The organism is Variovorax sp. efr-133-TYG-130, from assembly GCF_030208835.1.
Classification (GTDB): domain Bacteria; phylum Pseudomonadota; class Gammaproteobacteria; order Burkholderiales; family Burkholderiaceae_C; genus Variovorax.
Genome location: NZ_JARVTD010000002.1, coordinates 1 through 55,336, shown reverse-complemented (window position 1 = coordinate 55,336; position 55,336 = coordinate 1). Strand labels below are relative to the sequence as shown.

58 protein-coding genes, 3 pseudogenes and 1 other annotated feature (1 of these 62 cut by a window edge) are annotated in these 55,336 nt (G+C 62.0%); of the genes and pseudogenes, 35 read left to right on the top strand and 26 right to left on the bottom strand.

The genetic code is table 11. The features are described from left to right. Positions 1–356 carry the 5' end (the start) of an IclR family transcriptional regulator gene (locus QRN67_RS01105; RefSeq protein ID WP_503010842.1) on the bottom strand. The gene continues 472 nt to the left of window position 1, outside the view, so only the first 356 of its 828 coding nucleotides appear in the window; it begins with the start codon at positions 354–356; its stop codon lies beyond the left edge, outside the window. 122 nt (positions 357–478) lie between these two features. Here QRN67_RS01105 and QRN67_RS01100 point away from each other — a divergent pair, with 122 nt between their 5' ends. The 11 genes from QRN67_RS01100 (at position 479) to QRN67_RS01050 (ending at position 8,759) form a co-directional block, all read left to right on the top strand. After that, positions 479–1,465 (top strand): Bug family tripartite tricarboxylate transporter substrate binding protein, encoded by a 987-nt coding sequence (locus tag QRN67_RS01100; RefSeq protein ID WP_503010811.1) that lies wholly within the window; start codon positions 479–481, stop codon positions 1,463–1,465. A gap of 6 nt (positions 1,466–1,471) precedes the next feature. Further along, a complete protein-coding gene (locus QRN67_RS01095; RefSeq protein ID WP_285409925.1) occupies positions 1,472–1,633 on the top strand; it encodes a hypothetical protein in 162 nt (53 codons plus the stop codon). 39 nt (positions 1,634–1,672) lie between these two features. After that, positions 1,673–2,362 (top strand): RraA family protein, encoded by a 690-nt coding sequence (locus QRN67_RS01090; protein WP_285409923.1) that lies wholly within the window; start codon positions 1,673–1,675, stop codon positions 2,360–2,362. Further along, on the top strand, positions 2,359–3,300 hold the full coding sequence (locus QRN67_RS01085; protein ID WP_285409922.1) for an NAD(P)-dependent oxidoreductase: 942 nt from the start codon (positions 2,359–2,361) through the stop codon (positions 3,298–3,300). Before QRN67_RS01090 ends, QRN67_RS01085 begins: the two co-directional genes overlap by 4 nt. A 120-nt stretch (positions 3,301–3,420) precedes the next feature. Further along, positions 3,421–4,377, top strand: a complete 957-nt coding sequence (locus QRN67_RS01080; RefSeq protein WP_285409921.1) for a tripartite tricarboxylate transporter substrate binding protein — start codon at positions 3,421–3,423, stop codon at positions 4,375–4,377. A 7-nt stretch (positions 4,378–4,384) separates the two neighbouring features. Then, positions 4,385–5,272 carry an amidohydrolase family protein gene (locus QRN67_RS01075; RefSeq protein ID WP_503010809.1) on the top strand — a complete coding sequence of 296 codons (888 nt, stop codon included), beginning with the start codon at positions 4,385–4,387 and terminating at the stop codon, positions 5,270–5,272. A 30-nt stretch (positions 5,273–5,302) separates the two neighbouring features. Beyond that, on the top strand, positions 5,303–6,235 hold the full coding sequence (locus tag QRN67_RS01070; protein ID WP_285409919.1) for an SMP-30/gluconolactonase/LRE family protein: 933 nt from the start codon (positions 5,303–5,305) through the stop codon (positions 6,233–6,235). Between the two features lie 28 nt (positions 6,236–6,263). Next, the gene (locus QRN67_RS01065; RefSeq protein ID WP_285409918.1) at positions 6,264–6,404 is read left to right on the top strand and encodes a hypothetical protein; all 141 of its coding nucleotides are present in this window, start codon (positions 6,264–6,266) and stop codon (positions 6,402–6,404) included. Positions 6,405–6,463: 59 nt separating this feature from the next. Continuing rightward, positions 6,464–7,420 (top strand): Bug family tripartite tricarboxylate transporter substrate binding protein, encoded by a 957-nt coding sequence (locus QRN67_RS01060; protein ID WP_285409917.1) that lies wholly within the window; start codon positions 6,464–6,466, stop codon positions 7,418–7,420. 27 nt (positions 7,421–7,447) lie between these two features. Further along, entirely contained in the window at positions 7,448–7,720 is a 273-nt protein-coding gene (locus QRN67_RS01055; RefSeq protein WP_285409916.1) for a hypothetical protein, read from the top strand. 19 nt (positions 7,721–7,739) lie between these two features. Continuing rightward, the gene (locus QRN67_RS01050) at positions 7,740–8,759 is read left to right on the top strand and encodes an amidohydrolase family protein (protein WP_285409914.1); all 1,020 of its coding nucleotides are present in this window, start codon (positions 7,740–7,742) and stop codon (positions 8,757–8,759) included. A gap of 298 nt (positions 8,760–9,057) precedes the next feature. Here the strand turns inward: QRN67_RS01050 and QRN67_RS01045 are convergent, their stop codons facing one another. Genes QRN67_RS01045 through QRN67_RS01015 form a run of 7 tightly spaced genes read right to left on the bottom strand, consistent with a single transcriptional unit; the run spans position 9,058 to position 15,116 of the window. Further along, positions 9,058–9,738, bottom strand: a complete 681-nt coding sequence (locus tag QRN67_RS01045; RefSeq protein WP_285409913.1) for an RraA family protein — start codon at positions 9,736–9,738, stop codon at positions 9,058–9,060. Positions 9,739–9,793: 55 nt separating this feature from the next. Beyond that, entirely contained in the window at positions 9,794–10,861 is a 1,068-nt protein-coding gene (locus QRN67_RS01040) for a cyclase family protein (protein WP_285409912.1), read from the bottom strand. Further along, complete coding sequence (locus QRN67_RS01035; RefSeq protein ID WP_285409909.1) at positions 10,858–12,075, bottom strand: pyridoxal phosphate-dependent aminotransferase; 1,218 nt, start codon at positions 12,073–12,075, stop codon at positions 10,858–10,860. The genes QRN67_RS01040 and QRN67_RS01035 overlap by 4 nt, the downstream gene beginning before the upstream one ends. A gap of 51 nt (positions 12,076–12,126) precedes the next feature. After that, positions 12,127–12,855, bottom strand: a complete 729-nt coding sequence (locus QRN67_RS01030; protein WP_285409907.1) for an amino acid ABC transporter ATP-binding protein — start codon at positions 12,853–12,855, stop codon at positions 12,127–12,129. Then, positions 12,852–13,562 carry an amino acid ABC transporter permease gene (locus QRN67_RS01025; protein WP_285409905.1) on the bottom strand — a complete coding sequence of 237 codons (711 nt, stop codon included), beginning with the start codon at positions 13,560–13,562 and terminating at the stop codon, positions 12,852–12,854. Before QRN67_RS01025 ends, QRN67_RS01030 begins: the two co-directional genes overlap by 4 nt. Next, the gene (locus QRN67_RS01020; RefSeq protein ID WP_285409903.1) at positions 13,559–14,260 is read right to left on the bottom strand and encodes an amino acid ABC transporter permease; all 702 of its coding nucleotides are present in this window, start codon (positions 14,258–14,260) and stop codon (positions 13,559–13,561) included. Before QRN67_RS01020 ends, QRN67_RS01025 begins: the two co-directional genes overlap by 4 nt. Before the next feature lie 40 nt (positions 14,261–14,300). Continuing rightward, on the bottom strand, positions 14,301–15,116 hold the full coding sequence (locus QRN67_RS01015) for an ABC transporter substrate-binding protein (protein ID WP_285409901.1): 816 nt from the start codon (positions 15,114–15,116) through the stop codon (positions 14,301–14,303). A 195-nt stretch (positions 15,117–15,311) separates the two neighbouring features. Here QRN67_RS01015 and QRN67_RS01010 point away from each other — a divergent pair, with 195 nt between their 5' ends. Beyond that, positions 15,312–16,241, top strand: coding sequence for a LysR family transcriptional regulator (locus tag QRN67_RS01010; RefSeq protein WP_285409899.1), 930 nt, complete (start codon positions 15,312–15,314; stop codon positions 16,239–16,241). 206 nt (positions 16,242–16,447) lie between these two features. After that, positions 16,448–16,627, top strand: a complete 180-nt coding sequence (locus QRN67_RS01005) for a hypothetical protein (protein WP_285409898.1) — start codon at positions 16,448–16,450, stop codon at positions 16,625–16,627. Positions 16,628–16,741: 114 nt separating this feature from the next. Here the strand turns inward: QRN67_RS01005 and QRN67_RS01000 are convergent. The 6 genes and pseudogenes from QRN67_RS01000 to QRN67_RS00975 form a co-directional block, all read right to left on the bottom strand. Continuing rightward, a pseudogene (locus tag QRN67_RS01000) lies at positions 16,742–17,019 on the bottom strand (amidohydrolase family protein); the annotation flags it as partial. 2 nt (positions 17,020–17,021) lie between these two features. Continuing rightward, on the bottom strand, positions 17,022–17,708 hold the full coding sequence (locus QRN67_RS00995; RefSeq protein WP_285409896.1) for an RraA family protein: 687 nt from the start codon (positions 17,706–17,708) through the stop codon (positions 17,022–17,024). Positions 17,709–17,798: 90 nt separating this feature from the next. Next, positions 17,799–18,788, bottom strand: coding sequence for a Bug family tripartite tricarboxylate transporter substrate binding protein (locus QRN67_RS00990; protein ID WP_285409895.1), 990 nt, complete (start codon positions 18,786–18,788; stop codon positions 17,799–17,801). Between the two features lie 33 nt (positions 18,789–18,821). Then, complete coding sequence (locus QRN67_RS00985) at positions 18,822–19,793, bottom strand: Bug family tripartite tricarboxylate transporter substrate binding protein (RefSeq protein WP_285409894.1); 972 nt, start codon at positions 19,791–19,793, stop codon at positions 18,822–18,824. 9 nt (positions 19,794–19,802) lie between these two features. Next, a complete protein-coding gene (locus QRN67_RS00980; protein WP_285409893.1) occupies positions 19,803–21,035 on the bottom strand; it encodes an alpha-hydroxy acid oxidase in 1,233 nt (410 codons plus the stop codon). A gap of 92 nt (positions 21,036–21,127) precedes the next feature. After that, on the bottom strand, positions 21,128–21,955 hold the full coding sequence (locus QRN67_RS00975) for an IclR family transcriptional regulator (protein ID WP_285409892.1): 828 nt from the start codon (positions 21,953–21,955) through the stop codon (positions 21,128–21,130). Between the two features lie 122 nt (positions 21,956–22,077). Between QRN67_RS00975 and QRN67_RS00970 the strand changes: the two genes are divergently transcribed. The 3 genes from QRN67_RS00970 to QRN67_RS00960 all read left to right on the top strand — a co-directional run bounded on the left by QRN67_RS00970 (position 22,078) and on the right by QRN67_RS00960 (position 25,332). After that, the gene (locus QRN67_RS00970; RefSeq protein WP_285409891.1) at positions 22,078–23,055 is read left to right on the top strand and encodes a Bug family tripartite tricarboxylate transporter substrate binding protein; all 978 of its coding nucleotides are present in this window, start codon (positions 22,078–22,080) and stop codon (positions 23,053–23,055) included. An 18-nt stretch (positions 23,056–23,073) separates the two neighbouring features. Further along, a complete protein-coding gene (locus tag QRN67_RS00965) occupies positions 23,074–24,246 on the top strand; it encodes a lactonase family protein (protein WP_285409889.1) in 1,173 nt (390 codons plus the stop codon). Positions 24,247–24,411: 165 nt separating this feature from the next. Then, positions 24,412–25,332 carry a hydroxyacid dehydrogenase gene (locus QRN67_RS00960; protein ID WP_285409888.1) on the top strand — a complete coding sequence of 307 codons (921 nt, stop codon included), beginning with the start codon at positions 24,412–24,414 and terminating at the stop codon, positions 25,330–25,332. A 160-nt stretch (positions 25,333–25,492) separates the two neighbouring features. Here the strand turns inward: QRN67_RS00960 and QRN67_RS00955 are convergent, their stop codons facing one another. The 4 genes from QRN67_RS00955 to QRN67_RS00940 are packed head-to-tail and all read right to left on the bottom strand — an operon-like array spanning position 25,493 to position 30,513. Beyond that, positions 25,493–26,191: a fumarylacetoacetate hydrolase family protein gene (locus tag QRN67_RS00955; RefSeq protein WP_285409886.1), complete on the bottom strand. Its 699-nt coding sequence runs from the start codon at positions 26,189–26,191 to the stop codon at positions 25,493–25,495. 8 nt (positions 26,192–26,199) lie between these two features. Further along, positions 26,200–27,246, bottom strand: a complete 1,047-nt coding sequence (locus tag QRN67_RS00950; RefSeq protein WP_285409885.1) for a cupin domain-containing protein — start codon at positions 27,244–27,246, stop codon at positions 26,200–26,202. Positions 27,247–27,257: 11 nt separating this feature from the next. Continuing rightward, positions 27,258–28,397 (bottom strand): FAD-dependent monooxygenase, encoded by a 1,140-nt coding sequence (locus tag QRN67_RS00945; RefSeq protein ID WP_285409884.1) that lies wholly within the window; start codon positions 28,395–28,397, stop codon positions 27,258–27,260. A 19-nt stretch (positions 28,398–28,416) separates the two neighbouring features. Continuing rightward, positions 28,417–30,513 (bottom strand): acetate--CoA ligase family protein, encoded by a 2,097-nt coding sequence (locus QRN67_RS00940; protein ID WP_285409882.1) that lies wholly within the window; start codon positions 30,511–30,513, stop codon positions 28,417–28,419. 127 nt (positions 30,514–30,640) lie between these two features. Here QRN67_RS00940 and QRN67_RS00935 point away from each other — a divergent pair, with 127 nt between their 5' ends. The 5 genes from QRN67_RS00935 (at position 30,641) to QRN67_RS00915 (ending at position 35,321) form a co-directional block, all read left to right on the top strand. Then, complete coding sequence (locus QRN67_RS00935) at positions 30,641–31,591, top strand: LysR family transcriptional regulator (RefSeq protein ID WP_285409880.1); 951 nt, start codon at positions 30,641–30,643, stop codon at positions 31,589–31,591. A gap of 181 nt (positions 31,592–31,772) precedes the next feature. After that, positions 31,773–32,417: a maleylacetoacetate isomerase gene (maiA, locus tag QRN67_RS00930; protein ID WP_285410144.1), complete on the top strand. Its 645-nt coding sequence runs from the start codon at positions 31,773–31,775 to the stop codon at positions 32,415–32,417. A gap of 589 nt (positions 32,418–33,006) precedes the next feature. Continuing rightward, positions 33,007–33,618, top strand: coding sequence for an FMN-dependent NADH-azoreductase (locus tag QRN67_RS00925; protein WP_285409878.1), 612 nt, complete (start codon positions 33,007–33,009; stop codon positions 33,616–33,618). A 40-nt stretch (positions 33,619–33,658) separates the two neighbouring features. After that, complete coding sequence (locus QRN67_RS00920) at positions 33,659–34,054, top strand: DoxX family protein (protein WP_285409876.1); 396 nt, start codon at positions 33,659–33,661, stop codon at positions 34,052–34,054. A gap of 148 nt (positions 34,055–34,202) precedes the next feature. Further along, positions 34,203–35,321 (top strand): alpha-hydroxy-acid oxidizing protein, encoded by a 1,119-nt coding sequence (locus tag QRN67_RS00915; RefSeq protein ID WP_285409874.1) that lies wholly within the window; start codon positions 34,203–34,205, stop codon positions 35,319–35,321. Between the two features lie 425 nt (positions 35,322–35,746). Here QRN67_RS00915 and QRN67_RS00910 read toward each other — a convergent pair whose 3' ends face one another. Beyond that, on the bottom strand, positions 35,747–36,670 hold the full coding sequence (locus tag QRN67_RS00910) for a LysR family transcriptional regulator (RefSeq protein WP_285409872.1): 924 nt from the start codon (positions 36,668–36,670) through the stop codon (positions 35,747–35,749). 154 nt (positions 36,671–36,824) lie between these two features. On the opposite strand from QRN67_RS00910, the gene QRN67_RS00905 reads away from it, so the two are divergent. From QRN67_RS00905 to QRN67_RS00895, 3 genes are all read left to right on the top strand, one after another. Next, positions 36,825–37,700, top strand: a complete 876-nt coding sequence (locus tag QRN67_RS00905; RefSeq protein ID WP_285409870.1) for a pirin family protein — start codon at positions 36,825–36,827, stop codon at positions 37,698–37,700. 202 nt (positions 37,701–37,902) lie between these two features. Further along, positions 37,903–38,538 carry an isochorismatase family protein gene (locus QRN67_RS00900; protein ID WP_285409869.1) on the top strand — a complete coding sequence of 212 codons (636 nt, stop codon included), beginning with the start codon at positions 37,903–37,905 and terminating at the stop codon, positions 38,536–38,538. 272 nt (positions 38,539–38,810) lie between these two features. Next, positions 38,811–38,966 carry a hypothetical protein gene (locus tag QRN67_RS00895; protein ID WP_285409868.1) on the top strand — a complete coding sequence of 52 codons (156 nt, stop codon included), beginning with the start codon at positions 38,811–38,813 and terminating at the stop codon, positions 38,964–38,966. Here the strand turns inward: QRN67_RS00895 and QRN67_RS00890 are convergent. The 4 genes from QRN67_RS00890 to QRN67_RS00875 form a co-directional block, all read right to left on the bottom strand. Next, positions 38,963–40,216 carry a porin gene (locus tag QRN67_RS00890; protein WP_285410143.1) on the bottom strand — a complete coding sequence of 418 codons (1,254 nt, stop codon included), beginning with the start codon at positions 40,214–40,216 and terminating at the stop codon, positions 38,963–38,965. The genes QRN67_RS00895 and QRN67_RS00890 overlap by 4 nt on opposite strands. A gap of 91 nt (positions 40,217–40,307) precedes the next feature. Continuing rightward, the gene (locus QRN67_RS00885; RefSeq protein WP_285409866.1) at positions 40,308–41,072 is read right to left on the bottom strand and encodes an alpha/beta fold hydrolase; all 765 of its coding nucleotides are present in this window, start codon (positions 41,070–41,072) and stop codon (positions 40,308–40,310) included. Positions 41,073–41,103: 31 nt separating this feature from the next. Beyond that, positions 41,104–41,577: a VOC family protein gene (locus tag QRN67_RS00880; protein WP_285409864.1), complete on the bottom strand. Its 474-nt coding sequence runs from the start codon at positions 41,575–41,577 to the stop codon at positions 41,104–41,106. Between the two features lie 57 nt (positions 41,578–41,634). Next, positions 41,635–42,612 (bottom strand): tripartite tricarboxylate transporter substrate binding protein, encoded by a 978-nt coding sequence (locus QRN67_RS00875; protein ID WP_285409862.1) that lies wholly within the window; start codon positions 42,610–42,612, stop codon positions 41,635–41,637. Positions 42,613–42,732: 120 nt separating this feature from the next. Here QRN67_RS00875 and QRN67_RS00870 point away from each other — a divergent pair, with 120 nt between their 5' ends. Then, positions 42,733–43,656: a LysR family transcriptional regulator gene (locus tag QRN67_RS00870; protein ID WP_285409860.1), complete on the top strand. Its 924-nt coding sequence runs from the start codon at positions 42,733–42,735 to the stop codon at positions 43,654–43,656. Between the two features lie 38 nt (positions 43,657–43,694). On the opposite strand, the gene QRN67_RS00865 is transcribed toward QRN67_RS00870, so the two are convergent. Next, positions 43,695–44,576 carry an amidohydrolase family protein gene (locus QRN67_RS00865; protein WP_285409858.1) on the bottom strand — a complete coding sequence of 294 codons (882 nt, stop codon included), beginning with the start codon at positions 44,574–44,576 and terminating at the stop codon, positions 43,695–43,697. Between the two features lie 193 nt (positions 44,577–44,769). Between QRN67_RS00865 and QRN67_RS00860 the strand changes: the two genes are divergently transcribed. The 9 genes from QRN67_RS00860 (at position 44,770) to QRN67_RS00820 (ending at position 53,054) form a co-directional block, all read left to right on the top strand. Beyond that, positions 44,770–45,693, top strand: a complete 924-nt coding sequence (locus tag QRN67_RS00860; protein ID WP_285409856.1) for a dihydrodipicolinate synthase family protein — start codon at positions 44,770–44,772, stop codon at positions 45,691–45,693. A 97-nt stretch (positions 45,694–45,790) separates the two neighbouring features. After that, a complete protein-coding gene (locus QRN67_RS00855; protein ID WP_285409855.1) occupies positions 45,791–46,531 on the top strand; it encodes a hypothetical protein in 741 nt (246 codons plus the stop codon). 13 nt (positions 46,532–46,544) lie between these two features. Beyond that, positions 46,545–47,522: a Bug family tripartite tricarboxylate transporter substrate binding protein gene (locus tag QRN67_RS00850; protein ID WP_285409854.1), complete on the top strand. Its 978-nt coding sequence runs from the start codon at positions 46,545–46,547 to the stop codon at positions 47,520–47,522. A 38-nt stretch (positions 47,523–47,560) separates the two neighbouring features. Continuing rightward, positions 47,561–48,559 carry a quinone oxidoreductase family protein gene (locus tag QRN67_RS00845; RefSeq protein WP_285409852.1) on the top strand — a complete coding sequence of 333 codons (999 nt, stop codon included), beginning with the start codon at positions 47,561–47,563 and terminating at the stop codon, positions 48,557–48,559. 219 nt (positions 48,560–48,778) lie between these two features. Continuing rightward, on the top strand, positions 48,779–49,144 hold the full coding sequence (locus QRN67_RS00840) for a hypothetical protein (RefSeq protein WP_285409851.1): 366 nt from the start codon (positions 48,779–48,781) through the stop codon (positions 49,142–49,144). Positions 49,145–49,311: 167 nt separating this feature from the next. Beyond that, on the top strand, positions 49,312–49,992 hold the full coding sequence (locus QRN67_RS00835; RefSeq protein WP_285409849.1) for a cupin domain-containing protein: 681 nt from the start codon (positions 49,312–49,314) through the stop codon (positions 49,990–49,992). 161 nt (positions 49,993–50,153) lie between these two features. Next, positions 50,154–50,342 (top strand): hypothetical protein, encoded by a 189-nt coding sequence (locus QRN67_RS00830; protein WP_285409848.1) that lies wholly within the window; start codon positions 50,154–50,156, stop codon positions 50,340–50,342. A 25-nt stretch (positions 50,343–50,367) separates the two neighbouring features. After that, on the top strand, positions 50,368–50,826 hold the full coding sequence (locus QRN67_RS00825) for a (2Fe-2S)-binding protein (RefSeq protein WP_285409846.1): 459 nt from the start codon (positions 50,368–50,370) through the stop codon (positions 50,824–50,826). Next, positions 50,826–53,054, top strand: a complete 2,229-nt coding sequence (locus QRN67_RS00820) for a xanthine dehydrogenase family protein molybdopterin-binding subunit (protein ID WP_285409845.1) — start codon at positions 50,826–50,828, stop codon at positions 53,052–53,054. The genes QRN67_RS00825 and QRN67_RS00820 overlap by 1 nt, the downstream gene beginning before the upstream one ends. Before the next feature lie 44 nt (positions 53,055–53,098). On the opposite strand, the pseudogene QRN67_RS33285 reads toward QRN67_RS00820, so the two are convergent. Both QRN67_RS33285 and QRN67_RS00805 read right to left on the bottom strand, forming a co-directional pair. Further along, positions 53,099–53,621: pseudogene (locus QRN67_RS33285) on the bottom strand (IS3 family transposase); the annotation flags it as partial. A 185-nt stretch (positions 53,622–53,806) separates the two neighbouring features. Beyond that, positions 53,807–54,247 (bottom strand): c-type cytochrome, encoded by a 441-nt coding sequence (locus tag QRN67_RS00805; protein ID WP_503010802.1) that lies wholly within the window; start codon positions 54,245–54,247, stop codon positions 53,807–53,809. 105 nt (positions 54,248–54,352) lie between these two features. Here QRN67_RS00805 and QRN67_RS00800 point away from each other — a divergent pair. After that, a pseudogene (locus QRN67_RS00800) lies at positions 54,353–55,336 on the top strand (IS3 family transposase); the annotation flags it as partial. Next, positions 54,631–54,747: a sequence feature (AL1L pseudoknot), on the top strand. It overlaps the preceding pseudogene by 117 nt.

The window sequence follows — 55,336 nt, the reverse complement described above, 5'->3', positions numbered from 1 at the left end:
ACGTTGTTGGCGTCGAAGCTGGCCTGGTAGCGGGCGCCGAGCCAGCCTGCGGCAGGCCCGAGCCGCCATTCGCCATCGTCGCGCTGAACCACATAGCCGGCCAGCGCCAGCGTGCGAAGCAGCCGGAGGACGGTGGTCTTGTGCATGCCGCTGCGCCGTGTCAACTCGGCGAGCGAGAGCCGCTCGTCCTGCATTCCGAAGGTGTCGAGCAGTTGCAGGGCGCGGGTCACTGCGGTTACGCCGCCTGACGCCTCGAGATCGGCCTCGCGCGGCGCCTCGACGACTTCAACTGATCGCTTGGGCTTCACCGCCTTGATGCTTTTCAAAACGGGCGATTCTTTGGCGCTTTGTTTCACTGAATGGTCCATGTTTTACCGAGTGGACCACCATTGTAGATAGTGGAACGCAAATCTAGAGTTGCGGCATGCCCCGGAGAACTGCTCTCGGGCACCCATTCGAACGATTCGGAGACAAACCAATGCGTACCTCGAGCAACAGCTCCATTTCTCGCCGTGCAGCCCTCGGTGTCGCCCTCATGCTCACTTGCTGCGTGGCACTGGCGCAGGCCTATCCCTCGCGCCCCATCCGCCTCGTGGTGCCGTTCCCGCCGGGCGGCGGCACGGACATCATTGCCCGCGAAGTGGCGAACAAGGTGGCAAACTCGGAAGGCTGGACCATCGTCATTGACAACAAGCCGGGCTCCGGCGGCAACATCGGCGTCGATGCCGCCGCCAAGGCCAACCCCGACGGCTACACGCTGGTGCTGGGCCAGACCAGCAACCTCGCGATCAACCCGTCGCTGTACGCGAAGCTGCCGTACGACCCGGTGAAGGACCTGGCGGCGGTGGGCCTTGTCGCATCGGCGCCGCTGGTCGTGGTGGTGTCCGCCGCATCGCCCTACAAGAAGCTCTCGGACGTGGTCGCCGCCGCCAAGGCCAAGCCGACTTCGCTCAACTATGCGAGCTCGGGCAACGGCACCGTGGCCCACCTGGCCGCCGAGCAGTTCCAGAAGGCCGCCGGCGTGCAGTTCACGCACGTCCCATACAAGGGCGCCTCGCAGGGCCTCACGGACCTCGTCGGTGGGCAGATCCAGATGTACATCTCGTCGGTGCCGACGCTGATCGCCCAGGTCAAGAGCGGCCAGCTGCGCGCGCTGGCGGTGACTTCGCTGCAACGCAACAGCGACCTGCCCGACGTGCCCACCGTGGCCGAGTCGGGCTACAAGGACTTCGAGGCCGTGACTTGGTTCGGCGTCGCCGGTCCCGCCGCCCTGCCGAAGGACGCCATCGCAAAGCTGAACGCAGCCTTCAACAAGGCCCTCGCAACGGCCGAGGTGAAGAAGAAGCTGGCCGCGCAAGGCGCGGAAGTGATGACCGGCACGCCCGAGAAGTTCGCATCGCTGATCCGTACCGACGGCGTGCGCTGGAGCGCGATCGTGAAGTCGTCCGGCGCCAAGATGGACTGACCTCCCATGGCCACGCCCTGCACACCTGCGCCGGTGGTCAAGCGCCTGCACGACGACATCGTGCACCAGCTGAAGGACCCCGAGGTCGTTGCGATGCCCGACACCCAGAAAGCCGACCTGTCCAAGTGGGCCAAGGTCATCAAGGACGACGGCGTCAAGCCCGACTGAACTTCATTCCATTCCCCTTCCTTTCCTGAAAGTACTTCCATGTCCTCCACCCTTCCCGACATCATTCGCAACTTCGAGCGCGTGCCCGCAAACATCGTGGCGCAGGCCGCCGAGTTCCAGCCCGCCATCCTCGCCGACGTGGCCGGCCGACGCGGCGCGCTGGACGGGCGCATCAAGGCCCTGCGCCCGCGCATGAAGCTGGCCGGCACCGCCATCACGGTGGAAGTGCGCCCCGGCGACAACCTCATGATCCATGCGGCCATCGCCATGGCAAAGCCCGGCGACGTACTCGTGATCGACGGCAAGGGCGACCAGACCTCGGCCTTGATGGGCACGATCATGATGACGGCCTGCAAGAAGCTCGGCATCGCCGGCGTGGTGATGGACGGCGCCTGCCGCGACAGCCTGGAGATCGACGAGATGGACTTCCCCGTCTTCAGCGTGGGCACCAACCCGAATGGGCCGACGAAGAACATCGGCGGACGCATCGGACACCCCGTGTCCATCGGCGGCGTGACGGTGCACCCCGGCGACTTCGTGATCGGCGACGGCGACGGCGTGGTCGTGGTCGAGCGCGAGAAGATCGAGTCGCTGCTGCCGCTGGCTGCCAAGAAGGTCCGCGACGAGGCCGCGCGCATCGCCGCCATCAAGGACGGCGACACCGCGGCCAAGTGGCTGGACTCGGCGCTGCGTGCGGCCGGCGTGCTGAAGGAAGGCGAGACGTTGTGACCGCGACCAACGGAAGCTCCATCCTCGTGACCGGCGCCGACCTCGCGCCACAGGCGCTCGCGCTGCTCGAAGGCCATGACATCGTCTATGCCGGCAAGACGCCGACCGAGGACGACCTGGTCGCCCTTTGCCGCGCGCACGACCCCGTGGCCATCATCGTTCGCTACGGCAAGGTGGGCACCGCCGTGATGGACGCGGCACCTTCGCTGAAGGTGATCTCCAAGCACGGCAGCGGAACCGACACGATCGACAAGACCGCGGCGCAGGCGCGCGGCATCGAGGTGGTGGCGGCCGTGGGCGCCAATGCGGCTGCGGTGGCCGAGCAGGCGCTGGCCTTGCTGCTGGCCTGCGCCAAATCGGTGGTGGCGCTCGACGCGCGCATGCATGCCGGCCACTGGGACAAGGCGACGCACAAGGGCCTGGAGCTCGGTGGGCGCACCATCGGCCTTGTCGGCCTGGGCGCCATCGGCCTTCGCTTCGCGCGCATGGCCGACGCGCTGGGCATGCGGGTGCTTGGCCACGATCCTTTCGCGAAGAACCTGCCGGCCTATGTGCAACCCGCCGACCTTGCGACCCTCTGGGCCGAGTCCGACGCCGTATCGTTGCACTGCCCGCTGACCGACGACAACCGCGGGCTGCTCAATGCCCGCACCCTGGCGCAATGCAAGCGCGGCGTGATCGTTGTCAACACGGCCCGCGGCGGCCTGATCGATGAAAAGGCACTGCTGGCAGCCCTGCGTTCGGGCCAGGTCGCCATGGCCGGACTCGACAGCTTCGCGGTCGAGCCGATGACGCCCGGCCATCCGTTCCAGGGCGAAAAGAACATCGTGCTCAGTCCTCACATCGGCGGCGTGACCAGCGATGCCTACGTGAACATGGGCGTCGGTGCGGCGAGGAACCTGCTGGAGGTGCTTTCGCGCGAGACGGCGACCACCTGAGGCATGCAATCGGCGTTCGATGAAAGGAGACAGAAATGAAAAAGAAGTGCTCGCTCGACCTCGAGACCGAATGAACGCGCTGCGCCTTGCCCGCAGCCATCACAACACATTGGAGACATCATGAAAATTTTCTTCCGCGGCCTTCTCGCCGTGTGCCTGTGCGCCGCCGCGCTCGCCCACGCCGCCTATCCCGAGCGCCCCATCACCCTCGTCGTACCTTACGCGCCGGGTGGTTCGGCCGATGCCCTGGCCCGCGTGCTCGCGGTTCGTGTCGGCCAGAAGCTCGGCACCAGCGTGATCGTCGACAACCGGCCCGGGGCCAGCGGCACCATCGGCGCGGCCTTTGCCGCCAAGGCCGCGCCCGACGGCTACACGGTGCTGTACGACGCCACGCCGTACTCGATCAACCCGCACCTGTTCCCTCGCATGCCGTACGCCAGCAATGCGCTGCAGCCCCTGGCGCTCGTCTCACTGGCGCCGAATATCGTGATCGTGCGCGCGGACTCGCCGCTTAAGACCATCAAGGATCTGGTGGACAAGGCCAAGGCCGAGCCGGGCAAGATGAACTACGCCTCCGGTGGCAGCGGCACCGTGCAACGGCTTGCAGCGGAGCTCCTGCGCCAGCGGCTCGGCCTGGACATGGTCCACGTCGGCTACAAAAGCGGCGGCCCCGCCATCGTCGATGTCATGGGCGGCCAGGTCGACTTCATGTTCAGCACGATCGCCGGCTCGTATCCGCTGGTGTCGTCCGGCAAGCTGCGTGCGCTGGCGGTGTCGTCGCCGCAGCGCTCGGCGCGCCTGCCGGAGGTGCCGACCCTGGGCGAGACGGTGGCCCCCGGCTACGAGGCCTACGAATGGAACGGCCTGCTGATACCCGCCGGCACGCCCGCACCCATTGCCGACAAGCTCCACAAGGCGGTCATCGACGTGCTGAAGGAAGATGATGTGAAGCGCCGCTTCGTGGATGTCGGTGTGCAGCCGGTGGGCTCGACACCGGCCGAGTTCGCCGACTTCCTGAAAAAGGAAGACGCGAAGTGGGCGGACGTGATCCGCAAAGGCAACATCAAGCTCGATTGAAGACGCCATGAACGACATGCCGGACTCTCGACCGGTTCCCCATTCCGTCGGCATCAACCGGCCCGCGCATGCACTTCCCCAGGATGCCTGCGACAGCCACATGCACATCTTCGATCCGCGGTTCGCGCCGTCGCCGCACTGGAAGCGCCAGCCGCCGCACGCCGATGTGGCGGCCTACCGCCGGTTGCAGCAGCGGCTGGGCACCTCGCGCACGGTCGTGGTCAATCCCTCGACCTACGGCACGGACAACGCCTGCACGCTCGATGCACTCGCGCAGCTGGGCAAGCAGGCGCGCGGCGTGGCGGTCGTCGGCCATCAGGTGGTCGACACCGAGCTCGACGCGCTCGCGGCGCAGCGCGTGTGCGGTCTGCGCGTGAACTTCGTCACGCCGCAGTCCTGGGGCGTCACCACGCCGGAGATGCTGACCACGCTGGCGCACAAGGTGGCCCGCCTGGGCTGGCACATCCAGGTCTTCGTGCAGCCGGAGCAGCTGGTGGCGCTTGCACCCGTGCTCGCAAAGCTGCCGGTGCCGCTGGTCATCGACCACATGGCCCGCATCGATCCGGCCGAAGGCATCAATGGCGAAGCCTACGCGGTCGCGCGTCGCTTGCTGGACGGCGGCAACACATGGATGAAGCTGTCGGGCGTGTACATGCGATCGCGCGACGGAGCGCCCGCCTACGGCGACGCCTCCAGCCTCGGCCGCGCACTGGTCGCCGCCGCGCCGGAGCGCCTGGTGTGGGGCAGCGACTGGCCCCACACCACCGAGGCGCCGGACACCGTCAACGATGCCGACCTGGCCGACGTTCTCGCGGCCTGGTGCGACAGCACCGCGGTGCGCGACCGCATCCTGGTGGACAACCCGGCGAAGCTCTACGGGTTCGCGGCCGCCTGAGGCGCAGCACCGTCCTTCAAGGAGACCGACATGTACCTTCTGCAAGCGCCTCAGGTGCTCGAACTGAAGACCTTCACCACCATGCCCGCGGCCTTCCGTCGGCCGCAGCGCAGCGTCTGGGCCGATGCCAACCGCGGGAGCGCGCCGACCGACTCGTTCCTCGAAGGGCCCGTGTTCGATGACGCGGGCAATCTCTACGTCTGCGACATTCCCTTCGGCCGCATCTTCCGGATCGATCCGGCAGGCGCATGGATGCAGGTGGCCGAGTACGACGGCGAACCCAACGGCATGAAGTTCCTCGACGCTCACACCCTGCTCGTCGCCGACTACAAGAACGGCCTGATGCGGGTGGACGTGCAGACCGGGCAGGTCACGCCGCACCTGCAACGGCGCAATACCGAGAGCTTCAAGGGCATGAACGACCTCGTGCTCGACGCCAAGGGCAACATCTACTTCACGGACCAGGGGCAGAGCGGGCTTCACGACCCATCGGGGAGGCTCTACCGCCTGCATCCGAGCGGCCAGCTCGACCTGCTGCTGTCGAACGTGCCCAGTCCGAACGGCGTGGCCCTGTCGCCCGACGGCAAGGTCCTCTACCTGGCGGTGACGCGGGGCAACTGCGTGTGGCGCGTGCCGCTCTTGGCCGACGGGAGCGTCGCGAAGGTGAGCCAGTTCTTCACGTCCTACGGGCCCAGCGGCCCCGACGGGCTGGCTGTCGACATGCAAGGGCGGCTCCTGGTGGCAAACCCCGGGTTGGGCTACGTCTGGGTGCTCAACACCCGCGCGGAGCCTGTCGTGGTGCTGCGCGGTCCTGTCGGTGCCTCGACCACGAACATCGCCTTCGGCGGGCCGAACCGGTCAACGCTGTTCGTCACCGATTCCACACATGGGAGCGTCCTGACGCACGCCCTCGACGCCCCAGGCGTCGTGCTGCACCGCGCGCTCCCCGACGACAGCCAATAGCGAATCGCCGACAACCAACAGGCACGCCATGACCACTGAACTGAACGAAACCCACGACACCGAGGACATGAACGCGCTGATGGCGTTCGAACCGCAAAAGCGTGCGGCACTGCGCTGCCCATCGACATGGCCGATGCCGAGCGCCACCCTTATCAAGGCGTCGTCGTGAGCTATCACCCTGTTCCCCTGATCAATCCCGATCGACAGACAACGACAAGGAGACACACCATGAACCGTCGCCTCGCGACATTGACTCTCGCCGCGCTGAGCCTGGCTTGCATACAGGCAGGCGCCGCGGACTATCCCGACAAGCCCGTGCGCATGATCGTTCCGTTCGCTGCAGGTGGCGGCGTCGACAACATCTCACGCGTGGTGGCGACCGCGCTCGGCGCGCGGCTCAAGCAACCCGTGATCATCGACAACCGGCCCGGCGCCAACGCCAACATCGGAGCCGATGCGGTGGCCAAGGCGCAGCCCGACGGCTACACGCTGCTGATGGGTGCAACGTTCCTGTCGTTCAACCGCGCGACGATGAAACAGATTCCGTACGACGCGGCCAAGGATCTGATTCCCGTCGCACGCACAGGCAAGGCGCCGTTCGTGCTGGTGGTGCCGGCGACGTCGCCGCTGAAGAGCGTGGCGGAGCTCATCGCCTCCATGAAGGCCCACCCGGACAAGGCCTCCTACGGCGCTGTCGGTGCGGGCTCGCCGACCAACCTGATCTTTCCGAAAAACACCGGCACGAGCCCCGTGCAGGTCCTCTACAAAGGCGGCGCCGCTGCCATGCCCGACCTGATCGCCGGGCGCCTGACCTACATGATCCAGACCACGAGCGAAGTGCTGCCGCATATCGCGAGCGGCAAGCTGCGCGCACTGGCCGTGACGGGCACGACGCGCTTCAAACACCTACCCGACGTCCCCACCATGAAAGAGGCCGGGGTCTCCGACCTCGAGGGCACCGGTTGGTGGGGGCTGTTCTTGCCGGCGCGCACACCGGCCAGCGTCGTGGCTCGGCTGTCCGACGAGATCCAGGCCGTCATGAAGCAGCCGGACGTCGTTGCCGCGCTCGACCGCATGGGCATCGAATCCGCCCCCATGCCGGCCGCGCAGTTCCAACCCTTTTTCACCGATGAACTCAAGAGCTACGCCGACGTCGCGCGCCAGTTCAACCTGAGCACCGAGTGAGCCTTTCACACCCAGCGAGGAATTTTCATGCAAGCAGACATTCAGGTTCTCACGCGCCGCAGTGCGGTCGACAGATCATGGGTCGACAAGTTCGCGGCCCTTCCCGCGGCCAACATAAGCGACTCGATGTCGCGGCTCATCGTGTGCGCGCCGCAAGGCGACGTGCAGGCCATCTACGACAACGCCGCCGCGAAGTTCAGACACGAGAGCGAGACCTTTGCAGCCATCGGCCGAGGGGACGACGACGCAGCGGGCTATCGCGCACGGCTCACCCAGCTCGGCTGCTACTTCGAAGAATGAACGACACAAGGCACCAACAATGATCATCGACTGCCACGGCCACTACACCACCGCGCCCGCTGCGCTGAAGGACTACCGCGCGCGCCAGACAACCGCGTTCGAAGCCGGTCGTGCGCTCGCGCCCGATTTCACCATCTCCGACGAAGAAATCCGCGAGTCGCTCGAACAGAACCAGCTGCGCATCCAGCGCGAACGCGGCGTGGACCTCACGCTGTTCTCGCCCATCGCCGGCGCCATGGCGCATCACGTGGGCGATGCCGTCACCAGCCGCGACTGGACACGGGCCTGCAATGACCTCGTGCACCGCGCCGTCGAGATGTTTCCCGACGAACTCGTCGGTGTGTGCCAACTGCCTCAGTCGCCGGGCGTGAGCCCTGCCAACTGCGTCGAGGAGCTCGCGCGCTGCGTCGAAGAGCTCGGCTTCGTCGGCTGCAACGTGAACCCCGACCCCACCGACGGCTTCTGGACCGACCCGCCCATGACGCAGCGCCACTGGTATCCGCTGTTCGAGAAAATGGTCGAGCTCGACGTGCCGGCCATGGTGCACGTGAGCTGTTCGTGCAACCCTAACTTCCACCACACCGGCGCCCACTACCTGAATGGCGACACCACGGCGTTCATGCAGTTTCTGCTGTCGGACATCTTCCGGGACTTTCCGACGCTGCGCTTCGTGATTCCGCACGGCGGTGGCGCCGTGCCCTACCACTGGGGCCGCTACCGCGGTCTGGCGCAGCAACTGAAGCGGCCACCGCTGGAGGAGATGATGCGCAACGTGTTCTTCGACACCTGCGTCTATCACCGCCCCGGCATCGAGTTGCTGCTGGAGGTCGTGCCGCCGGACAACGTGCTGTTCGCCTCCGAGATCGTTGGCGCGGTGAAGGGCATCGATCCGCAGACCGGACACCACTACGACGACACCAAACGCTACATCGACGCCGTCGACTGGCTCACGCCGGAGCACCGTGCCAAGGTGCTGGGCGACAACGCACTGCGCGTCTACCCGCGTCTGGCCCGCCGCCTGGAGGCCCGCGCATCATGAGAGCCGCCAAAGCGAAAGGAGGTCATAGGGCAAGGCAAGGCACAGTCGACCATTGCTGCGTCGGCTCCACCCCTGGCGCGCGATTCAAGCGGCGCGGTGGCTCAGCTCTGCTTCGGCACGGACACAGTTGCCCAACTGACCGGGCGCTTCCGTGCGCTTTTTCAACGGTCTCAAAGCCCGGAATTGCTCTCGGCAAACAGTACTCACAATTCGATTTGTATCTCCGGACAAAGCCACACATTGGTAGCAATCATCCGACTCCGACCTTCCGGTTCGGAATTGGACAACTCGGCCTAACCTAGAGCATCTCCCCCTCAGCCAGGATGCCTGCGGTCCTCAACGCACGGTCCAGCCACTTCGCAGTGGTGTCGCCGTTTCGGATGGCGGCGATTCGCGCGGCCTCGTCCGTCTCCTTCTTGCGCGCTGCGGGCAGGAGCGTCTCCATCTCCTCTCGCGCAATTGCGACAACCCCGTCAGCGTCACCGCAAATGAAGTCGCCCGGACGCACCGTCACACCTCCAACCGAAACCGGATGCCCAACGCGGCCAGGAACGTTCTTCGTCGGCCCATTGGGATTGGAGCCCGCGGCAAAAACCGGAAACTCCATTTCCGCAATTTCGAGCGTGTCGCGGGCTGCGCCATCCAGAACAACGCCCGCGAAACCCCTTTCGCGACAGACGTTGATCATGATGGCCCCCATCAACGCCGCAGACAGATCGCCCTTTCCATCGACCACGATGACGTCGCCGGGCTTGGCGAGCATGAGCGCGACGTGAATCATGAGGTTGTCGCCAGGACGAACCTCGACCGTGAAGGCAGGGCCTGCGAACTTCATCGTTGGCCGCAGTGCCTGGATACGGCCGTGAAGTGCGCCCCTGCGACCGGCAACGTCAGCGAAGATGGCAGGTTGAATATCGGCAGCCTGCTGAACTATGTCCGCAGGGATCCGAGGAAAATCGCGAACGACGTGTTGGTTCATGCTCAATTCTCAAGAGAGAGTGAATCGAATTGAGGACGCTGGCTTCGCTGCACGTCTAAACCGTGGCGATGGGAGTTGCAGGCGAGCCGGCTGCGCCGGGCAGCCGAAGAGGTGGCGCTGTAAGAAGGAAGCGGTGGCGACCCTGCTTTCTCAGCCACCGAGCGAGCGGCGTCAACAACCAGAGTTCACCTAGATGGATGCCGTTCTTGAAGAGGCAATGCTCATGCAGAGGCAGCTTCGGACCTCGAATCGGATTTGATGCAGCCAGCGTCGGCGAAATCAGTTCGACCGCCGGGTTGTCCGCGATGAGGCAGGCCAGCTTCACGTCGACAATCCAGTTCAGAAGCTTCGCATCGCGTCCGTCCAGGCCGCTGCCTGTTTCGTGCAAGTGCTTCACATCCGGGTTGCGGTTCATCGCCATCAGCGTGTCGGCGAACCCGGTGTGGATGCACACCATGTCCCCCGCTTCGATGGTGACACCGTCCGCTTCGAGGATACGCATGAGTTGGTCGTAGCCGACCGCGATTTTCTTTCGGCCGATATGGTGCTCGAGGTCGACCATGACGCCCCGGCCTTGGGCCCCGTGTTCCGCCAGATGCTCGATACCGAGTCGTTCTGCGTTGGGCCCCGGAAAGCGCGCCCACGGCGCTACTGCATCAGGGTCTTCGACGGCGCCCATGATGTCGCGGCCTGCGCGAAAGCCGTTGTAGAAAACGGCTTCGGCTTGCCCGTCGTCGTCGGCATCGAACCGGCTGCCCATGTGCGCCAGGCTGTCCCACTGCGTCGAATACTGCGTGTTCATCAGCAGCACGTCATCGCACACGACGTCGGTGAGATTCGATTCCTCGGTCTCGTACGACCAGCAGAATCCCTGCACGCCGGCGCTCTTACCATCGCGCAAGGTCGCAAAGCGCTGGGGCGCGAGGCGCCTCGGATTGAGTGCCTGCCCGCCTGGATAGTCGAGCGGCAATGAAAGGCAAAAATTCAACCCTTCCTTGACCTCGGCAATGCCTTGCAGCAGCTTGCCGCGATCCACCAGGTTCATGCGGCCAAGCTGGTCGTCGGGCCCGAACTCTCCCCAGTTGCTTCCCGGGGGCGCGACCTTCCATCGAGCATCGGTCATTTCGCGTTTCCCTTCTCCAGGTTGGCGCAGAACCTGCGGATTCGCTCGCAGGCGCCCACGAGGCTCGTCATGCTGGCGGCGTAGGAGATTCGAAAGTGCCCCGGTGTGCCGAACGCGCTGCCATGAACAACCGCCACACCCTCCTCCGACAGCAGTTCGAGTGCGAAGGACTCGTCATCCTCGATGGGCTTGCCGCTTCTGCTGACCTTCCCATACGTACCTTCGCAAGAAGGAAAAACGTAGAAAGCGCCCTCCGGCGTCGCACACCGGATTCCCTCGCACGAATTGAGCAGCCCGACAACGGCATCCCTGCGCTCCTGGAACGCCTGTCGGCGGGTGCCCAGAAAGTCTTGCGGCCCCGTCAAGGCTTCAACCGCGGCCCATTGCGCCACCGAGTTGATGCCGGAGGTCACCTGGCCCTGGATAACGTCCATCGCCTTGACCAACTGCGTCGGCCCGGCACCGTAGCCCACGCGCCATCCGGTCATCGCGTACGCCTTCGAGACGCCGTTCATGGTGAGTGTTCTTGGGAGCAATCGCGGCTCGACCTGACCGATGGTCGCGAAGACGAAGTCGTCGTACACGAGATGCTCATAGATGTCGTCCGTGAGAATCCAGACGTGCTCGTGCTTGACGAGCACTTCAGCCAGGGCGCTGAGTTCTCCATGGGTGTAGGCGGCCCCCGATGGATTCGACGGTGAATTCAGGACAACCCATTTCGTTCGGGCAGTGATGTGGCGCTCGAGCGCCTCGGGCGTGAGCTTCAGGCCGTCCTTCGCAGACGTCTCGACGACGATGGGCGTCGCACCGCACAGTGCCACCAGCTCGGGATAGGAGACCCAGTACGGCGCCGGAATGAGCACTTCGTCCCCAGGGTTCAGGGTCGCAAGAAATGCATTGGCGATGACGTGCTTGCCGCCATTGCTGACGATGACCTGCTGGGGCGTGAACTCCAGCGAGTTCTCGCGCCGAAACTTTTGGACGATCGCCTCCCGGAGTTCGGGAATGCCGTTGGTCGGTGTGTAGCGGGTCTTGCCCGTTGTCAACGCCCGGATGGCGGCAAGCTGGATGTTCTCGGGGGTGTCGAAGTCCGGCTCGCCGGTGCTCAGGGCGATGACATCGCGCCCTTGAGCGGCGAGGTCGCGCGCTCGCTGGCTTGCCGCGATGGTGCTGGACGGCTTGATACGTGAAATGGAATCGGCAAGGAATGTCATATGCGGTCTCGTTGGTATGCAGCGCCAGCGCCGTACAAGCGCCGGCAGTGTTCAGGTGTGGCGGATGTCCGAGATGAACTTTTGAGCACGAGGGTGCTGCGGGCTGGTGAAGAACTGCTGGGGGGTCGCTCGTTCGAGAATGGTTCCGGCATCCATGAAGACGATGCGGTTTGCCACCTCGCGCGCAAAACCCATCTCGTGCGTGACGCAGACCATGGTCATGCCTTCGGCCGCGAGTTGCTTCATCACGTTCAGAACCTCACCGACCATCTCGGGGTCCAGCGCGCTCGTGGGTTCATCGAACAGCATGACCGGCGGCTCCATCGCCAAGGCTCGAGCGATGGCTATGCGTTGTTGCTGGCCGCCGGAAAGCTGGGATGGATAGGCGTCTGCCTTGTGCTGCATGCCTACCTTGGCGAGCAGTTTCATCGCGCGCTCTTTCGCATCGCGCTCGGCCATTCCCAGCACCATCATCGGGGCAAGGATCACGTTCCGCAGCACGCTCAGATGCGGAAAGAGATTGAAGCTCTGGAAGACGAAGCCGATGTTGCTGCGCAACTTGTTCACGTCGACACTGGCCCCGTGGACATCTTGCCCATTGACGATGATCTTGCCCTTGGAGATGGGCTCGAGCCGATTGATGGTCCGGATGAGTGTGGATTTTCCGGACCCGGACGGGCCACAGACCACCACGACCTCTCCCTTCGCGACCGTCTCGTCGATGTTGTTCAACGCCTGGTATTCGCCGTAGAACTTGTCCACGCCTTCGAAAGAAATCATGCGGTGGCCTCTTTGGTGGGGTTACGGGTGGAGCTGCGATTGAGCTTCTTCTCGAGCCGGTTCACACAGAGACTGAGCAGCCAGCAAATGACGAAGTAGGTGACGGCGAGGATCAGATAGACCTCGAACGGCTTGGTCAGCAACTGCGCGTTGACCTGGTAGGCCGCATACGTCAATTCATTGACGCTGATGATGTAGCCCAGCGAGGTGTTCTTGATGAGATTGATGAGCTGGCTCAGGATGCTCGGCGTCATGTGAACGAGTGCCTGCGGCAGAACGACCTTGCGCATCGCTTGTCCGTAAGTCATTCCAAGCGACCTCGCGGCCTCGACCTGGCCAGCCGGTATGGCCTCGATGCCGGCGCGTACGACCTCGCCCATGAATGCGAGTTCGTAGATGACCAGGGCGCAGATGAGGGTGGTGGTACCGGATACGCTGTGGCCGACCAGGATGGGCACGATGAAGTAGGCCCAGAAAATCAGCATCAGCACCGGCAGGCCGCGCACGACATACACGATGGCCGTTGCGGGTGCACGGATCGCCGCGATCGGCGAGGTCCGCGCGATGCCCATCAGCACTGCAAGCGGAAAGGAGGCGATGAGGCCGGTGATTGCCAGGCAAAGGGTCAGGGCAAGGCCTCCCAGCGGACCGTTCGGAAACTGTCCGACCAGGAGTAAGACGCCATAGTCGCGAAGGATTTCGATCATCGCGCTGCCCTCCCGGCTTTCAGTTTCACGCTGCACGCATGGCCTAGCCACATCAGCAGGAAGGAGCCTGCCCAGTAGAAGACGGACGCAATCGCGAAGGTTTCAAACGTCCGGAAGCTTTCGTTCTCTACTTGATGCGCCGCATAAGTCATCTCGGCGAATCCGATGGCCATCGCCAGGCTCGTCGACTTGAACAAGCTCAAGGATTGGTTTGTCAGCGGCGGCAACGCAACCCGCAGGGCTTGGGGAAGAATGACCACTCGCATGGCTTGCACGAACGTCATGCCGAGCGCTCTGGCTGCCTCCAGTTGCGTGGGGGGCAACGAACGGACGCCGCTGCGCAGGTCCTCGGACATGTAGGCGCCGGCGTTCAGCGACAGCGCTATCCAGACGAGGAAGAACTCGCTGCCGTGGTCGTTGATCCAGGCCTGCCACGCTTCCGGAAGGATCTGGGGGACGCCGAAATACCAGATGAAAACTTGCACGAGGCCTGGCACATTGCGGTGGTAGCCCACGAAGGCCTTGGCGAGAAGCTCGAGCGGCCGGGCGCGAGACTCCCTGAGGGAAACCACGAGAAGTCCGATCAGGAAGCCGGAGATCCAGGCTGCGAAAAAGAGCAGCAGGGTTTTGCAGGCACCGGCAATCAGCCAGTCCAGATAGCGGCCCTGCAGCACGGCACCAAAGTTGAAGTCAGGCATGGCCGACGCTCAGGTATGGAGTGGCTGAACAGAGCCTGGATCAGAATGCACTGAGCGGCGTCAGCTTCTTCTCCCGGACGATCTTGAATTTCGTCGAGGGACCGAACCACTTGTTCCACATCGCCTCGAGCTCGCCAGAGGACTCCATATCCTTCAGGGCGTTGTTGACCGCCGCAAGAAGTTCAGGCTCGCCCTTTTTCACGCCGAGGCCAGTCGGCTCGTAGGCCAGTGACTCATCGAGGAACACGAACTTGCCGTCGCTGCCTTCCACGAAGCGCGCGCCGGCTGCCTGAGCGACGGCGAAGCCCTGGACCTTGCCTTGTTGAAGTGCCAGAAATGCCGTCGGGCTGTCCTGGTAGGTCACAACCTCCGCTGCCGGGATCTTGCTGCGCGTGTAGAGCTCCGGGGTGGATCCCTTGTTCGCACTGACCTTCTTGCCGGAAAGCTCGGCGAAGTTCTTGATGCCGGACTTGCTGGAGACCATGACCTTCAGCGGGATCTGGTAATGAATGTCCGAGAAGGCAATCTGCTCCGCGCGCTCCTTCGTGTATCCCATCGCTGCGGCAACGACATCCACACGGCCTAGGGACAGTTCGGGAATGCGCGCTTCGACGGAGATGGGGCGATGCTCCAGCTGGACGCCGAGCCGCTTTGCGAGCGCGCTGCACGTATCCACATCGAAGCCGATGTACTGCCGCGAGGCCGGGTCTTGATAGGCCAACGGCTCGGAGCCCGAAAGCGTGGCGCAGACAAGTTTGCCGCGGGCTTTGATTTCATCGAGGCGGTTGGCGTGTGCCATCGTCGCCATCAGGCAGAGCGCCAACGGCAATATGCGAGCGAAAGTGAATCGGTTCATGCGAGTCTCCGATGCCGCTTCCGCGGCGGTTTGTTGTCGATGGCACGAATTCTGGAGACCGTGACATATTAAAAAAAGCGCTTTTTTTCGATAGATTTGAATGCTTTTTATGCATAGACTAAGGGCAAACCCGGCAGTTCGTCGCGACATGCACCTTGGTTGTGCTCAGCGACGCGCTGCTCACGAGGACGTCAGATGGTCACTTTCAAGCAGCTTGAGGCCGTGTACTGGGTCGCGAAGCTAGGCGGCTTTTCGCAAGCAGCCGAGCACCTCCACACAACGCAATCGGCGGTATCCAGGCGGGTTCAAGAACTCGAAAGCGTTGTCGATACGCAGTTGTTCGATCGCACGCTTCGCACGGCCAGGCTTACAGAGAAAGGCGATGAGATGTTCTCGGTCGCCCAACGCCTGCTTGCTCAAAGAGATGAGGCCATGGAGCAGTTCGCGCGACCAGAGGTAGTGGAGAGACGGCTACGAATCGGGCTGACGGAGCTCACGGCAATGACGTGGTTCCCTCGGCTGGTCAGCCTGGTGCAGGCGTACTACCCAAGGGTCGTGATAGAGCCGGATGTGGACGCAAGTGTCGACCTAAGAGAAAAGATTCTGGCCGACGAACTCGACGTCGCCATCGTTCCAGAGATGACAGAAGACGGTCGACTGTCGCAGAAGGCGCTTGGCACGATTCGCAATGCCTGGATGTGCAAGCCCGGTGCACTTCCAAAGGACAAGACGTTTCGAATCCATGAGGTTGCCTCCCAACGCCTGCTGTCGCAGGGAGATCGATCCGCAACGGGTTTGGCGTACGACCGCTGGTTCCGCTCGTTTGGACTGACTCCAACGAACACCCTTGCAAGCAATAACCTGATTGCCATCATCGGGATGACCATCTCCGGCCTCGGGCTCAGTCATCTCCCCAGGGAGTGCATGATGCCGCTCGTGGATGCCGGGCTGCTGCAGATCGTCAAGGTGAGTCCGGCACTTCCCGAGGTCACTTACGTCGCGATGTACAAGAGCGAACAACGCAGCAGCCTGATCGCGTCAGTCATCATGCTCGCGCAGGAATGCTGCGACTTCAGCCGCGCTTTTCAAATCGGGAATGACCAAGGGACGGCAAAGAGCGTGTGAGCGTATATGCACAGAGGTTTGATCCTGCATCTTCGCTATGTCGTTGGGCCGGCCCGCAATGTGCCACTGCACATCCCGCTTGATTCGGCTCTGTGCTCCGCGACAGCGGCGGAAGTTCAGGAGCGAGGTCTGTCACGTCATCTCGGGGACCGGCGACGCTGGTGCTCGGACCCGACATACTGAATCGCGACCGCAGGCCTGCCACGATGCGCACGGTGATGCTGCAGAACAGCCCGGGCAACAACGGATCGGAAGTGCGAAACGGCGTGGCCTACGACATCGAGGCCGGCGACGTGGTCGTGATTCCGGCGGGCACGGCCCACCGGCTCACGAGATTGGCGACCACATCGACTACCTCATGGTGCGCATCGATCCCGACAAGGTAACGCCGACCAAGAGCGAGGCCCAATCCAGGGTCTATTTGACGAAGCCGGCGCAGCGAAGCAATTGACGTTCGAACCGGCCCCGATCTGTGCGCGCGACAGGTTCGAGGCCGCGTATGCCTGTGATCCCAGTTCCTTGAGCGCGTGCAGGGCGCAACGGTTGTCGATCCCGTATGTGGAGGGTGTCACCACCACAGTGCGGGTGGTGCCCAAACGACGCTGCAGCTTGCGGTAAGTGCTACGTCGGCCACTGTCGGTGTGCGTGTCCAGTGGGGGGTGGGGGAAGCGGGAATCAAAAATATGCATGTGGCTGTCGCATGCATGGGGGGGATTGCCACCTGCGGCCGCTCTTGGCCCACCGAATGCGGAATTTTTTCCTGCACTCGGTCGTTCATGCTCACAGCGACTCTCCATCCTTCAGAACGCCGGCCGCACGCAGGGCAGCCGGCAACCACTTGCTTTCGGTGTCCCCCCGCGCGATGGCTTCGAGGCGTGCGGCCTCATCGGCCACCTTCTTCACGGCCAAGCCCATCATCGCGGGCGCCTTCTCGCGCTCGATCACAGTCACGCCGTCGGCGTCGCCCACGATCAGGTCGCCGGGGTTCACCATGATGCCGCCAGCACCGATCGGATGGTTGATGCGGCCCGGGACGAACTTGGTTGGCCCGGCCGGGTTGAAGCCGGCGCTGAAGACTGGGAAGTCGAGTTCGAGGATCTCGAGCTTGTCGCGAATCGCACCATCGACAACCACGCCGGCCAAGCCGCGCTTCTTGCAGGCGCTCAACATCAGCGTGCCCATGAGCGCGGCAGTCTGGTCGCCCTTGCCGTCGATGACCAGCACGTCACCCGGCTGCGCCAGTGCGATCGCAGCGTGGATCATCAGGTTGTCGCCTGGGCGCACTTCGACAGTGAACGCCGGGCCGGCGACGATCATCTTGTCGGCGACCGGTGCGATGCGCGCGTGCATGGTGCCGCGGCGACCGGCCACGTCGGCCAAGATGGCCGCCTGGAAGGTCTTTGCCTTGGCAACGACGTCGGGAGCCACGCGCTCAATGTCGCGGATGATTTCAGGCTGATTCATCATGGGTAGGGATTAGAAGAATCAAAGGATTTAGAAAATTTAATGTGCCAGGAAAGATTGGGCACAATGCAGAACGAACTATTTTTCTGCTCGTTATTCCGCGAGCAGAAGTCCTGATTGAATCAGCGATGCGTAGGTCGCAGTTTGCCGACCCAGGAATTTCTCAAACTCCGGGTTTGACATCTTGGTGGGTACGCCACCGATGTCTTCAATGCGCTTGCGCACAGTCGTGTCTGCCAGCGCTGCATTGTTGGCTTCAACGAGTTTGTCGACCAAAGGCTGCGGTAAGGCTTTCGGAGCCATGACCGCCGTAAATGGCGCAATATCGATCTCTGGCTGCCGGACTTCAATCATGGTCGGTACTTCAGGCAAGGATGGCACCCGCGTCGGAAAGACCACCCCGATTGCACGCAGTTTGCCTCCCTTGATGAGTTGCAAGGCCGATGGCAAATCGGTAGCCACCGCGTCGAGTTGACCACCCAACAGGTCTTGAACAGCCGGCCCTGCACCTTTGTACCCGACGACAATGTATTTTTGCGACAGGGCTTTTTGCATCTGCAGAATGTTCACATGGCCTGCGGTGCCATTGCCAGGATGGCCAAACTTGAGTCCTTCGGAATTTCTCTTTCCATAGGCTGCCAAATCCTGGTAATTTTTGATGGCCGAATTGGCATTCACCACGATGACCCCCGGCACATAGCTCAGCAGGGCCACTGCTTTCATGTCGTTCAGGCTGTATGTCGCAGCCTTGCCGGCGAGCTGCCAGCTGGCCACGATCGGTCCGGTGGTCGCCATCATGAGCGTGTAGCCGTCGGGCTCCGAGCGCGCCATTTGTGAGGCGCCGATCATGCCGCCCGCTCCGCCTCGGTTGTCGATGACAAAGGGCTGACCTAAGCGGCGGCTATAGGCCTCCGCAAAAATGCGCGCCGTGCTGTCCGCATTGCCTCCGGGCACGAAAGGAACAATCACCTTGACCGGACGGTTCGGGTAGTTAACTGCCTGCGCGCTGGCAGGGATGTGCATGGCACAAGCAATGAGCAAGGCGCCGGCCATTGCCATGCGTCGGGTGGTGGATGTCGTCATGGTCGTTTGAAATTGAAGTTGCGAGCAAGCGGTTCAATCAGCCTTGATATCGCCTTTGCGGACGACTGCCGACCACTTCGCGTCTTCCTTCTTTAGATACTCTGCAAATTCGCCTGGCGTCGATCCGACCGCTTGGGCACCTGCATCGCTGAAGCGGCGCTTCACCTCGTCTTCCTTGAGGGATTCCACCAGCGCCTGATGAATCTTGTTCACCACCGCCTGAGGGGTTCCCTTCGGCACGAACAACCCGTTCCATTCATAAACTTCAAAACCGGGGATCACCGTTTCTGCCACCGTGGGAACATCGGGAAGCCGCGCCGAGCGCTGGGGTGACGAGATTGCCAACGCGCGCAACTTGCCGCTGGCCACCAAGGGTTGCGATGCGATCACCGTGCTAAAGGAGAAATCGACTTGGCCTGCCATGACGTCCGTGATGGCCGGGCTGCCGCTCTTGTAGGGCACGTGCACCATGTCGAGGTTGAGCTGCTGACGGAACAATTCGCCAGCAAGGCGCTGCACCGTGCCACTGCCGCCAGAAGCGAAATTGACCGTGCCGGGCTGTGCCTTGGCCTTGGCGATAAGGGCGTTGACATCCTTGAGCGGTGAGTTCGCACTCACGATGAGGATGTTGGGTGCCAGCGAGACCAGCGAGACCGGCTGCAGTGCGCCTGGCGCATAGGGCATGCTCGCAACAAGGTGTGGATTGATCGAATTGGGCGTCGCGTCGTACAAAACGGTATATCCATCCGGCTTAGCTTTGGCAACGGCTGCCGCGCCAATGGTGCCGCTCGCACCGGGCCGGTTGTCCACGAGTACGCTGGTGCCCAGCTTGGTGGACATGTGCGTGCCCAGCACCCTGGCGAGGGAATCGGCCGCACCGCCAGGTGCATAAGGAACGATGAGCGTGATAGGACGCTCGGGCCAAGCGGCATGCGCCGCTGCACTTGCTGCCACAAGGCAGACAGCAAGGGTTTTCTTCACGCGTGAGGGCAGGGAAATTTTCATATGTCTCCTTCAGGTTGAGGTGGGGTTTTTGCTGGGAATCAAGCGCCCTGAGTGCAGATCGGCCAGGGACGACACACCCAGGAGGGCCATGTCGCGGTGGACTTCGTCGCGCAGCAGACCGATGGCGTGCGCCACACCTGCTTGCCCGCCCACGGCAGCGGCATAGGCCATCGGGCGACCGACGAAGACATGGTCCGCACCCAATGCCAAGGCCTTGAGCACATCAGTTCCGCGGCGAACGCCGCTGTCGAGCATGAGTGCCATGCCGCCCTTCGCACGGGCAGCTTCCAGCAGAGTGCGCAGTGGCGCGACCGTCCCATCAAGCTGGCGACCGCCGTGGTTGGACAGGATCACGCCGTCCGCACCGGCCTGCTCGGCGCGTCGCACGTCATCGGGGGACGTCACCCCCTTGATCACGAGCTTGCCTTTCCACATCCGGCGGATGAGCGCGAGGTGGTCCCAATTCAGGTGGTCGCGCAGACCGAACTGACGCACCACATTGCGCGCGACGATGGGCACGCCACGGCCCGCGCCGGCGTTCTCGAAATGAGGCATGCCGTGCTTGAGCAGAGTCTGCGCGAATGTGCCAACGAGCCAGCGCGGGCGCACCATGCCGTCCCACGCCAAGCGGACGCTCGGACGCAGGGGGGTGGAAAATCCCACGCGGACGTTGTTCTCGCGATTGGCCAACGTGGCGGTATCGACCGTCACGACCATCGTTCGGAATCCAGCTTGTTCGACGCGATTCACCAAGCCTTCGATGTGGCCAGCGTCCCCCGGGATGTAGGCTTGAAACCAGCCGCAGTTCGGCGCCGCCTTGGCTACGTCTTCCATGCGGGTGAGCGACGCGCCACTCAACACGAAAGGGATGCCGGCGGCTTCCGCCGCGCGGGCCATCACCAGATCGCCCTCGAACGCGAACAGCGCGCACAACCCCATCGGAGCAATGCCGAAAGGAGCCCGGTAGGAGGTTCCCATCAGGGTGGTGGATTGGTTGCGCTGGGAAACATCCACCAAGACATTGGTGATGAACATCCAGTCGCGGAACGCCGCCGTGTTGGCTTGCAAGGTCACGTTGTCCTCGACGCCGCCCTGCAGATAGCCAAAGATCGGACGAGGCAAGGTGCGTTTGGCAGCAGCTTCCAAGTCGCCCAGCGAAAGGATGTTTCGCAGACGGGCCGGGAGATGGCGCCGTGCGTTGGGCGCAGGGCCCAGTTGCGGGCGGGGCGGACTTTGGGTCATGGGGATGCAGTCGTTTCGTTGCTCGGTGGCAAAGGAACTGCATTGGAATGCCACGGTAGATTCCGCGGCAATCCATTACGGAGTGCGTAACGTCAGGGGTGCCAAGTACCGCGCAGAGCCGTCGCCGGCATGGCACCGAGCGCGATGCCCAGCTCTTTGGCCGCATCGACCGTGAAAGGCGCCAGCTTGCAAAGCACGGTCGATGTGAGGCGATCTACAGGGCCAGAAGTGCTAATAGAGCCCAGCACCACGCCCTGTGCGCCGCGCACGGCGGCGGCCACGCTCGCAGCGTCCGGCGCGCGCTCGGCACGGGTGTAGTGAAACCCTCGGCGACGGATACGCTCGTACAAGTCCCCAGGCTCACCCAAGGCAGCCAGGATGACGCGACCCGGTGCGCCCAAGTCCAACGGGAGCAGTTCGCCAGAGCGTGGATGATGCGGACGCGCGGTGGGACCGTCGCACCGCATTAGGCAGCTGCGCAGATTGCCTTCGTACATGTAGAACGAAGCGCTTTCGCTGGTGGACGTAGAGAGCTTTTGCAGGATCGGCTCGATGACCGAACCCACATCGAACTGCGCTTGGTAGCGGGCGCCAAGCCATCCGGCGGTCGGACCCAGTCGCCAAGCGCCGTCCTGACGTTGAACCAGGAAGCGGCTCAGCGCCAGGGTGCGGGCCAAACGCAGCACGGTGGGCTTGTGCATCCCGGTTCGACGCGAAAGTTCGGCCAGCGAAAGAAATACCTCCTCGCCGTCAAAAGCAGCCAGGAGCGAGACAGCACGCAGAACAGCTTGCACGTGGTAACTCGACGGCGCCTCATCGCCTGAGCCAACCGGTGACTTGAAAAGCGTCCGTGTTCCTGGAGAGGCTGCCCCCCCCCCCGCCAGATCTACGATGGATTTTTTAAAGGCGCGCGTCGGCATTCATGGATGGTAAATCGTCCGCTTTCTCAAATCGCCTTGCGTTACGCCCTACGTAATGCATTGGTTAAATATCCGGAGTTCACCACCATCGCGGCCATCCACAACCATCGCGAGACAAAACCATGAACCACGGATCGACCTGGAGCCGCCGCTCTTTCCTCGGAACTCTGGCTGCTGTTCCAGCCTTTGCAGCGCACGCCCAAACGAACTACCCAAGCAAGCCGATCCGGATGATCATTCCGTTTGCTGCGGGAGGTGCAACGGATGTTCTGGGCCGCTACCTGGGACAGGCCATGTCGCTCAGCCTGGGCCAAGCCTTCGTGGTTGAAAACATGGGCGGTGCCGCCGGCGTTCCAGCGCTCAACACGATCACGCGCGCACCCGCTGACGGCTACAACGTGTTCTTCTGTGCCTCAGGCAACATCACTGCACAGCCGCTCATGTCCAAGAACCCGGTGGACATCCTCAGTCAGCTGGAACCCGTGGGCATGATCGCATCGGCGCCGCATGTGCTGGTGGTCAACAGCCAGCTGCCCATCAAGACGGTGGCCGATCTCATAGCCTACGGCAAAGCCAATCCGGGCAAGCTCAACTTCGCCACGGCGGGCATTGGCGGGCTGGCGCACTTGGGTACCGAACTCTTCGCCCACACGGCAGGCATCAAGATCACTCATGTTCCGTACAAGGGCGCAGCGCAAGCCATGAACGACCTTGTGGCTGGCAACGTGCAGGCCATCTTTGGCACCATGCCTTCTTTCACGGCCATGCTCGAAAGAGGAACGATCCGTGCAATTGGCATGACGGCACCGAGCAATTCGACGCCATTGAAAAATTTGCCTTTGATTTCGAAGACTTTGCCTGGTTTCACCTACAACTCTTGGAACGGCATGTTTGTCCCGGTCCGGACACCGGCAATCGCCGTAGAAAAACTCTTTGCTGCAATGAAGCAAGCATCGACTAATACCGGTCTGCAGAAGCGCTTTGATGATCAAGGGGTAGACCTTGCCCTGGCTGGGCCTGACGCCTTGCGCACGACCGTCAAACGCGAGGTCGAACTGTGGGATCGCGTGATCCGCGACGCAAAGATAGAGCGCAATTGAGAAAAACAGGAGCTCGGTTTGCAGAACGTTCTGGCTCCACGGCGAAATGGCACTGAGTTTCTGTACGCATCGATAGGCTGCATTTTAATTCGCTATGCCTTAAACCTAGACGGCTCGATGCAGGAGCAAGACACCTTGCGCATGCCGTTCAAGGTGCAATACGCCTGCTTCGATAATAAACTTGGCTTAGCTTACGTCGTTTGCAGCGATGGCGGTGTCGGCAATCCGGGCCGTCATCACTGTTTAGTCATCGTGACATTGGATGGGTCGCTGCGTTTAAAAGAGGGTGCACTCGCATTACCGCACCGACCCATCCATGTTTCTTTGGACACAGCCAAACATCGCCTCCTCATCGCCTACAACCTGCCAGCAGCGGTGACGGCCCACATATTGGATGAAAATGGCTGCATCCGAGAATTTTTGAATTCTTCAGCCGAATCAGGCATTGGATGGTTCCCACATCAAATTCTTCCGGTTCCCTGCAGTGATGACGTGCTGCTGACCTGTCGTGGCGATGATGCTTCGGGGGGGCGGCCTGAGAATCCCGGATCGCTGCAGGTGTTGCGGTTCTCGAAAGGAGAAATTCGTCTCGCACACGTTTCGGCGCCCAACGACGGATACGGTTTTGGCCCTCGCAACTCAGCCTATCATCCTTCCTCCGCTTGGCTTTACACCGTACTGGAAAGACAAAACGCTTTTGCGATGTTCGACATCGAGAATGGACACATAGCGGCCACTCCGAAAGTTGTCTTGAGTACGCTCGAACGACCGAACGATGTGCGACAACCACAGCTGGCTGGCGCCTTGAAATTACATCCCAACGGACGGTTTGCTTATGTGGTCAACCGCTCGCACGCCGTCGCCGAATTTGGCGAGCACATGGTCTGTGCAGGCGGCGAGAACAGCATCGCAGTTTTTTCACTTGATGCTTTGACGGGTACACCGACGTTGGTGCAAACGGTTGACTTGCCAGGCTTGCACGCTCGATGCATTGACATCACGCATGGGGGGAAGACGCTTGTAGCGGCAATTCGACAATCCAGCTTTCGCATTCTGAATGAAACTATTGAAGCACGCTCGGCCGGCTTTAGCATTTTCCGAATCACAGAATGCGGATTCTTGTTCGAAGTTGATTTTCACGCAGTCGACACAGGTGGCGAACACCTATTTTGGGCAGGGTTCTCGGAGTAACTAGGGTGGGAGTCTGCACCATTTTCGCCCGAACTGCTGAGGTGTGGCTTGGCTCCCGCTTGGCGCAAGAGTAAAAAATCGAAGCCATCGTTTGTTTGCGGCGGCATCACTCAATCCGATCATCTTTTAAGTGCCCGATCTCTTATCGACCTTTAGAACTGCCCCATGAATCAAGAAACCATCGTCGTCACTGAAGAAAAAGTCCATCCCGACGCCGTGGCGTTGCTGAAGGACTATCGCTTGGTCTACACGGGCGCCCGCTTCTCGCAGGAGGAGCTAGTGGCCTTGGTGGAACGCGAGCAACCCGTCGCAATCCTTTCGCGCTACGGACAGATCAGCCACGAGGTGCAATCAGCGTCCAAAAAGCTCAGGGTGATCGGTCGGCATGGTGTGGGCATGGATGCCATCGACCGAGCCGCAGCCCGGCGCCTGGGTGTGGCGGCGATTCCTGCCACGGGATCGAACAGCCAAGCCGTCGCGGAACTGGCTCTGGGCCTGATCCTCGCCTGTGCGCGTCGGATTTCCTGGCTAGACCGGCGCATGCACGATGGGCAGTGGGACAAGCAAAGCTACATGGGGTTCGAGCTTTCAGGCGCCACTCTCGGTGTGGTGGGCTGCGGCTCCATCGGCGGCCGCGTGGTTCGCTTCGCACAAGCCATCGGTATGAAGGTCATCGTCTGTGACCCGTACCTGGAGATAGCAGACCTGCCGGCGGGGACGTCCAAGGTCGAGCTCGACGAACTACTGACGAAGAGTGATGTCGTGTCTCTTCATTGTCCCCTGGACGATTCCACCCGAGGCCTGCTGGACGAGCGCCGCATCGGCCTGATGCGCAAGGGTGCCATCCTAGTAAATACCGCCCGCGCGGGGATGTTCGATGAAGAGGCGATGCAAAGCGCGCTCCGTGCAGGGCATTTGCATCTCGGACTGGATTGCTTCGTCGAGGAACCCTTGCCGGCGAACTCGGCATGGTTGGACACCCCCAATGCCGTGCTGACACCCCACATCGGTGGCACCACCGACGGCGGCCTGCGGGGAATGGCCGTCGGCGCAGCACAGAACATCCTGTCGGTCCTCAAAAAATAAAGATCATTGGCCCTGGTTGGCAATGCGTCCGCGATGATCTGCAGGTAGATCGACTCGCTGCTGTCGTTGGCAGCATCGGCTGCAGGCGCCGCGGGCTGGGAGACGCTGTGATCTCGGGCCGCCACCACGTAGGCTATAAAGATCGTTCGCCGCGCAGATGTCACTCGCCGTCAGCGAGGATCAGGCGGATCGATCCCACCCCTTCTATCGAGCCATCAATCACGTCTCCCGCGACCACAGGACCTACTCCTTCCGGCGTCCCCGTGTAAATCAGATCGCCAGGCTGGAGGTGATAGAAGCCGGAGAGATGCGAAATCAAGGCTGGTATGTTGTGAATCAGCAAGCTGATGTCCGACGATTGCTTGGTCACCCCGTTGACACGCAGTTCGATGCGGCCTGACGACAGCGGACCGACCTCGCTCGCCGGGACGATCTCCGACATCACCGCAGACTGCTCGAAGTCCTTGCCCAGGTCCCAGGGGCGACGCTGCTCGCGGGCTGTCAGTTGCAGGTCACGCCGGGTCATGTCCAGGCCGCACGCGTAGCCGTAGACATGCTCCAGCGCCGACTTCTCCTCGATTCGAAAGCCACCTTTGCCGATGGCAACGACCAGCTCCATTTCGTAGTGGTAGTTCTTGGTCCCCGGAGGGTAGGCGATCGTGGCGCCGGAAGGCACGAAGTACTCTGCCGCCTTCGTGAAGTAGAAAGGTGCCTCCCGGTCCACGGCGACCCCCATCTCCTTCGCGTGAGCCTCATAGTTGCGGCCGACGCAGAAGATGCGACGGATCGGGAAGGACGCGTCGGACCCGCGAATCGGTGCCAGAGTTGGCGCTGGCGCGGGGAAAAGTAGTTTGCTCATCTGGGCTCTCAGTCAAAGACTTGATAGATGCCGAGCTTTCTCTGCAGGGGTGCGTCGTCCACCATGAAGAGATAGGCCGGCGATTGATTGGACGCGTTGACGATCTGAACGTTGCTGTGCGTCGGAACTGCGAAGGTGTCCGTCTCCTCGAATCTGTTTTCAACGCCATCGACAAGCGCCGTGCCAGCGCCCTCCACCACGTGGACCACCGCGGACGCTGAGCGCTTGGGAAACTTGAGTTCCTCGCCGGGTCGCAGCTGTATCGCGGAGAACCCCAGCGTGGACAGGCACTCGCGCCCTGTCTCCGGATTGACGTAAGCGAGTTGTACCGGCTCGCCGAGCGGCGTTACTTTCGCCAGTTGATTGAGCGCCAGCTTGACGTCCTTCCAGGGAAAGCGAAGCATCGGAAAGCGCTCTCGCGCCGCATCCAGAGAGCGATAGGGAACCACACCGCCCTGGCCGAAGCGAGCGGGCCCGAAGCCGATCGGCTTCGTGATCGCTTGCGATGGCCCTTCCATGCTGTAGGAGGCCTCCATGCCATAGATGAGTGGCAAGTCGAGCGCATCGAGCCAAATGACAGGCCCTTGTCCCTCGTGTCCGTGCTCGTGCCACAGCCCGGGAGGCGTAAGGATCAAGTCGCCCTTCTCCATCGGAAGCTTCTCGCCGTTGACGACCGTGAAGCCTCCGTTTCCTTCGACCACCACACGTACCGCCGACGGCGTGTGACGATGGTTGGGCGCGACCTCGCCGGGCAATATAAGCTGCATGCCGATATAGATCGTCGGCGTTGCCCGCATCGTGTCCAGACCGAGTCCGGGGTTGCAAAGCACGAGCACGCGACGCTCTGCCTTCTCGATCGGCGCCAAGTCGCCCGCGCGCATCAGGTTTGGACGGACATCCTTGTAGCGCCACAGGACCGGCTGCGTGCTGCGTGCAGGAATGCCATGCGGGAGCATCGCTCGCAGAGATGGCCAGAGCGGAAGCGTGTTGTTCTCTCGAAGCGCCGCTACGTACTCGGTCGGAAGATCCTCGATCCTGCCCAGGTCACTGCTCATGGTCGCCTCGCTCAGAATGTCAGTTCAGGGTGGAGCTGCTCATAGGCCGCAGCCAGCTTGGGATCGCGCTTGCGGACCTCGGCGTGGTCGACACGGCCGCTGCGCGTGAGGTAGTCGTAGGCGAAGGAGATCGGGTCCAAGTGCAGCTTCGGGCTCAGGTCCTCATACCACTCGGTGCTCTTGATCGCGGCCTTCTGCAGTGAATCGGAGCCCGGCTGACGGATCTTCACGTACTCCTCGAGCATCGCAGGCACGTCAGGGCCGCACTTCTTGTAGGCATCAAAGAGCGCGATCGAGTCCTGCATCGCAAGACGGGTGCCGGAGCCGACGGAGGGATGGCCGGTGCGCAACGCATCGCCTATCAGAACGATGTTCTTGTAATGCCAGTTCTTGTTCTTGACGATGGTGTATCGAAACCAGTTCGACTTGTTCGAGAGGAGTGCATTCCCGTCGAGGTCCTGCGCGAACGCCTTCTCGCAGTAGGCCAGCGACTCCGCCTCGTTCATCTTGTCGAGGCCGGCCTTGCGGAACGTCTCTGGGTCGACCTCAACGAGGAAAGTGCTGTGCGTCGGACTGAACTGGTAGGTGTGCGATATGACCAGGCCGTCCTCGTTTTGGCGGAAGATGAGCGAAAGCGCAGGGAACAGTTTCGTCGTTCCATACCAGGCCATGTAATTCGGGCGCTCGTCCAGCGAGGGTTGGAACTGTTCCTTGTAGCGCGAACGGATCGCGCTGTTGGCACCGTCCGCAGCGACGATCAGGTCGGCATCCGCGAACGAATCGACATCGTCGAATCTGCGTTCGAACTCGATCTCCACACCGACTTTGCGGCATTGCTCGTGAAGGCCCTTCAGGAGGTTAATGCGCGCCATGCGATGGAAGGTGTTATGCGCCAACGTGACGTTCACGCCCTGGTGCACCACCGCCATTTCGTCGAAGACGACCTGTTTGCGGGTGATGGCTTCGTAGAGCTCCGGCGCCAGGTCTTTGACGAAGGACAGGGCCACGTCCGAGAACACGACGCCCCATCCGTACGTGGCATTCTCGGGATCGCGTTCGTAGACCACGACGTCATGGCTCGGATCGTCGCGTTTCATCAGGTAGGCGTAGAAAAGTCCCGCAGGACCGCCACCGATCACTCGGATCTTCATCGATGTTCTCCTTGGTTTATCAAGTGCTCGGCGCGAGCACTACAAGAGCGTCCAGCGCCAGGGCGCCTTCCGTATTCACACGCAACGGGTTGATCTCGACCTCGGAGATCTCGGGGTGCTCGATCAGCAACCGGCCCAAGGCCAATGCCACCTTGCGGATGGCCGCTCGGTCACAACGAGGAAGGTTGCGGAAGCCGTCCAAGAGCTTCTTGCCTCGCAGGCTTTCCAGCATCTCCGACACGTCCTCCTCTGCAAGCGGCGCGAGCCGCACGGCGGAGTCGGCCACCGCCTCAGCGAGGATGCCGCCCAGCCCGATCACCACGCATGGCCCCCAGGATGAATCGCGCACTGCGCCCACGATGAGCTCGACGCCCAGGGGCGCCATCTCTTCGACAAGCACGCGATCCGGGGTAGATGTCGGGATCCTTGCGATCGAGTCGAGGGCCTCATTCAGCCCTGCCAGGTCGCGCACATCGAGAAAGACGCCGCCGACTTCGGTCTTGTGGGGCACGTCGTCCGCGGCGATCTTCACAACGACCGGCTTTCGCAGCTGCTGGAAAGCCTCCAGCGCGGCAGCGCGGCCGACGCACAACCGGCGCCCCGGGCTATCGATGCCGTAGGTACCGAGCAGCTCCTTCGAGCGGTCTTCGTTGAACGGTCCGACGAGCTGCTGGCCGACGTTCACAGTGCCCTCGCCGCTCAGACGGGCGAGCCGCCATTGAGCGCGCGAATCCGTATCGAGAGCAACGCCGGAGAGGACGAGACGCTCCGGACTTTGAACGGCAGGAACGCCGTCTCGACGCAGGTCCTCGAGCGCCGGCACCAGGTCTTCGGCCATGCCCAGCGTACCGAACACGATGGGCTTGCCCGTGGAAACGAACGCGGGCTTGAGTGCAGCGGACGGATCCAGCACGGCGGGCTCACTCAATCCGAAGACCAGAACCGCGTCGATACGCTCGTCCTCGGCCACATGCTGCACCACCAGCGGAAAGCCTGGCCCCGGACGACCTGTGTCGACAGGATTCTTCACGAAGGTCATCGGCGGCAAGAGGGCCTGGACCTTTTCGATCGAGGCCGGGCTCAGCTCGGGGACATCGACACCGGCGGACTTGAGCCCGTCGACGATCAACAGCCCGGGCCCTGCCTGCCCCGTCACCAGACCGAAGGCATTGCGCTCCTTCGGAGCCAGACGTTGATGGGCCAGAACCACCGCGGCCTGCGCCAGGTCCTCAGTGGAGCCGACCACGACCACGCCCGCCTGCGTCAGCGCAGAAACGGTGCGTTGATGTGATCCCATCAGGTTTCCGGTGTGCGACACCGCGAACTCACCGATGTCGGCCTTGCCAGCCACCAACGCCACCACCGGCTTGCGTGGCGTGACGCGTTTCAACGTATCGAAGAGTTCACGCCCGTTCGGAACACCTTCCAGGTGAAGCGCGATGGCCGCGGTGGTCGGATCGTCGGCCAGCATTTCGAGCACATCGGCGCTTCCGACGTCGACCGCGTTACCCAGGCCGACGGCCAACGAAAGCCCGGCGCCCAGCCGTTCCACCAGAAAACTGATGCTCAGGTTGACGCCGCCCGATTGCGCAATGACAGCCACATTGCCCTTGGGCAGCTTGTCGACGCCGGGAACGAAACTGGCGACGCAGGCGTTGTGCGGATTGATGAACCCCGACGTGTTGGGACCCAGGAGGCGCAGCCCCGTTTTCCGACAGATCTCAGCGAGCTGCGCCTGGAGCGCAGCGCCGGCCTCCCCTGTTTCACCGAAGCCACCAGAGATGATGAAGATCCCTCCCACCCCTCGTGCGGCGGCGTCGGCTGCCGCCTTCACGCAGTGTTGCGCGGGTATGGCAAGAACCGCCAGATCGACGGGCTCCGGCAGTGAAGCGAAGTCGGGATAGCAAGGGAAGCCTTGAATCTCCTTTTCACGGGGATGCACGCCGACAAGGCACCCCGGAAATGTGGAAAGCGACTTCATCGCCTGCGAGCCGGCCTTCGACGGATCTGCCGAGGCACCGACCACAGCGATGGATTTCGGCGCCAGCAGGCGGCGAAGGTTGGCTCGACGGATGTCGTCCACTGCGCTTGCCGCGGCGAGCGAAAGATTGCTCATGTATATGTCTCCTGTGCGCCCCGCCGTGTCTTGCCTCGGGCTATGGGTGTGAATGCTAGCCAGTGAGGCGTTATCAGAATAATGCTGGCCGGCTATAGTTGTTATCCAATAATCGGAGAACACTGAGATGGATTCCAAGTTGCTCGAGTACTTCCTGCGTATCGCCGAACTGGGAAGCATCAACAAGGCTGCTTCAGACCTTCACCTGTCTCAGCCGGCCCTCTCGAGACACGTGGCATCGCTCGAGCACGAGATGGGAACGAAGCTCTTCAATCGCACGCAAGGCGGAGTTCATCTCACGGATGCAGGAACACTGCTCGCGGACCGCGCGCGCCCGTTGCTGAGGCAGTTCACGATTCTCAAGGAGCAGGTCGGCGAAAAGGCGGCGGGCCAGATAGCCATCGGAATCCCCACGTCCTGGCAGCACGTCTTCACCTCCCCTTTCGTCGAGCACATGGTGAAGCAGTACCCCAACGTGACGCTGCGCGTCTATGAGGGAGTGAGCAATGCTTTGCGCGACTACATGTTCGCGGGCCTGCTGGACCTGTGCATCGTGCCCTTCGACACCTCACCGGCTGCCGGCTATCGGCAGACGGCTCTATTGAGGGAGCCGCTGGTCCTGGTGGGAGCCAAAGTCGACGGGATGCTGCCGGACGAACCCGCTCCACTTTCAATGCTCGATGGCATAAAGCTAGTCCTTCCGGCACGGCCCAATGTGCTTCGTGCCCATGTCGAGCATTCGATGATGCGCAAGGGCATGAGCTTTCAGCTTGCGGTCGAGACTGACACGCTGACGCTCTGCCTGGACCTAGCGAGGCGGGGGATCGGTTTCACGGTCGTACCTGCATGCTCCCTCTACGGCAGCGGCATGGCAGATTCCATCAGCTGGGCACCGATACGCGGCCTCTATCTCACGTGGGCACTATGTGAGAACCAGGCACGGAATCACTCGCAGGCCGTGCGCGAAGGCCGCCGCCATGTCATTTCCACGTGTGCCGAAGCGCTGGCAGGCGAGATCTGGTTCGGAGCAGAGCCGGTGGGAACCGCTCTGACGAAGGCCACTGCATCCAAGGCTTGAGCACGCGGAGGCGACAGCCAGCAGGAACCTGCCGGCGGTGCATGCCTGCTATGTCAATTGCGACTAACGCCAAACAGGCCACGTAGGCACGCTCACGATTACGATCGCGTCCGCTCAGCGAGCGCGGGAGTTCACCCTCGGCTGGCTGCTTTGCATCAGACAAACGAGACGAGCCTTGCCCATTCTTTTACACAACTACTTTCGCAGCAGTGCGTCGTACCGCGTGCGGATCGCGCTGAACCTGAAGGGACTGCCGCACGACTACCGTTCGGTCCACCTGAATCGCAACGGCGGCGAGCAGCGCTCGCCGGCGTTTCTGCAGTTGAATCCGCAAGGCCTGGTCCCCCTCTTGGTGGATGATGATGTCACGAGCGGCCAGTCCCTCGCGATCATCGAGTACCTCGAAGAACGATACCCGAGTCCTTCGCTTCTGCCCAAGGGTCTTGCAGAGCGGGCCTTCGTGCGCAGCCTGGCTAACCATGTCGCCTGCGACGTGCATCCGCTGAACAACCTGCGAGTGCTCAAATTCCTCACGGGCCCGATGGCTCTCACGGACGACAGGAAGTCCGAGTGGGTTCAACATTGGATAGAGCAAGGCCTACGAGCTTTGGAAGACCAGGTTTGCGCTTCAGGCCTGTCGGGGCGCTTTTGCGTCGGTGACACTCCTACCATGGCGGACTGTTGCCTGGTGCCGCAGATCTTCAGCGCCCAAAGGTTCAACGTGGGTCTAGACGCCTATCCGACGCTCATGCGGATCCATGCGCATTGCGAAGCCGAGGAGGCATTTCGCAAGGCACATCCTGGCGTCCAGCCCGACTCCGAATAATCTCCTCGCGACATGGTGCCGAATCGGGCGCCGTCGCGCCTCCGAGTTCGGCCTTGTAGAGCCCGTTCAGAGCAGTCCAACACCCGCCCCGCAAAACGAAACTGCAGCTCGGTGCAGGACTGGCGCATTGGATGCGCCATCAGGCTGCCACGTCGACTGCAACGATTTCGCACGGCACGAGCGAGAAGAGCCGATGCAGATAGCAGAACGCCGAGGACGCCGAGTTCCTGGATCAGCCGCGAAAGGCTATAGGGCGGCGCAGCACCAACGCTCCGTCGTGTCCATGCCCGCCGACCAAATAACGTGGTCGGACTTTGAAGTCTCTGCAATCTGCGGCTTGCACATCTTGAGTTTGATCGCCAGACCGTCGCAACGCAGTTCACGCTCGTTCGGCCCTCATGTCTCCGGCCATCCTGCGCTTGGGCTTTCATGTTGGATGTTGGTCCCTCGAGGCACGCCCCTTCACCCCCTAAGAGCATCCATCTGGCGTCCGGGATTCCTTCGACTGCTGGACGAGAGCACCTCAATCGCGCAGCCTAGTAATGCAATGGACCAGTTCATATCCTTTGGCCATGACCAAGGAAACCACATGACTACCATTCTTCACATCGACTCCAGCATCCTCGGTGACTACTCGGTGAGCCGAGCCCTCACCGCAGACATCGTCGCCCGGCAGCAAGCCGTCCATCCAGGCGCCAATGTGACACGTCGCGATCTCGTCGCCGATGCAGCCATGCATCTGTCCGGCGTCCACTTGGCCGTCTTCCAGGGCGGCGCGGTCGACAGTGCCGAACTCGGCCAGGACCTGGCCACCGGCGGCGCCTATATCGACGATCTCTTCGCCGCCGACATCATCGTGATCGGCGCGCCGATGTACAACTTCTCTGTCCCTTCGCAGTTGAAGGGCTGGATCGACCGTGTATCCGTCGCCGGGCGCACCTTCAAGTACGGGCCCAATGGCCCCGAGGGTCTCGTGACGGGCAAGAAGGTCTTCGTTGCCTCCACACGTGGCGGCGTGCACTCCGCCGGAAGCCCCTCGGCAGCCATGGACCATCAGGAAAGCTATCTGCTCTCGGCACTCGCTTTCATTGGCATGAAGGACGTCACGGTCATCCGTGCCGAAGGCCTAGCACTAGGGGAAGAGCCCAAAGCCGCAGCCATCGCACGTGCGAAGGCGCAGGTCCTGGCGCTCGCCGCCTGATCGCGCAAAGCACCACATTCACACCTCCAAGGAATCAAACATGTCACAGAACAACTACTACGCGGTCATCGGCCGCCTCTTGCTGGCCAGCATCTTCATCCTCAGCGGTTTCGGCAAGATCAGCGCACCGGAAGCAACGCAGGGCTATATTGCTTCGGTCGGCCTGCCGGTGCCGATGCTGGCCTATCTGGCCGCGATCGTCGCCGAACTGGGCGGTGGGATTCTTCTAGTGGTCGGATACCGGGCCCGCCTCGTCAGCCTGCTCTTGGCAACCTTCACAGTTGTCACGGCCCTGTTCTTTCATCGCAATTTCGGCGATCAGAACCAGATGATGCATTTCATGAAGAACATCGCCATCGCAGGCGGCTTGCTACAGATTGCGGCTTTCGGAGCGGGCAGCCTTAGTCTCGATGCCCGGCGCCTCGCCACAACTTGATCCTGCGCGCCGAGCGTGGACGGCCAGGCTCCACGCTCGCTGGTAACCCAATTTCACCGGAAAGGACCGCATCGTGGCCCACGATTCACGTAGAACATTTCTGAAGTACGCAGCCGTAGGCTCCGCCATCGTCTCCTCGAATGCGAGCATGACTGCCTCAGCCTGGGGGGCGCCGACGCCAGCAGCGGCCAGTCCCGGCGGCTACCAAGCGGGCTCTGCCATTCGGGCGCTGCAGCTCAACGATCTGCTGGAAATCGAAAAGCAGGCGGCCCAGATTCTCCCCAAAGGCGGGTTCGGCTACATCGCAGGTGGCGCGGGGGACGAGTGGACTTTGCGCGAGAACCGCGCTGCCTTCGAGCGCAGACAGATCATGCCGCGCGTTCTGACTGGCAAAGGCCCTGTCGATCTGCGTACTGAGATCCTGGGTACAAGCATTGCTTCGCCCGTGGTGATCTGCCCGATGGGTGGGCAAGGACTGGCCCACGTCACTGCCGAAGCCGGGATGGCCATGGGAGCCGCAGCCGGTAACACGATCATGACCCTGAGCACCGTCTCGACGCTGTCGATGGAGCAGGTGGCAAGCGCCTCTTCTGCACCGAAATGGTTCCAGCTCTACCTGCAAAAGGACGAGGGCGTGAATCGCGAGTTGTTGCGCCGCGCCAAAGCGGCCGGCTACGAGGCGATCGTCCTGACCGTGGATTCGACCGCAACGGGCAACAGGGAAGCCGACGCCCGTAACCAGTTCGTTTTTCCGTTTCCCTTCGGCAATTTGGTCTCGAAGGGGACGGGAGGGGACGTGCATGCCTTGAACGCTGCTTTTGCACTCAAGATCAATCCGAAGTCCGTTGAGTTCGTGATCAAGGAGTCTGGCCTGCCGGTGATAGTCAAAGGCATTTCGAGCCCAGATGACGCGCTGCTTGCAATTAGCGCTGGCGCGGCGGCGATCCAGGTCAGCAATCACGGTGGTCGACAACTGGACGGCAGCCCCGCGACCTTCACCGTGCTGCCGACCGTCGCAAAGGCCGTGGCCCGCAAGGTTCCCATCATTTTCGACAGCGGAATTCGGCGTGGCCAAGACGTTTTCAAGGCGCTCGCATCGGGTGCCGACATCGTCGGCCTGGGCCGACCGGCCTACTACGGACTGGCGTTGGGCGGTTGGCGCGGCGTGCAGTCCGTGCTCGAGCTCCTGAACAAGGAACTTAGCATGGTCATGCAACTGGCCGGAACCCAAACCGTCGACGAAGCGAAACGAACTGGGTTGGTTTGATTCATTTCAGGACCGACCGGCTAGGCTGGCAGTTCTTGCAACTCCAGATGGCAACAGCTCAGCCATCCACGAGCGCATGCGCCGATGCGATGTTTATTACCCTGCACCAGCTCCGACAGCTTATCGCCGGCAGCGCCAGGCGGCTGAAGCCATCGAGGATCAGGTTCGCACCACCCGAGGCCAGGGCTCTCGCGATGTCCAGGTCGATGCCTGACGTGGAGCCCGTTACGAGGGCCGTCTTCGCCGCCGCACGTGGGCTCTTCTGGGCGCCCCGCTTACGCAAGGAATGAGACCCAACATGCCCCATCAGCGGCCTCCCGGCACAGATGGCGGCTCACGCAGCTTCGATCTCGGGCCCGGGCACTCGTTCGAGGGGGCGCTACGAGCACTGCGCCCCCAGCAACCCTCGCGTGCCTGCTGAGCCCCTACGGGCGCAGCGGTGTCAATGTCGCATCCAGTTCGCCGACTTTCGCGACGACGAGATCGATGAACGCCGACACAGCCGGCGCCAGATGCCGTCGACTGGGATACAGGACATTGAGGCCATGGCCGGGACGCTGGTATTCGGGCATCACGGGAACGAGGCGTCCGGCCTGCAGGTCCTTCATGAGGATGGCCCTTGGAAGCAGTGTGACCCCCAACCCAGCCAGCGTGGCCTTGCGAAGGGCCTGCGCCGTGTTGCCGGCGAAGCGAGGGGCAACCTGCACAGCCTCCTCGATGCCGTCAGGTTTGGCCATCCGCCAGGTCACATGACCGATGCCAGACTGCACAAAGGTCACGCAATCGTGCTCCTGCAGGTCCTGCAGCGTGCTGGGCGCGCCTCTCGCTGCAAGGTAGCCGGGGCTGGCCACCAGCCCGTCGTTGCCCGCGGACAGAACCTGCCGCCCGATGTATTCCGAGTCCTCAAGGAGGCCACCACGAAACGCTACGTCGATGCGATCCTCGATCAGGTCCGCCTTCGAATCACTGAGCACCAGGGCAAGTCGAACCTTGGGATAGGTTGCCAGGAACTCGGCGATCCATTCCATCACGAACAAGTCGAGGAAGTCAGCCGGTGCGGCAACGCGAACAAGCCCACTCGGCTCCTGGCTCTCCGAGCTCAGATCTTGGCCGGCTTCGATAAGTCCGGCGACCGCGCCAGCGCAACGTGAGTTGAACTCCTCGCCTGCGCTGGTGAGGGTGAGACTGCGGGTCGAGCGTTGCAGCAGTCGCGTGCCGAGATTTTTCTCAAGCTCCTGAACGCGTCTGCTGACGGTGTTCGCTGGCACACCGAGGCGCCGCGCCGCGCCCGCAAAGCTGCCGCTGCGCACGACGTGCACGAACAAGGCGATGTCGTTCAGATCGAGCATGAAAAGCCTATTGATTGGAAATTTGGACGGCTGTGCTCCGATTGCACGGGCTAGTAAGTCGATCCTACCGCCCCTATCGTTCATACATCAACTGCAGCAGCCCAGACGTCATGTCTTCGGCGAGCCCACTTCACTTCATCTCCAAGGACGACCGATGACCGCATCACAAGGCACTACTGACAATCCGAACCTTGATCAAGCATCGAGTGCGGGCGTGCGAGCGATCGTCCACCGCACGCATGGCAGCAGCCATGGACCGATCACGCGACTCGTGAGCCCGAGCGAGCTCGGCGAGTTCTTGAAGCCGTTCATCTTTCTAGACCTCAACAGTTTCAGTCCCGGGCTTGGCAGCCAGGGCTTCGCGATGCATCCGCATTCGGGCATCGCTACGCTGACCTTCGTGATGGCAGGCAACCTTCGCTACGAAGACACGACCGGCAAGAAGGGCGTGTTGCTCGCTGGCGGCGTGGAGTGGATGCGCGCTGGAAACGGCGTGTGGCACATCGGCGCACCCGTCGGCGACTTGCAGATGAAGGGCTTCCAGCTCTGGGTGGCCCTGCCTGCCTCGGAAGAGAACGCACACGCGGAAAGCCTTTACCTGGCACCCACAGATGTTCCGCAAGAAGGCCCGGTCCGTGTGCTGCTCGGAAGCTATGGCAAGGCCCGGAGCCCGATTCCAGCACCTTCGGGCATGAACTACCTTGCCGTGAATTTGAAGGACGGCGAGCGCTGGCGATACACGCCTCCCGCCGGCCACACCGTGGCGTGGTTGGCGGTCAGCGCAGGACGACTCGATGTGAATGGGATGGTCGGCACCGGTGAGCTCGCTGTTTTCGAGGAATCGGAACAGGTCATCGACTCGGTGGCCCACGGCGACACGTCCTTCGTCATCGGCTCGGCGGTGAAGCATCCACACGACTTGGTGATGGGCTACTACTCGGTGCACACCAACAAGGCCGCCCTCGCACAGGGGGAGGCCGAAATTCAGCGCATTGGCGCCGAGCTGCGACGTGACAAGCTGATCGGCTAAGGCGCCGTTATCGGCGTCGACTGGTCGGTTGCCACCGAGTTATCCGCAAACTCAGTCGCAGCCACCGATCGACAGCTCTTTGTCCGCCGGCGTCTCTTCATGACCCATGTACTGACCGCCGAGGACATCTTCGTGTGCTGGGATAGCACGATCCCCGCTGCCAATGGCAGCTTATCCAGTTCCCCAACCCAAAGGAAATGACATGACATCAAACAAGTGGATGATTGACGCAAACGATTCGGTATTGCTACTGATAGATCATCAGAGCGGCCTGTTTCAACTGGTTCGCGATATGGAGTATTCGACCCTCCGCAACAACGTAACCACACTTGCGAAGGTGGCACACATCGCAAAGATTCCGACCATTACGACGGCATCTGTTCCCGACGGTCCGAATGGTCCGATCATTCCGGAGATTCATCAGAGCAACCCCGATGCGGTGCACGTTCCGCGCGTAGGGCCGATCAACGCATGGGATCACCGCCCCTTTGTCGAAGCCATCGAGAAAACCAAGCGGAAGACACTGCTCATCGCAGGCACGCTCACGAGCATTTGCATGGCTTTCCCTGCACTCAGCGCTCTTGCCGCAGGGTACAAAGTGTTCTGCATTGTGGATGCATCGGGTAATTGGTCGAAGATGGCAACCGACATCACCGTTGCCCGAGTCACGCAGGCAGGAGCAATGCCGATCGACACGTTCGCGGTCATGTCCGAGTTGATGAACACCTGGGATCGCCCAGAAGCTATGGATTTCGCGAAGGTCATGGTTGATCACGTCGTTCCCGCCTATGGAGCGTTGATGGAGAGCTATGACACGGCACAAAAAAGCGTGAAATAGGTCCAGGCGACGATTCGGACGCGGGCCACCTGCTGCAGGTGGCCTTCGACCTCCGTGTACGTAAGGCGGATTGCGGGCCGCCGCGCAAATTGCCGCCGCGCGGAGTTCCCGTCGGCGCAAACAGGCCCAGGCATCGCGTTCCGCGATCTCACTGAAGCAGGCTTCGCAGCCGCAGCGTTGACGCTCAAGCGCGCGCGGGAGGCCAACTATGCCTGCCCGCTCATCGGCATGGCGGACGCGGGGCTCGGCATTGCGATTCCCCTGGCTATGCGGTGAAGCTGGCCGACCACGCGCGCATCGGCTGGCACCGCGCGGAGACGCCCCGCATCGATCACGAGGTCTCGCTCGTGCAGCGCGCCGGCGTTCGCTCTCGCACGCCGGCGCAAGGCTTCGTCGGCTTCGTCCTCGCGGCGCCCGCGGCGGGCTAGAACGCGTGGCGGATACCGAAATCGTAGCCCGTCGAGGTCTTCGGCGTGAACACACCGGCGCTGATGAACGACGCACCGCCCACTGTCAGGGCAGCACCGTTCTTGTTGCTGACGCGGGCGAAGGTCGCATACAGCGCCGTACGCCTGGAAAGATTGTGCACATAGCCGAGGCTGAGCTTGCCGGTTTTAGGATCGGGCAACGGCACCAAGACCGTGGGCGCCGCGTCAGTGTCGTAACTGACGCGTGAATAGGTGGCGCGGATGAGGCCAGGTCCCACCGGAATGGTCGCACCGATCAGGTAGCCCTTGAGGTCGGTGTCCGGCAACGGAAAGAGCGGCGCGGTGGCGTAGTCCCGCGTCTTGCTCACGCGGGACAGTTCGCCAAACAGCTTGACGATGCCGAAGTCGTACGAGGCGCCCAGGTTGAGCGTCCTCACGTTGTCGGTGGTGCCCGCGAAATAGTCGTCCCCCGCCGTGCTGCTGCCATAGGCGAGTGCGATGTCCAGGGAACCGTTGAGATAGCCGACGCGCCCCCCCACGTAGCGGCCGGTGCGGCGGCTTGCGACGGCGCCGGTGCTGACCTGGCCGGTGAGCGGGTTCACGCCCGGCGGCGTGGCGGTGCCCGGGTCGTAGCTGTTGTTCTCGTGCAGCGCGTACATGACCTGCCCATAGAACCCACCCAGATTGGGTGGCAGGAAGTAGCCGATCGAGTTGTTCGCACGCAGGTAGTTGGCATTGCCGCCGAAACCACCGGCACCGCCAGTGGTGTTGAAAAGGCTGGCTGCGGAGATCAGGTTGGCGCCGACACCGACTGCGCCATAGGGGTCGAACACCGTGTCGTTCCAGAAGGTGGGTGTGAAGTCGCGCCCCAGGCGAATTTCGCCAAAGCCGCCCATGAGGCTCACGGTCGAACGCCGACTGAAGTTGGCGAGGCCGGTTGCGCCGTCGTCGTTGGTGATGGGGCTTTCGAGCCAGAAGCCGGCTGCAAGTCCGCCGCCCAGATCCTCGGTGCCGCGGAAGCCCAGGCGGCTGTTGTTGTATGCCGAGTTCGCCAGCGTCCTTCGGCTCACGGTGCGCGAGCCCTGGTTGACGTAGAACGGCGATGCCGGCGTTGCGAAGTTCCGATCTTCCGACTTGCTGGCGTACTGGCTGATCGAGGCATCGACGACACCGAAGATCGTGACGGATGACTGCGCGCACGCCGCCCCGGCCGAGCCGAGGGCGAGCATGCCGAGCATTGAGCGTTTCAGTCTGCCGCACTGGCATTCATGGGGATTGGGCTTCACGTTGTCTCCTGTTTTTTTTTGTGATGCGTTTGTGTCAGGTTCCCTTGAGGAGAACTCACTTCATCAAGAAATCCAGCACGAGTTTGTTGTAGGCGTCCGGCGCTTCGAAGAACAACAGGTGGCCGGCGTTGGGGATGATGTGAAACTTGGAGCCTGGCACGGCTTCGCGGATTTTCTCCAGCGCACTGTTGGCGCCGTTGTCATCCTCGCCCCCGATCAGCAGCACGGGAGTCTTGGCGCCGACGATGGCGTCCAGATCGAACTTGTGAGCGCGCAGCTCGGGCAGGCGCTTCATGTCGAACTGGTGATTCAGCTGCGCCAGTGATTCGAAGAGGAAGCGCAGCACGGGATGCCGCTGCGGAAAGCCGTCCTGCTCGATGGAGAGCGTCGAGAACTCCGCGTAGTTCTTGACGTTGGCCATCGCCTGTTTGAAGGCATCGGCGTGCGGCACGGGGAAAAAACCGCCGCCGCTGCAACTGAGAATCAACGCCGTCACCCGCTCCGGATGGCGTGACGCGAATCCGCCGATCGTCACCCCGCCCATCGACTGGCCGGCAAGGGCGGCCTTCTTGATGGCCAGATGGTCAATCAAACCTTCTAGATCGTCGATGAAAGCCGCTGGGCCAAGATTGTTGGTGTCCTTCGAGAACCCAAAGCCGCGGTGATCGAACGTGATCACCTGGAAGTGCTGCGACAACGCCGGAACCTGTTGCCACCAGTGCAAGTGGTTGCTGCCAATGCCGTGCGACAACACCAGCGGGGGCCCCTCGCCGTGCACTTCGTAATAGAGATCGATGCCGTTGACTTTCGCGAATGCCATGCTGCGTGCCTGATGTTGGTGAATGAAAAAACTAGCGCTGGTAGCTGAGAGGCTCGTCACTGTCGTGGCGGCCTTCCGAGAAAAGTTGGCGCGCATTGGGGCGCTCCCAAACGATCTCGACCTGGTTTCCATCGGGGTCCAGGAAATACACGCTTCGCTGGCTGCCATGGTCGAGCGCACGCATGATCTTCACGCCGGCGTTTTGCAGCTCAAAGTAAGCCTCCTTGAGCTGTTCTTCCGTTTCGACGGCAAATGCGAAGTGCTTGACCCCCAGGCCAAGCATCGCCCCTTCGACGCCTGAGCTGGGCGGCGATGCGGAAGGGTCATCGCTCGGAAAGATGTCGAGCGTGTTGCCGTATTCGCCAATCGACAGGAACACGCCGCCATGCTCGGGGTCTTGTTCGAGCAGCTTGAATCCCAGCAGATCCATGTAAAACTTTTTAGATACCTCCAGATCGCGAACGGCGATCAACAGGTGGCCAAGGCGTTGAAGTTTGATAGGCATAAGAGTGTCGAACTATGGTGGAAAGAGGGGTTTGAAGGCCGAAGCGAGCAACTCAGTTCATCGCGGTTTGGAAGGGTGGGCATCTGTCATCACCAGGGCATACTCCTTACGGACGAAGGCTTTCACTTCATCGAGTTGCATGACCTCGGGCTCCACGCCCAGGGTGGTGAATACTTTCTTGATCTCCGCCGTTTGCATCGCCGTGCTGTAGGCCTTGTTCAGCTCCTGCTGAAAAGCGAGCGGCGTCTTTGCTGGCACCAGCACTGCAAGCCAGGATTCGTAGCTCGAGTTGGGCACCGTCTCGGCCGTGGTCGGCACTTGCGGCAGCATGCTGCTGCGTTTGGACGTGCTTACCGCCAACGCCCGGAGACGACCGCTCTGGATGAACGGTCCGGCCACCGACACTGGCGCAAACGCGAAATCGATCCGGCCGCCAAGAACTTGATTGAGAGATTCAGGCGATCCCTTGAATGGCACATGGATCAGCTCCAGATTTGCCGCCGTGCGCACGCGCTCAGCCGAGTGGAAGGTGCTCGACCCGAGTCCTGCAGAGGCATACGACACCGTGCCCGGTGCGGCCGCGGCTTTCTTGACGATGTCTGCCAGCGACTGGTAAGGCGACGACGCGTCCACCACCAGCACGTTCGCACCGCGGCTGACCATTGCCACGGGAATGACGTCCTGCATCGGATCGAACTTGTGCTGCGGGAATTCGACGGGGAACAGCAGAAACGAGTTACCGAAGACGCCGATCGTGTCGCCATTAGGTTCGGCGGCTGCCAGTGCCGCTGCGGCAATGCTGCCGCCAGCGCCAACCTTGTTCTCAATAATGAGCGGGCGGCCCAGGACCTTTTGCGCTGCCACACTGGCGGCGCGTGCGCCAATGTCGGCGCTGCTGCCGGCGCTGGTGGGGACCAGCACTTTCACCAGACGCCCGGTCTGCGCCGAAGCCAAGCCAGGCATGCAGCCGAACAATGCGGTCAGAAACGCGTTTTGAACGATCAGTCGCCGCGAGATACGAGTTTGGTTTGTCATGTGGGTCTGTCCCCTAAATATTGGTGTTATCGGTGTGCCGTTGACCGTGGCTATTCTTGTCTCCACAATAGACATCCACTAGATGTCAAAGCTATTCGCTCGATCACTCTCGGATATCACTTGAAACTACATCAACTTAGGGATGTCATCGCGGTGGCCGACCTCGGCGGCCTGCGCGCAGCGGCCAGGCACCTGAACATCGCCCAATCCGCAATCACCAAGAGCGTTCGCCAGCTGGAGAAAGAACTGGACGTGCCGCTGTTCGAGCGCCACAAGCGGGGCGCCGTGCTCACGCCGATGGGCGCGCTGTTCGTGCAGCGTGCTCGCGCTGCGGCCGGCGAGCTGGAGCGCGCGCAGGAAGAAATCAGCCAGCACCGCGGTGCTGGCGTCGGCCGGGTGACCGTCAGCCTGTCGACGGTGCCGCACATGGCCTTGTTGCCTTCGGTCATCGCGCCATTTAGCTTGAGGTACCCTGAGATCAAGCTCACGGTGCTTGAGTCTCTGGGGTTTCACAGCGTCGAAGCCCAGATGCGCACCGGCGCAATCGACGCTTACATCGGGGTTTCGCCAGAATCGAAGATCTCGACGGAGTACCAGGTCGAATCGCTATTCACCAACCGGCGTTATGTCGTTGGCCGCAGCGGCAATCTTCACTCAGGCGCGGGGTCCTTGCACGACTTGGTCGACGCGCATTGGATCGTCTCCAGCACGGCAACTGTCAACAGCAGCTTTGCCGCGCTATTCAAGCAATACCACGCCAAATTGCCGGCGCGTATCACGTTTGCTGGAAGCATTCACAGCCAGCTGATCTTTCTTCTGAACACGGACATGCTCATGGTCGCGCCGCGCCAGGTGCTGGAATTCGCACCTTACGTGGGGCGTCTCGTGCGAATCCCTATCAAGGAGGAACTGGACGCGCCAGCGATGGTGATGATCACGCGCACCGCGCTGCCGCTGACACCTGCAGCCGAACACTTCTGCGATTTGATCAGGCGCGCCGCAGCGCAACAAGGCAGCGCTGAAAGCACCCGCAACGCAGGCTGAAAACAAAACGGAGGCGGCCTCACCGAGGCAACGGCGACTCACCAGCCGTACAGCATCGCCGGGTTGTCTACCAGGATACGCGCGAGCAGGCGGGCATCGCCACCGCAGTGTTGATACAGCGCATTCAAAATCGCGCCGGGATCCTGCGGCTTGTCCATCACGTGCGGCCAATCTGAGCCCCACAACAGGCGTTGGGGAACCCGCGCGATCAATTGTTTGGCGAGATACTCTGCCCTCGCCTGGCCCCGCCCCGGTCCGTAGCGGTACAGGCCCGACAACTTGAACCACACCGGCCCACTCTCCACGGCGTCCAGGAACGCCGCGCATTGCGCATCGGGCACCTGGTCCACGCCCAGGTAGCCCATATGGGCGAAAGAAAGGGGACAAGGCAGCGCACCGAACGAATCGGCCAACCCGCAGGCGATGCCGCCCGGCACGTATAAGTCCACACTCCAGCCCAACCGCGCCGCCAACTCGCATTTGGCAAGCACCTCGACCTTGATCTCCTCCAGCGTGCGCCCAATTGCCGCCAGCCTGAAGAGGTCGACGCGAAGGCCACGCACTCCGACCGCATGCCACTCGCTCAACTGTGCCAACGACACGCCGGCACCAATCATCACGACGCCACGTGCGTTGGGCGTTTGCGCCAGCGCATCCAGCAGGCACAGATTGTCCGTGCCGTAGAAGCTGGGCTGCACGAACACCGCGCGTTGCAACCCCAGGACGGCTACCACCCGCCGGTAGTCCGCCAGCGATGCAGGCGGACACGTGTAGCGGGCGGCGGCATCGGCCGGGTATCGCGCGGGGGGGCCGAAGACGTGCATGTGCGCATCGCAAGCGCCGACCGGCAGCGTCCAAGCAGGGCGTTCGAGGGCATCGGCGGGAATGGGCATTTGACTGGGAAAGTATTCGGACTGCATGGCGTAGTTGATTTGAGGTCGAAAGACCATAGCGATAACCGCCAGTGCTGCATAGATGTGCTTCCTGTCCCGTTGATCGTTATCGAGCCGCGGACAACCGGCCAACCTGTTCAGTGATCACCGCGACAAAACTGGGGTCTGCCCGATACCGTGCACCCAACAGCACAATTTGCGCAATCCCAACGAGAATCCAATGAACCAGAGCAACAGCAATAAAGCGCGACTTCGAGGGGTACTGGCCCCGGTGGTCACCCCGTTCAACCCCGATTTCGGAATCGACTACGGCCTGTTCATCGCGCATTGCAAGGCACTTGTTGCCGACGGCGCGGGGCTTGCCGTGTTCGGCACCAATTCCGAGGCCGCATCGATCTCACCGTGCGAACGCATGGCGGCGCTCGAGCAACTGTTGCAAGCTGGTATCCCTGCAGACCGCCTGATGCCGGGCACTGGATGCTGCTCCATCGAGGAAACCGTCGCGCTGACCAGCCATGCCATTTCCCTAGGCGTGCGCAGTGTGCTTGTGCTGCCGCCATTCTTTTACAAAGAGGTAGATCAGGCCGGTCTGTTGCAGTATTACGGCACCGTCATCGATAGGCTCGGCGGCGCTTCAGTGGCGCTGTATCTGTACAACATCCCGCAATACACCCAGGTCCCGATCACCGAGGGACTGATCGACGCACTGCTGCAGCACTACCCGGAATGCATCGCCGGTCTGAAGGACTCTTCGGGGGACTGGGCCAACACGTCCCGCATGCTGGAGCGCTTTGCGCCGCAGGGCTTCGACGTGTTCTGCGCGAGCGAGATATTCCTGAGCCAGACACTGGCGCTGGGTGGCGCCGGCTGCATCAGCGCTACCGCCAATGTCAATGCTCGCGGGATCCGTGCCGTCATCGACGGCGCTGCCAGGGATGCTGCTGCAGCCGAGTCTGCGCAACGGTCGGCCACCGAGATCCGCAAGGTGTTCCAGTCGCGGCCGATGATTTCCGCGATGAAGCATTTCCTGTCGCTGCGTTACCGTCAGCCAGCATGGCAAACGGTCAAGCCGCCTTTGTCGCAATTGAAAGGCGAGTCCAAAGATGCACTGATCCGCGAATTGACGGAGATTGGGTTTAGCTGACGGCCAGGTTGTGTCGCGTTCAGAAATCGGGCACCTTGCCAAACCGATGGGCGTGTGCCTGTTGTGATGAATACTTTTCGGGCCAGTCAAAGACCCTATGCGACCCTTTTCCCAAGCGCCTTCGGACGCATCACCCTCCCTCGAAAAGCTGGTCGGATCCGGCGTCGACGTAAGGACAATCCTGAGTTTTTATGTCGCACCGAAACTGCTGCACGACATGCTGCCGCCCGGTTGGGAGTTGGATTCGCCGGCACCCGGCCCACTGGGCGATGCAAATCTGCGCGTGACTTTCGTCGACCAATTGCAGGCCAGCGTGCCAGGTGCCAGCGCGCAAGAGCCGATCCGATACGTACTGTTCTCGATACCGATGCGCAAGGCCGACCCCGCGACGAAGGCCACGCTGCTGTTCACCGGCCTGTCCACGGGCGGCAAAGGACCTTATGAGGTCAATGCAAAAGCCACTGCGCTTGTTGAGCGCAAGTCCGTTTCGAGTATTGGCGGCACGCGCACAGAAAGCGCCACCTGGAAGTTTCGATCTGACGACGGCATCTCCGCATCGCTGGACATCGAGTACCTGCCCGGTGCGGTACAGCGCGAGCAGGCCGAAGCTCGGACTTATTCAGCCGCCAAATCCGGCTTCCACCGCATCTATCGATACGACCAATGCATCGATGTCATCTCCGGCCCACAGCGCTCCGCGCGCTTGAAGGAGATCGACTTCCGCGCAGCTGGCGGCGTGCTGTCTTCGCTATTCGACGGCAACGAGCAGCTGATCAGCGTGGCCTCGGTGCTTTGGTTCGCGCGCCAGGTCTTCCTGCCAGTGGCAAGTAACACATGACGAGAACGAACTCATGACGAGATCGGACAAATGGCTGGCCGTGGTCGTGCTAGCCCAGGCCCTGACGACGAGCCTGCATGCCCAACCTGCTTACCCGGCAGGTCCGATCACGATTGTGGTCCCGATGGCGGCAGGCGGCACTTCCGACATGGTTGCGCGGGTACTGGCCAGGAGCATGCAAGACAGCCTGAAGCAGCCGGTGATCATTTCCAACAGGGCCGGCGCAACCGGGCTGATCGGGTCGAAGGCGGTTCAAAGGTCCAAGCCCGATGGCTATACCTTATTGTTTACGGGTGTCAGCACGCTGGTAACCAGCGCGATGCTGCAAAACCCGGTGCCCTTCGACGCGGTCAAGGACTTCAGCCCCGTTGCGCGCGCCGTGGACTACCCATTGTTCATCATGACCGGCTCGGGAAACAAAGCCAGGAACCTGCAGCAATTGGTTGAAGAAGCAAAGCAAAAAAGCGGTGGCCTGACGCAGGCAACACCGGGGGTCGGGTCAATCTCACACCTCGCCTGCGAAGCCTTCTCGTCGGCCGCCGGTGTCTCGCTGCGCGTGATTCCGTACAACAGCACCAGGGCAGCCAAGCAGGCCTTGCTGAGCAATGAAACGGATGTGGGCTGTATGTCGGAAGAAGGAGTCGCAGCATTCGTGGCCGATGGCAGGATCCGTCTGATCGCGGCGCTGTCGCCCAACCGCGATGCCGGATCTCCGAACGTGCCCACTGCCATCGAAGCGGGCTATCCGGGCCTGACCGCCAGTGTGTGGCAAGGTCTGTTTGCGCCCAAGGGCACGCCAGTCGAGGTGATCAACAAGCTGCACCATAGTCTGCAGTCGGCACTACGCACAACAGAGATGGTCGAATTTGCGCGCGCGCAATCGCTGCGCATCATCAATGAAGAATCTGCAGAAGCGGAGTCCGGCGTACGCGCAGACCAGGAGAAGTGGGCCAGGGTCATCAAGGAAAAGAACATCGTTCTCAAGGATTGATGGTCCTGCCCGCCAACGCCCAAAAAAAGGAGTCGTGATTGAAAGCTGTCCAACTGTTTGAGACCGGTGGTCCTGAAGTTCTGAACTACGTTGACATTCCGACCCCCACCGCCGGCCCCGGCGAAGTGGTGGTCAAGTCGGAATTCATCGGCGTCGGCAACCCCGAGATATCCGTTCGCAAAGGCACGTATCCGTGGATGCCGCCCTTGCCTGCGGTGCCGGGCATCGAAATGGCAGGTCGCATCGCGGCCATCGGTGAGGGCGTGACCAGGTTGGCCATCGGCGATAAGGTTTTCGTCACCGCGCGCGAATTGCCGGTGCGCGGCGGCTGTTATGCGGAGTTCGTAAAGGCCTCGGCCAACGCAGTCTACAAACTGCCCGAGGGCGTCGACCTGGATGCCGCGGCGTGCTTGTGCAACTACCAGGTGGCCTGGCACCTGCTGCGCAGCGCAGTGCCCGGCGCCGTTTACGACACGGTCCTGGTGTGGGCTGCCGCCGGTGGCGTTGGCACCGCAATCACGCAACTCGCCAAACTTGCAGGCCATACCGTCATTGGCATCGCCAACGGCAAGGCGCGCGCGGATTTTGTGCTGCAGCAAGGCGCCGACCACTGCATCGATCGGGGCCAGCATCGTGATCTCAAGGGGGCCGTGTTCGACCTGACCGGCGGCAAAGGCGTCGACCTCATCCTCGATCCCGTGGGCGGAAACGACTTTCACCTCAACTTCGACCTGCTTGCCAACTTCGGCACGGTGGTGAGCTACGGAACCCTGGCCGGGCCCGTTGGTGACCTGAGTGTTCAGACAATGCGTAAACGCAGCGGCGCGTCCATCGGATTACGCTTCTTCTCGATGCATAGTCTGGACAAGGCGCCCGCATTGCGGCGCGCGGCGATGGACGAGCTGATTCCGCTGCTCGAAGCGAGAAAGATCAGCCCGCCGATCTTCGAGTGCATACCGCTCAGCGAAGTGCGGCGCGCGCATGTGCTGTTCGAAAGTGGGATGGCTTCTGGAAAAATCCTGTTGAAGCCGGAATGAGCCGCGGCGCCGTCCAACTCCGAGCGGAGAGGCTTCTTCGAGAAAATCGCTAGGACTCAGGCGGTGGGAACCCCCGTACGAGGATCCGGCGAAGCTCGACGACCGGCTCGCCGCGATGGACGAGCCAGGGCCTCGATACCCAGGCGCTGAGCAGCACCGGCTTCTGGTGATACGAGATCAAGGATCGCAGCCTTGCCCGCGCGGTGTGCGCCACGCAAAATGAAGGGCTCTTCGACGGCGTCTTCGATCATCATGCGCGCCTCAAGATGTGCGCCTCGCACGCGGACAGCTCCCCTCCCCTCCTACTTCCAGCGGACCGACGTCGCATACGACGTCCGCGGCTACGCCAACTGCGCGAACATGAAGCGGCGGCGCGAATACCTGCGCTCGCAGATCCGTACTGACACGACAAGAAGGCCTTCACCACCTCGTGGCGGCGCCAGCCAGATCGTCTACGGCACGGACAACCCGTTCAACTGGCCGGTAAAGGTGGACGTGGTGCTGAACGCTCCGCTCCTCAACAACGCCGTAAAAGAACAGGTCCTGGCCGGCAACTTGATGAAGCTGTCGAGGATTACGTCGTAAAGCGAAGGCTTGGGCGGCAAAGGCTCATGCTCCAGGTCACGAGTGCTGCCCACGGGCTTGACGTTGCCGGTCGCGACTGGTTGGCCAAGCGCCATGAATAGTGATCACCAGAAGGAATCGCAAGGACGACACTGCTATCTGGTGTAACGCTCAACTCTCCAACAGACTTGGTCCTGCAATCCGCATCTGATCAAAAATTCATGGGCGAGACAAATATGCGTCGGGTTCTTAAAGTTCAATTTGGAAAAGCAGTCCTGTTGACCGCCATTGGTTTGGCACAGGCAATCGCATTTTCGCAGACACCGCCGTCCGCACAGTCGCAGGAATCAAATGCGATACGCCGCGTCGTGACCAAGCTCGACGAAAGCGGAAGAGCCGTGGTGATGTTCGACGACAAGCTCATGCTGTCGAGACCGCGCCCCCCGAATTCCAACCTTGATCTCTGGGCGACGGAGAAAAGTCCTGCCGATTTTTCGTGGACCGAGGATAGAGCGAAACTGATCAAGGGATTCAGCCCGCCCAAAGGAGGCACTTCGCTCCGCGTTGTCGAATTCCCACCGGTAGCGCCCGGAATCGACAAGCTCGATCTCAATACCATCATGAACATGGTTGGTGCGGATGTGCCGGCCAAAGGCCGTCCATCCAGGCATCCGTTGATGCACCGCACTCGCACGGTCGACTACGCCATCGTTCTGTCGGGTGAGATTTCCATGATGCTCGACGAAACAGAGGTTCTTCTGAAGGCAGGCGACTTCGTCGTCCAACAGGCGACCAATCACGCTTGGATTAACCGAGGCAAGGTACCGTGCCGAATTGCATTTGTGTTGATGGATTCCGAGGAACCCTGATTGAAGCGGTGATCACCAACAGGAATCGCTAGGACGACACTGCTATCTGGTGTAGCGCTCTTCTCTCCGAGAGACTCGCAGCCGTAGACCGCACGGTACTTGGCCCCGAGCCCCGTAGTCCGAAACGTCGACGATCACTACGAAGAACTACAGGAGACCCATTGAAACGAATCGCAATTTCACTGTCCATGCTGATGCCTGGTCTGCCTGCACTTTCTCAATCATCCGTCACCACCTACTCGACCACCAAGAACAAATGGGCTGCCAGCTTCGCGGCCGCTGGCTCGCCAAGCGGGGTTGCCGGGCGGTCCTCCAGCGGCCTGCAAATGGGCGTCACTCACCGCTTCTAGACCCCCAATCACGAAGGAAAATCAGATGGCGATCAGTCTCAAAATCAATGGCCGCACGGTACGCGTCGACGTACCGTCGGACGTGCGCCTGCTCTGGGTGCTTCGCGAGGAGTTGAAGCTCACGGGAACCAAGTTCGGCTGCGGCGCGGGCATGTGCGGCGCATGCACGGTACATCTCGACGGAGAGCGCATGTTCTCCTGTCAAGTGCCGATTTCGGAGGTCAAGGGCCGGGCGATCACGACGATCGAAGGCCTGTCCGCGGGCAAGCCCCACCCGCTGCAGGTAGCCTGGATCGAGGAGCAGGTTCCGCAGTGCGGCTACTGCCAGTCTGGGCAGATCATGAGCGCCGCGGCTCTGCTCGCGAAAACGCCCAAGCCGTCTCGGGGCGAGATCGTCGACCACATGAGCGCCCATATTTGTCGTTGCGGGACCTATCCCCAGGTCGTCCGCGCCATCGAGCGCGTGATCGAGAGGGGCGCGTGATGAGTGCCCAATTGCCTTTGGCGCATTGCGGCGTCCGTCGCCGCCAGTTCATGCAAGGCGCCGCGGGTTTGACCTTTGCGTCCATTGCCGACATTCCGGCGGCGCTGGCGGCAAACCTCGAGCAGGATGCATCGAGCAAAACCGGCGCGCCGGCCAAGACCGTGAATGCCTACGTCAGCCTCGCTCGCGATGGGCGCGTCTTCATTCAGTCGCCGGCCACGGAAATGGGACAGGGAAGCTTGACGTCACTGCCGGTGATGATTGCCGAGGAAATGGACGCCGACTGGGAGCGAGTGGTCATCCTGCCGGCACCGGCGAGCGACGCGATCTACGGCAACCCCCTGCGATTGCAGCTGCAATACACCGCGGGTTCGGCGGCCGTTTGGGGCTATTTCTTGCACCTGAGGAAATTCGGGGCACAGGTTCGACACGTCCTCCTCGACAATGTGGCCCGCCGCTGGGGCGTGCCGCTGTCCGAACTCAGAACGGAGCCCGGTTTCGTGCTTCTGCGCGACGGCAGCCGCCGCATCGGCTATGGCGATATCGTGGAGTTCCTCGAGCTGCCCACGACAGCGCCCGAGATCAAACCCGAACAACTGAAGTCGCCTTCCGCATTCAGGCTGATCGGGCGCAAGGACGTCGGGCGGGTGGACGTACCGTCTAAGGTCAACGGAACCGCACAGTACAGTATCGACGTCCAGCTGCCAAGCATGCTATACGCTGCCATCTCGCGATCCCCGGTCGAGGGATCCGGCCCGCTCGAGGTGGACGACAGGGCTGCGCGCAAGATGAAAGGCGTGGTTGATGTCGTGCGCCTGCCGTTCGGTGTCGGGGTGATCGCGGACAAGCCCTGGACGGCCACAAAGGCTCGCGATTCACTGAAGATCAAGTGGCGGCGCGAGGGGCGGGCCTGGGGGTTGGACAGCGGCACCCAGATGGACGCATACGCGAAGCAGGCGGCAGACCTGGCGACCGCGGGAAAGCCCTGGACCAAGGATCAGGCGGGCAACGCCATTGCCGCCTTGGCCAGTGCGGCCATGGTCCTTCAACGGGAGTACCGCTGCGACTACGCCTACCACGGGCAGATGGAACCGTTGAACGTGGTGGCTTCAGTGTCCGCCAACGGATCGAAATGCGAAGTCTGGGCGGGGACGCAGTCGCAGACGATGGCGGTAAAGGCGGTCGCCGAGGCCTTGGGCATTGCGCCGCAAGCCGTGACACTGCACTCGATGCTCATGGGCGGGGCGTTCGGGCGTCGCGGCAATCGCGACATGGAATTCGTGATCGACGGCGTCCTCCTGTCCAAGGCCGTGGGCCGGCCCGTCAAGTGCATCTGGACCCGCGAAGACGATGTGAAGAATGGCCGCTTCCGACCGATGTCGGTGCACGTACTGCGAGCGGGCTTGGATGACTCACGACGCCTGACCGCCTGGCACCACCGCATAGCGTGCGACGAGGTCATGCCCTTCATGGACCCTGTCCGCTACAAGCTGAACGGTGGCAACGACGCCATCGCCATCCTGGGCTCCGAACTGAAGACCTATGACATCCCAAACCGGGGCGCGGAACACCTGGCGCAGAAGACAGGCGTGCGCACCTCGCCCTTGCGCGGCGTCGGCTACGGCCCCACCACGTTCGCCAACGAAGGGTTGCTGGACGAGGTGGCCGAGCACCTGAAGATGGATCCGGTAGCCCTGCGCCTTCAACTGCTTGCCAAGGCGCCCCGCGCTCGGGCGGTCATCGAGGATGTGGTGGCACGCTCGAAATACGGCACCGCCGGCGCACCGCCGGGCTTGGGACTTGCTTACCTCAACTATGCCGGAACTGAGATCGCACTGGTGGCCGAAGTGGCCGTCGATTCCGGCAACGGACTTGTCGTGAAGAACATCTGGGCAACGCTGGATTGCGGCATCCCCGTGCAGCCTGGCAATGTCATCGCGCAAAGCACCGGCTCGATCGTCTATGGATTGGGCCTGGCACTGTCCGAGCGCATCACGCTGCAGGACGGCGTCGTTCAACAGTCCAACTTCTACGACTATCTTGTCCCGCGCATGCGCGACGTACCCCCTATTCATTGCGAGGTAATCTCGACGGACACCGCGCCAACCGGCGCCGGTCAGATGACGACCCCGCTCGTGGCGCCAGCCATCGCGTCCGCCTTCCACAAGCTCACAGGGCGCCGGTTGCGGCACATGCCATTCACCCCCGAACGGGTGCGCGCGGCGTAGTGCGCGCGGGCCGCTTGGGCTGGTTGACCTGCCCCCTTCCACCATAACGAGGAAGTCCGGGCTCCAGGCAGCCTGCGGCGCTTACGACGGGCCTGCAGGTTCGACGCCTTCATCAGCCGCGCAACCCGGTGACACCACAATGCTCACCAGCCGCTCCAAGGTCGCCTCGTACGCGTGGACTGCCATAAGTGCGATCGCTGAGATCGAAGCTCTCGCAGATGCTGCGTGTAAGGCGCGCGTCGGTCTGGTCGCGCTCGCTCGGCGCTTGGCCGAACCATTCGTAGAACCTGCGGGCCGAAAGGCTCATCACCCGGCACATGACCCGTGTGGGCCACACGCCGCGATGGCGAACGATGAAGGTGTACTTCACTATGAGTCCTTTGCAAAGTAGCCGAGCGCTTTTTTCAGAAAGTCGCGCTTCGTCGTGACTCGGAGAAGCTCTCGTTGCAGGCGCTCGGCCTCAGATGCTGACTCGCTGCGCAGCGGCTTGTCCGGCCGCATGTCGAGCACGCCGCCGTGCTTCTGACTGACCCAGCGCTTGAGCACGCTCTGCTCAATCCCGCAGTCTCATAGACCTCCTTGAAGTTCGTCCAACTCTTAGGTGCCAGCTCAAATGCGGAGCGGTTCACCATGCTTTGAACCCTCTTCGCCATCGACCTGTCCATGGTTCACAAAGCGAGGTAGCCTACACAACAGCCGGGATTGCACCAGACCCGCCAAAAGCGACCACTTGGCAGCCGCAGTATCCGACTCTATTTGAGCGAGAGGATCCAGGTCGCAAGTCTGCGCGCCTCAGACTCGCTGACTTGCGGGTTGGCCGGCATGGGGACGGTGCCCCAAGTTCCGCCAGCGCCCTTGAGTACCTTTATTGCGAGTTGGTCCATTGATCCCCTGTCGTCCTTGTATTTGGCAGCAATGTCTTTGAAGGAAGGACCAACCACCTTGGCTTGCACAGAGTGGCAGGCCATGCAATTCTTGGCCTGTGCGAGAGCCTGTTCGGACTGCGCGTGGGCAGAGCCCATCAGGCCGAGAAGGGCGAGCGAAAGCGATGATCTATTCATTTTTGGATGTGCGACAAATGAGGCAAGTGGAACAAGACCGTGCGGCCGTGCGTTCTGAGAGATAGGTTCGACTCCAAGCTTGGTTACTTCATACAAATGCTCCTTTCGCCGTGGAGCTTGACGAACTGCCACGTACCTTCTGCCGACATACATCTAACGTCCACCTCATTGGTTATCAGCGGCTCTTTGAATCGCCCCGGATTTTGTGGAGGCTCAACACTCTGAGAGGATTGAGCCATGAAGAAGTCGAACAAGTTCTCACCCGAGGTGCGTGAGCGCGCGGTGAGGATGGTGCAGGAGCACCGTGGGGAGTACCCATCGTTATGGGCTGCGATCGAATCGATTGCACCGAAGATCGGCTGCGTGCCGCAGACGCTGCACGAGTGGGTCAAGCGCGACGAGGTCGACAACGGCGTTCGCGAAGGCGTGACGACCAGCGAGGCGCAGCGGATGAAGGAGCTCGAGCGCGAGGTCAAGGAGCTGCGCAGGGCCAATGAGATCCTGAAGCTGGCGAGCGCGTTTTTCGCCCAGGCGGAGCTCGACCGCCGGCTGAAGTCCTGAAGGACTTCATCGACAAGCATCGCGACACCTTCGGGGTCGAGCCGATCTGCAAGGTCTTGCAGGTCGCCCCGTCGGGCTATCGGCGACACGCCGCGTTGCTGCGCGAGCCGCACAGACGCTGCGCCAGGGCGCAACGCGACGATGCCCTCATGCCGGCGATACAGCGCGTCTGGCAGGCCAACATGCAGGTCTATGGCGCTGACAAGGTCTGGAGGCAACTGGCACGCGAAGGCACGGCTGTGGCCCGCTGCACAGTCGAGCGGCTGATGCGGCGCCTGGGACTGCGAGGCGTGATGCGCGGCAAGGTGATGAAGACCACGATCAGCGATGCCAGAGCACCATGCCCGCTGGATCGGGTCAACCGCCAGTTCCGCGCGCAGCGTCCGAACCAACTGTGGGTCAGCGATTTCACCTACGTGTCCACGTGGCAGGGCTGGCTGTACGTGGCCTTCGTGATCGATGTGTTCGCCCGGCGCATCGTGGGCTGGCGGGTCAGCAGTTCGATGCGCACGGACTTCGTGCTCGATGCCTTGGAGCAAGCGCTCTACGAGCGCCAACCCGAGCGCGATGGCAGCTTGATTTGCCACTCGGATCGCGGCTCGCAAGGCGGATTCAACCGGTCGTCGCAACACCGGGTTCTCGAACGGATTTTAGGTATTC

Bases quoted from the DNA above. Each gene is read 5' to 3' on its own strand.
- QRN67_RS01100 (WP_503010811.1), top strand. From the start codon at position 479: ATGCGTACCTCGAGCAACAGCTCCATTTCTCGCCGTGCAGCCCTCGGT.
- QRN67_RS01095 (WP_285409925.1), top strand. From the start codon at position 1,472: ATGGCCACGCCCTGCACACCTGCGCCGGTGGTCAAGCGCCTGCACGAC.
- QRN67_RS01090 (WP_285409923.1), top strand. From the start codon at position 1,673: ATGTCCTCCACCCTTCCCGACATCATTCGCAACTTCGAGCGCGTGCCC.
- QRN67_RS01080 (WP_285409921.1), top strand. From the start codon at position 3,421: ATGAAAATTTTCTTCCGCGGCCTTCTCGCCGTGTGCCTGTGCGCCGCC.
- QRN67_RS01075 (WP_503010809.1), top strand. From the start codon at position 4,385: ATGAACGACATGCCGGACTCTCGACCGGTTCCCCATTCCGTCGGCATC.
- QRN67_RS01070 (WP_285409919.1), top strand. From the start codon at position 5,303: ATGTACCTTCTGCAAGCGCCTCAGGTGCTCGAACTGAAGACCTTCACC.
- QRN67_RS01065 (WP_285409918.1), top strand. From the start codon at position 6,264: ATGACCACTGAACTGAACGAAACCCACGACACCGAGGACATGAACGCG.
- QRN67_RS01060 (WP_285409917.1), top strand. From the start codon at position 6,464: ATGAACCGTCGCCTCGCGACATTGACTCTCGCCGCGCTGAGCCTGGCT.
- QRN67_RS01055 (WP_285409916.1), top strand. From the start codon at position 7,448: ATGCAAGCAGACATTCAGGTTCTCACGCGCCGCAGTGCGGTCGACAGA.
- QRN67_RS01050 (WP_285409914.1), top strand. From the start codon at position 7,740: ATGATCATCGACTGCCACGGCCACTACACCACCGCGCCCGCTGCGCTG.
- QRN67_RS01045 (WP_285409913.1), bottom strand. From the start codon at position 9,738: ATGAACCAACACGTCGTTCGCGATTTTCCTCGGATCCCTGCGGACATA.
- QRN67_RS01040 (WP_285409912.1), bottom strand. From the start codon at position 10,861: ATGACCGATGCTCGATGGAAGGTCGCGCCCCCGGGAAGCAACTGGGGA.
- QRN67_RS01035 (WP_285409909.1), bottom strand. From the start codon at position 12,075: ATGACATTCCTTGCCGATTCCATTTCACGTATCAAGCCGTCCAGCACC.
- QRN67_RS01030 (WP_285409907.1), bottom strand. From the start codon at position 12,855: ATGATTTCTTTCGAAGGCGTGGACAAGTTCTACGGCGAATACCAGGCG.
- QRN67_RS01025 (WP_285409905.1), bottom strand. From the start codon at position 13,562: ATGATCGAAATCCTTCGCGACTATGGCGTCTTACTCCTGGTCGGACAG.
- QRN67_RS01020 (WP_285409903.1), bottom strand. From the start codon at position 14,260: ATGCCTGACTTCAACTTTGGTGCCGTGCTGCAGGGCCGCTATCTGGAC.
- QRN67_RS01015 (WP_285409901.1), bottom strand. From the start codon at position 15,116: ATGAACCGATTCACTTTCGCTCGCATATTGCCGTTGGCGCTCTGCCTG.
- QRN67_RS01010 (WP_285409899.1), top strand. From the start codon at position 15,312: ATGGTCACTTTCAAGCAGCTTGAGGCCGTGTACTGGGTCGCGAAGCTA.
- QRN67_RS01005 (WP_285409898.1), top strand. From the start codon at position 16,448: ATGCGCACGGTGATGCTGCAGAACAGCCCGGGCAACAACGGATCGGAA.
- QRN67_RS00995 (WP_285409896.1), bottom strand. From the start codon at position 17,708: ATGATGAATCAGCCTGAAATCATCCGCGACATTGAGCGCGTGGCTCCC.
- QRN67_RS00990 (WP_285409895.1), bottom strand. From the start codon at position 18,788: ATGACGACATCCACCACCCGACGCATGGCAATGGCCGGCGCCTTGCTC.
- QRN67_RS00985 (WP_285409894.1), bottom strand. From the start codon at position 19,793: ATGAAAATTTCCCTGCCCTCACGCGTGAAGAAAACCCTTGCTGTCTGC.
- QRN67_RS00980 (WP_285409893.1), bottom strand. From the start codon at position 21,035: ATGACCCAAAGTCCGCCCCGCCCGCAACTGGGCCCTGCGCCCAACGCA.
- QRN67_RS00975 (WP_285409892.1), bottom strand. From the start codon at position 21,955: ATGCCGACGCGCGCCTTTAAAAAATCCATCGTAGATCTGGCGGGGGGG.
- QRN67_RS00970 (WP_285409891.1), top strand. From the start codon at position 22,078: ATGAACCACGGATCGACCTGGAGCCGCCGCTCTTTCCTCGGAACTCTG.
- QRN67_RS00960 (WP_285409888.1), top strand. From the start codon at position 24,412: ATGAATCAAGAAACCATCGTCGTCACTGAAGAAAAAGTCCATCCCGAC.
- QRN67_RS00955 (WP_285409886.1), bottom strand. From the start codon at position 26,191: ATGAGCAAACTACTTTTCCCCGCGCCAGCGCCAACTCTGGCACCGATT.
- QRN67_RS00950 (WP_285409885.1), bottom strand. From the start codon at position 27,246: ATGAGCAGTGACCTGGGCAGGATCGAGGATCTTCCGACCGAGTACGTA.
- QRN67_RS00945 (WP_285409884.1), bottom strand. From the start codon at position 28,397: ATGAAGATCCGAGTGATCGGTGGCGGTCCTGCGGGACTTTTCTACGCC.
- QRN67_RS00940 (WP_285409882.1), bottom strand. From the start codon at position 30,513: ATGAGCAATCTTTCGCTCGCCGCGGCAAGCGCAGTGGACGACATCCGT.
- QRN67_RS00935 (WP_285409880.1), top strand. From the start codon at position 30,641: ATGGATTCCAAGTTGCTCGAGTACTTCCTGCGTATCGCCGAACTGGGA.
- QRN67_RS00925 (WP_285409878.1), top strand. From the start codon at position 33,007: ATGACTACCATTCTTCACATCGACTCCAGCATCCTCGGTGACTACTCG.
- QRN67_RS00920 (WP_285409876.1), top strand. From the start codon at position 33,659: ATGTCACAGAACAACTACTACGCGGTCATCGGCCGCCTCTTGCTGGCC.
- QRN67_RS00915 (WP_285409874.1), top strand. From the start codon at position 34,203: ATGACTGCCTCAGCCTGGGGGGCGCCGACGCCAGCAGCGGCCAGTCCC.
- QRN67_RS00910 (WP_285409872.1), bottom strand. From the start codon at position 36,670: ATGCTCGATCTGAACGACATCGCCTTGTTCGTGCACGTCGTGCGCAGC.
- QRN67_RS00905 (WP_285409870.1), top strand. From the start codon at position 36,825: ATGACCGCATCACAAGGCACTACTGACAATCCGAACCTTGATCAAGCA.
- QRN67_RS00900 (WP_285409869.1), top strand. From the start codon at position 37,903: ATGACATCAAACAAGTGGATGATTGACGCAAACGATTCGGTATTGCTA.
- QRN67_RS00885 (WP_285409866.1), bottom strand. From the start codon at position 41,072: ATGGCATTCGCGAAAGTCAACGGCATCGATCTCTATTACGAAGTGCAC.
- QRN67_RS00880 (WP_285409864.1), bottom strand. From the start codon at position 41,577: ATGCCTATCAAACTTCAACGCCTTGGCCACCTGTTGATCGCCGTTCGC.
- QRN67_RS00875 (WP_285409862.1), bottom strand. From the start codon at position 42,612: ATGACAAACCAAACTCGTATCTCGCGGCGACTGATCGTTCAAAACGCG.
- QRN67_RS00865 (WP_285409858.1), bottom strand. From the start codon at position 44,576: ATGCAGTCCGAATACTTTCCCAGTCAAATGCCCATTCCCGCCGATGCC.
- QRN67_RS00860 (WP_285409856.1), top strand. From the start codon at position 44,770: ATGAACCAGAGCAACAGCAATAAAGCGCGACTTCGAGGGGTACTGGCC.
- QRN67_RS00855 (WP_285409855.1), top strand. From the start codon at position 45,791: ATGCGACCCTTTTCCCAAGCGCCTTCGGACGCATCACCCTCCCTCGAA.
- QRN67_RS00850 (WP_285409854.1), top strand. From the start codon at position 46,545: ATGACGAGATCGGACAAATGGCTGGCCGTGGTCGTGCTAGCCCAGGCC.
- QRN67_RS00840 (WP_285409851.1), top strand. From the start codon at position 48,779: ATGAAGGGCTCTTCGACGGCGTCTTCGATCATCATGCGCGCCTCAAGA.
- QRN67_RS00825 (WP_285409846.1), top strand. From the start codon at position 50,368: ATGGCGATCAGTCTCAAAATCAATGGCCGCACGGTACGCGTCGACGTA.
- QRN67_RS00820 (WP_285409845.1), top strand. From the start codon at position 50,826: ATGAGTGCCCAATTGCCTTTGGCGCATTGCGGCGTCCGTCGCCGCCAG.